Origin of the sequence: Mycobacterium sp. E1747, assembly GCF_001667775.1 — a bacterium.
Taxonomy (GTDB): Bacteria; Actinomycetota; Actinomycetes; order Mycobacteriales; family Mycobacteriaceae; genus Mycobacterium.
This window is the reverse complement of record NZ_LZJI01000040.1, coordinates 57,369-113,219: the sequence shown is the minus strand read 5'-3', so window position 1 is coordinate 113,219 and position 55,851 is coordinate 57,369. Positions and strand designations below refer to the sequence as shown.

Sequence of the window (55,851 nt, the reverse complement as noted above, 5' to 3'; positions counted from 1 at the left end):
ATAGCTCGACTCGTCGCTGGCCAGGTAGACCACGAGGTTGGAGACCTCCTTGGGCTGGGCGATCCGGCCCAACGCGGTCTGGAAGATGTCCTCGGGGACCCACTCGGTCATCGGCGTCTTGATGAGTCCGGGATGGATCGAGTTCACCCGGATCCCACTGGGCCCCAACTCCAGTGCCGCCGATTTGGTCAAGCCCCGGACGGCGAATTTCGTTGCGGTGTAACCGTGGCAGGCGATCGTGCCGGCGATCCCCTCGATGGAGGAGATGTTGATGATCGACCCCCGCCCGGCTTCCTTCATCGGCTTCACCACGGCGCGGATGCCCAGGAACACGCCCGTCAGGTTGATGTCGAGGATGCGCTGCCACTCCGAGAGGGCGTAGTCCTCGAACGTACCGATGTTGATGATGCCCGCGTTGTTGACGAGAACGTCGAGATGGCCGAACTCGCTCAGGGCGGTGGCCACCGCCGCGTCCCAGTCCTCGGGTTTCGTCACGTCGAGGTGGAGATAGCGGCCGGCATCCCCGACTTCGGCCGCGACCGCCTTGCCCTCGTCGTCGAGAATGTCACCGAACACCACCTTGGCCCCCTCGGCTACCAGCGTTCGCACGTGCGAGGCCCCCATCCCCCGCGCGCCACCGCTGATCAGCGCGACCTTCCCGGCCAACCGTTCTGCCACTGTGATTCTCCTGTCATGTCGGTGCGTCCTTGCACCATACGTAGTGGAGCCGATGTATGGCCAGACTCAGCCGACGCCATCGGAGACCGCCGCGGCGGCGGTGACGGCCTTGCGCGCGTTCCCCTCGTCGTGCAGCAACATGCGCACGCCACACATCAGGTCGTCTACTTCTGAGACCGACAGGTTTACACTTCGCCAGTGATACGTCACGCCGGGGCCCATACCGACAGAATCGAGCCGCTATGACACAGCGCGCGCAGAACGCAGTCGCCGACGCGACCACCGCCCGCCGCGTGCGGGCGTTGCAAGACGTCGCCCGATTCGGAACGGGAGTCACATTGATGGGTTACGAGCACTACCACGAGACCTACGAGAACCTCGCCGGTCAGTGGTTCATCAAGAGCTCCAAGCTAACTCGGCTGCGAGAGGATATCGTCGCACCCGTGCTTTCCATCTACATCTCCGATCGAATCCGCCGGGCGATCGGCCGGTTCGCGAAGGAGGTGCTGGGATGACCGCATCCACCATTCTGGTCACGGGTGCGTTCGGCCAAGTCGGCAAGCGTTGCACGCAGATCCTGCTCGGGCGGGGACGCACCGTCATCGCGATGGATCTGCGAAACGACAACACCGTCGCCGTCGAACGCGGGCTGTCCGCCGGCCGGTACCCGGGTACGCTCGTCCGGGCCTATACCGATCTGCTGGACGCCGAGGCGGTGCGCGAGCTGGTCGGGACCCATCAGCCCGACGCGGTCGTCCACCTCGCCGCGGTCGTGTCCCCGCTGTCGTATCGCAAGCCCGCACTGGCCCGCAAGGTGAACGTGGGCGGTACCGAAAACCTGTTGGCGGCCTGCGCCGCGCTCCCCCGGCCGCCGTTGTTCCTGATGGCCTCCAGTGCCGCGGTGTACGGATCGCGCAATCCCTACCGCCAGCCGGAGCGGATCACCCCGGACACCCCCGTGAATCCGATCGATCAATACGGTCAGGACAAGGTGCTTGCCGAAGCGGCGATCCGCGCCAGCGGCTTGCCGTACGCGCTGTTCCGCCTGGGCGGGATCATCTCGCCGGACACTTACTCGACGGTCAACAGCGACTCGCTGCTCCTGATGCGGTCGATGCCCGGCGACAACCGCATGCACGCGGTGGATGCGCGCGACGTCGCGCTCGCCTTCGCCAACGGCGTCGACCGCGAGTCGACGATCGCGGGCAAGGTGGTACTCGTCGGTGGAAACGAGTCGTACGTGCTCACCCAACGCGACCTCGAGGACGGACTCATGGACGCCGTCGGTCTGGGTGGCTTAGGTCCGTCCGCCAGCCTGCCCGGCGACCCCGCTGACGACCGCGGATGGAGTTTCACCGGCTGGTACGACACCACCGAAGCGCAGGAGCTGTTGAACTTCCAGGAGCACGACTGGTCGAACACCCTGGCCTGGATCGCCGAAACGCAGGGCCGCATGCGGACCCTGGTGCGAATCGTGAGCCCCATATTGCGCCCGGCCCTGCGTGCCGTCCTTCGGGTGCAGCGCCGGCTCGAGGGGCGCGGGACATACGCTGACCCGTGGGCTCTGATCGAAAAGAAATACGGGACCGCCGCGCTGGCCGACGTCAACTAGCCCGTGGCGATCGCGCGCGGCGTGGCCGGGCGCGGCGGTCGCCACTATAGGGTGGCCGTGCGCAGCGCCTCGTCGGCGAAGACGTCCCCGCAACAGCGCTCGGCATCGAGGTCGTCGATTCTCTTGGTAGAGCTGGTGCGCCGCAACATGACTCGCACCTGGGCTCCGGCGGTGGCCAGCTGCCTGGTGACAGGCGAGCCCGGAAAGCCGCTCGACCCGATGACCAGTTTCTTCGCGGCGGCCACTAACGGTCTATCCACTTCATTTGGGCTTCGGCGTGATGGCCCCCGACGGCCGGGGTGAGCCGGTCGAGCCGGGTCAGCTGGTCGGCGGTCAGTTGGACGGCGTCCGCGCCGACGTTTTCTTCGAGGCGCGCCACCCTTTTCGTTCCCGGAATCGGCACGATGTCGCGACCTTTCGCCAACAGCCACGCGAGGGCTACCTGAGCGGGGGTGGCACCGATGTCGGCGCTGATGCTGCGCAATTCGTCCGCGCTGTTCAAGTTGCGTTGGAAGTTCTCGTCGGAGAAGCGCGGATTGGTCTTGCGGTAGTCGCTGTCCGGCAATCCCTCGGTGGAGCGGATGGCACCGGTGAGAAAGCCACGCCCCAACGGCGAATAGGCGACGAATCCGATACCCAGCTCGCGCAGCAGCGGCAGGATCTCGTCTTCTTGATCGCGCGTCCACAACGAGTATTCCGATTGCACGGCGGTGATCCGATGTACCGCGTGCGCGCGGCGGATGGTGTTCACACCGACCTCCGAAAGGCCGATGTGCCGGATCTTTCCGGCTGCGATCAGTTCCGCCAATGCCCCGACCGTGTCTTCAATCGCGATCTCCCGATCGAGACGGTGCTGATAGTAGAGGTCGATGCGATCGGTTGCGAGCCTTCGCAGCGAACCGTCCACCGCAATGCGGATGTTGGCGGGGCTGCTGTCCAGCCCACCGCGCCCAGTGTGGGAGATCATGCCGAACTTGGTAGCCACCACAACCTGATCCCGTCGACCCTGCAGCGCGCGGGCGAGCAGCTCCTCGTTGGTATACGGGCCGTAGACCTCGGCGGTGTCGATCAGCGTCACGCCCAGATCGATGGCCCGCTGGACGGTACGGATCGACTCGGCGTCATGGCTGCCGGCTCCGGCGTACGCCGCGGACATCCCCATCGCGCCCAGGCCAAGGCGACCGACGTCGAGGTCGGCGAGGCGAGCTTGTTTCATGGGGGTCATTGTGCGCCCGGCAACTCCACACGACCGGGCGGGTACCGTTGCGCGAGTGCACCGCATCGATCTCGCCGCGATCCGATGGACGACGTAGAAACCGCGCGACCGGCCCGCAATCTGGCGGTCGACTACTACCGCGCGTCGGGCGTGGTCCTGATCGTGCTGGGCCACTGGCTGGCCGGGTCGGTGACCTACCACGACGGGCAATTCGGCCGCGAGAACCCGCTGCTCGACATGCCATGGACCCAATGGCTGACCTGGATTTTCCAGGCGGTTCCAGTGTTCTTCTTCGTGGCCGGCTATGCCGGGGCGGTGTCGTGGGCTCACCGCCGCGACGCCGAAAGCTTCTCGCGCCAGGCATGGATCCGGCACCGGCTCGCTCGGGTGCTGGGGCCGACCACCGTCTACGTCGCGCTGGTTTCGGTGATCGTGGTCATCCTTGAGGCTCGGCGCCTGCCCGGCACGGTGCTGGAGTACGCGGGTTGGGCGGTGGCCATGCACCTGTGGTTCCTCGCCGTGTACGTGCTTGTCGTGTCACTGACGCCGATTGCCGTTGCGGCGCACCGGCGTTGGGGTCTGCTAGTCCCGGCCACGCTTGGTGCGGGAGTCGTGCTGGTGGACGGCGTCTCGCTCGCGGGCCACGTCCCGTACATCGGCACGCTGAATTATCTACTGTGCTGGGGTCTGCTCTACCAACTCGGAATCGCCTGGCAGGGTGGCCTGTTGGCCGGCTGGCGACCGGTGCTGCTCGCTGCCGGTTCAGCCGTCGCTCTGGTGCTGCTGATCCGAGTGGGCCCCTATCCGGTGAGCATGATCGGGGTCCCGGGCGAAGCGATCGAGAACACCACGCCGCCGACGGTGGCGATGATGGCCTTCGGGTGCACGCAAGCGGGGCTGGCGGCGGCCGTGGCCGCGGCACTGGACCGGGTCCTGCACCGCCGATCCGTCCACCGCGTGCTGTCCACCGCCAACGCCAACGTGATGGCTCTTTACCTGTGGCACATGGTTCCGGTAGTCGTCGTTGCGATCGTCGCCTATCCGGCCGGCCTAATCCCGCAACCGCACGAGGGTTCGGTGGCGTGGTGGCTCGTCCGGCTGGAATGGATCACCATCCTCAGTGTGGTGACCGCCGCCGAATTGCTGCTGCTGTGGTGGCAGCGTCGGGTCTTCGCGGTTCCGCTGCCCACGTTCGGGCTGCCCCTCGGAGACCGCTTTGCCGAGGCGGTTATGCTGAGCGGCGCCGTCCTGGCCGCGGCTGGACTGCACTTGTTGGCCCAAGGCGGCTTCGCGCCGAACGGCCGATTCTCGTGGCCAACCGCGGCCCTGTTCGCCGCCGGGGTCGTGATGGTGGCGGTGCGGCCGAAAACCCGGGACACGGTCCCCCCGGGTAAGCGACTTACGTCCCCTTGAGATGGGCCCTAGTGCCCTGGTCGGGTGCGTACTCGGAGAGAAACGTTTCCGCCAGGGCTCGCCAGTATCCAAGCAGTCGAGCCCAGGCCAAGGGGGAGACATCCCCGCTAAGGGAGTACACAGATGTCACACGCCACGCTCCACACCAGCCAGGTCCCTCAGCAGCGTGCACAGGACGCCGAGCTCCTACGAAAGTCGGGAGTGCACAAGCTGGTCGTCGCGGATCGCGACGGCAACTGCTTGGCATTCCTATTGGCCTGGGACAGCTTCGACTACGACGCCGAGACGGACACCTATGTGTGCGTCGTCGACAGCGATGGCAGAGACCTCATGACCGTGTACACCGCCGGTGAGATCAAGCCGGCAACCAAGGCGAACACCTATGTCGTAACCGCCCCCGCCCGGCTGAATGGCCACCGGGCGTTGTAACGCGCCTACCGACCGAACGGATTCTGCCGCGCCAAGCGGTGGCTGATCGACACGTCGCGCAACGCCGGTCGCCGCGGAGAAATCTTGACATCGCCCAGCTTATGATGGACCGTTCGTACGGTTAGTTTGAGCCGAAGGGTGCACGATGCCTCGACCTGGTAGGCGTGGCGAGATCTTCGACGCGTTTGTCCGCTATGTCGCCGAACGCGGCTACGACAGAACGAATATGGGCGACATCGCAGACGAGCTCGGCATGTCGAAGGGCACCATCGTTCATCACTTCGGCACCAAGGCGCAGATGTTGCGGGAACTCGAGGAAAGCCACCTCGCGCGCCAACTCGATGCGGTGCAGATGGCATGGTCCCGACTCGGCACGCCGCAGGAACGTATCGCCGCGATCATTTACACCTCCGCGCTGCTACAGGTGGTCGCCCGTGAGGCGACGGTGGCAAGCCAGCGCGAGGTCGTTCAGCTGTCCGACGACCCGGCGATGCAACAAGTACGCAAGCTGCGGAACCAATTGCAAACACTGGCGATCGATGAGATCCGCAGTGGGATCGACAGCGGAGTTTTCCGAACCGTCGACGTCGAACTGGCGGCACTGCAGCTGTGGGGATCGCTCGAATGGATGTGGGTGTGGTTCGGCCCCGACGATCCCCGCACTCCCGAACAGGTCGGGGCCGCCTTCGTCGATGTGTTCCTCGGCGGGTTGTTACTCGACCGGCTCGGGCTCGGCAAGTGGGCAAGCCCGTCCGCAGACGTCGTCTCAGTGGTCCGTGAGTGCCTCGCAGCGGTCACAGGTCCGGCCGAATAGCCTCCAACGCCATTGCACCGGGCCGGAATTGGCCCTTCCATGCTCCGTTTGTCCCGACGGAAGATCGCTAGCCCGACGCGCGGGTACCACCGGCCTCTACCGTACGCGCGGTCGGTTTCGACAACGGACCCTTCCGGTGCATGCGCCCCGTCAGTATGCACTCGCTAGTACCGACCCGGGCCAAACATGCTGCTAATTCCCGAAAACCGCGTCGAATCGGCAGCGGCCGTGTGCGGGCGCTTGCCCGACGAAGACGCCAGCTCCTGCCGGGTTATTGACTGACCGTACGGTCTAATGCCATAGTGGTGCGTGGCGCAAACTAGGGCGGCATGGAGCCGAGGGGCGGTATCTCAGAGTGTCGGCCGACAGGGTCACCGCTTCGACGGGCGTCGGGAATCAACGGGTGCGGCACGCTATCGGTGGCGGCGGCCGTCGTCGCATCACGACTTGGCGCGGACAAGCCAGGAAAACTCCCCTGCCCCGTCTCATTCGAAACACATTGTAGTGCAGCGCTTTGCGCTGGCCGGCAGCGTCGTGCACCGGCCCGCTAATCAGCAATACGGGCACCGTCGCGAGGGCCGTCCCGCGATTGTGCTCCGCCCACCTGACGAAGCATCAGAACCTGGACGACTCGTTGCGCGATCACGTCCGGGGCGGCCCGGATGACTACTCCGCATCTGACAGCCAGCAAATTGAGCAGGCGGATTCGGCCCGGGACGGAAGTGGCCGGGGGGTTCTTCCGCATGTGCGTGCTGACCGGGAAAGCACTGAGACAGCCGTTCGAATGGCGTGAGTTCATCTGGAATGGCTGGTTTCTCATGCGGGTATCGCTGCTGCCCACCATCGCCGTGTCCATCCCGGAAACCGTGCTGCTCATCTTTACGCTCAACCTCCTGCTGGCAGAGATCGGCGCAGCCGACGTGTCCGGGGCCGGTGCCGCGATCGGCGCGGTCACCCAACTCGGCCCGATCGTCACGGTGCTGGTGGTCGCCGGCGCGGGCGGGACCGCCATCTGCGCCGACCTCGGCGCACGCACCATCCGCGAGGAGATCGACGCGCTCGAGGTGCTCGGCATCGACCCGATCCACCGCCTGGTGGTGCCCCGGGTCGTCGCCTCCACCCTCGTCGCGGTGCTGCTCAACGGGCTCGTGGTCGCCGTCGGCCTCGGGGGCGGCTACCTGTTCAGCGTGTACCTGCAGAACGTCTCGAGCGGTGCCTACCTCTCCACGTTGACGGCGCTCACCGGCCTGCCCGAGGTGGTGATCGCGTTCGTCAAAGCCGCGACATTTGGACTGATCGCGGGCCTGGTCGGCTGTTACCGCGGGCTGATCGTCCGGGGCGGATCCAAGGGCCTCGGGACCGCCGTCAACGAGACGGTGGTGCTGTGCTTCATCGCGCTGTTCGCCGTCAACGCGGCGCTCACCACCATCGGCGTCCGGTTCGGGACGGGGCGCTGACATGTCCACGGTTGCAGCCCTGCGCGTCCGCTTCCCCCGGACGAGCGCCTTCGTCATCCGATACGGGGACGTCCCTTCCCGCCCACTGGTCGAGATCGGGCAGATGGTCTGGTTCGCACTGAGCGCGGTCGGCCAGATCCCCTTCGCGGTGCACCGCTACCGCAAAGAGCTCCTCCGCATGGTTGCCCAGATGGGAATGGGCACCGGCGCGATGGCGGTGGTCGGTGGCACCGCCGCCATCGTCGGTTTCATCACCCTGTCCGCGGGCTCGCTGGTCGCCATTCAGGGGTACGCAACGCTCGGCAACATCGGTGTCGAGGCATTCACCGGGTTCTTGGCGGCACTGGTGAATGTGCGGTTTGTGGCGCCGGTGGCCGCCGGTCAGGCGCTCGCCGCCACGGTCGGCGCGGGCGCCACGGCCGAATTGGGTGCCATGCGCATCAGCGAGGAAATCGACGCGCTCGAGGTGATGAGCATCCGGTCGGTCCCCTTCCTGGCGTCCACCCGGGTGGTGGCCGGTCTGATCGTCATCGTCCCGCTCTACGGGTTGGCGATGACCATGGCATTCCTGTCTCAGCAGGTCACCACCGTCTTGTTGTACGGACAGTCCATCGGCACGTACAACCACTACTTCCACACCTTCCTGCGCCTCAACGACGTGGGCTGGTCGTTCGCGGAGGTCATCCTGGTCGCGGTGGTCGTGATGACCACCCACTGCTATTACGGCTACACCGCCACCGGCGGGCCGGTCGGCGTCGGCGAGGCGGTCGGCCGATCGATGCGGCTGTCGTTGATCACGATCGTCGTGGTGGTCGTTTTGACCGCGATGGCGGTCTACGGCAAGACCCCGAACTTCAACCTCACCGTGTAGCCGCCCATGACGACCCGCGCCAGTGACGATGCAGTGGGGGCACCTCCCGCTTGCGGGGGAGAGCGGCGCTCATGGCTTCCGTAAAAGAGAACCCGCAGCGCATTCCGCCGTACCGGACGACGGCGCTGGCGTTCTTGATTGTCTCGGCGGTGGTGTTGGGGTTCGTGTGGTTGCAATTTCGGGGCCAGCTCACGCCGACGACACGGCTGACGATGTTGGCCCCCCGGTCCGGCTTGGTGATGGATCCGGGTTCGAAGGTCACCTACAACGGCGTGGAAATCGGCCGGGTGGCCAGCATTTCGGAGATCGAGCGTGACGGCACACCGGCCGCCAAGTTCGTTTTGAACGTGAATCCGAAGTGGATTGACCTGATTCCGGCCAACGTGGACGCCAATGTCAAGGCGACCACGGTTTTCGGTAACAAGTATGTGGCGTTGACCTCGCCGAAAAAGCCGACACCGCAACGTATCACGTCACAGCACGTGATCGATGCGAGGTCGGTGACAACGGAGTTCAATACGCTGTTCGAGACGCTCACGTCGATCACGGCGAAGCTGGATCCGGTCAAGGTCAACCTGACACTGGCTGCGGCCGCGCAGGCGTTGACCGGGTTGGGCGACAAATTCGGGCAGTCGATCGTCAACGCCAACGCCATCCTCGACGACCTCAACCCGCAAATGCCGCAGATCCGGCATGACATCCGACAGCTCGGGGCCCTGGGCGACATCTACGCCACCGCGGCGCCGGACCTGCTCGACTCCCTGAACAACGCCGTGGTTACGGCACGCACCGTGCACCGGCAGGAGGCCGACCTGGATTCCGCGTTGTTGTCCGCGGCGGGGCTGGGCAACACCGGCGAAGACATTTTCAAACGCGGCGGGCCCTACCTGCAGCGCGGCGCGGCCGATCTGGTGCCCACCGCCCAGCTGTTCGACACCTACAGCCCCGAGATCTTTTGCACCATCCGCAACTACTACGACGAAGAACCGGCGGCCTATGCAACCACCGGCGGCGGCAACGGCTATGCGCTGAGAACCATGACCGAGCTGACGTCGGGGTTGGGAGGCATGTTGACGCTCCCGGGGTTGGCCGGCACCGCGGCCACCATGGGCCTTCTGACGCTGGCCGGGCTGGTCGGCGGGGCGCCGAATCCCTTTGTGTACCCGGACAATCTGCCGCGCGTGAACGCCCGCGGCGGGCCGGGCGGGGCGCCCGGCTGCTGGCAGGCCATCACCCATGACCTGTGGCCGGCGCCCAGTCTGGTGGTCGACACCGGCGCCAGCCTCGCGCCCTACAACCATCTGGAAACCGGCTCACCGTACGCCATCGAGTACGTCTGGGGCCGCCAAGTCGGGGACAACACGATCAACCCATGAAAATCACCGGCTCCGCTATCAAGCTCGGCATCGTCTCGCTGGTGCTGTTGCTGATCACCGTGTCGATCGTGGTGGTGTTCGCCCAGATGCGGTTCAACAGCACCAACAGCTATTCCGCGGAGTTCAAGAACGCCACCGGGCTCAAAGACGGCCAGTTCGTCCGCGCCGCGGGAGTGGAGATCGGCAAGGTCAAGGCGGTGCGCCTGATCGACGGCGGCCAGCGGGTGGTGGTGGACTTCAATGTCGACCGCTCGATACCGCTCTACCAGTCGACAACCGCGCAGATCCGTTACCTCAACCTGTTCGCCGACCGCTACCTGGAGCTCAAGCGCGGCGAGGGCGACGGCAGTGACAGGGTGCTGCCGCCGGGCGGGTTCATCCCCCTGTCTCGTACGGCGCCCGCCCTCGATCTCGACGCCCTGATCGGTGGCTTCAAGCCGCTGTTCCGCGCGCTCGACCCGGAAAAGGTCAACACCATCGCGTCGGCGATCATCACCGTGTTCCAGGGCCAGGGCGGCACCATCAACGACATCCTGGACCAGACCGCGCAATTGACCGCGCACATCGCTGAACGCGACCGGGCGATCGGCGAGGTGATCAAGAACCTGAACGTCGTGCTCGACACCACGGTCAGGCATCGCAAGGAGTTCGACCAGACCGTCGACAACTTCGAAAGACTGATCACCGGCCTGCGAAACCACGCCGACCCGCTGGCGGCCGGGACCGCGAACATCAGCAACGCGGCCGGAACGGTGGCCGACCTCCTCGCGGACAACCGTGCACTGCTGCACAAGGCCATCAACTACCTGCAGGCTCTGCAGCAGCCGCTCGTCGACCAACGCGATCAGCTCGCCGATCTCATCCACAAGACGCCGACCGCACTCAACCTGATCGGACGCAGCATCGGCCTCTATGGAGACTGGGTGAACTTCTACCTGTGCGACCTCAGCATCAGGTGGAACGGATTGCAGCCCGGCGGCCCGGTTCGCACGGTCCGGATCTGGCAGCAGCCCACCGGTAGGTGCACGCCGCAATGAGGACGCTGACGGAATTCAACCGGAACCGGGTGGGGCTGATGGGCATCACCGTGCTGGTGCTCGTCGTGGCCGTCGGCCAAAGCTTCACCAGCATCCCGATGATGTTCGCCAGCCCCAGCTATTACGGGCAGTTCACCGACACCGGCCAACTGAACAAGGGCGACAAAGTCCGCATCTCCGGCGTGAACGTCGGCAAGGTGGAGTCGTTCGAGATCGACGGCGACCACGTGCTGATCAAGTTCAACGTCGGCGCCAACACAATTGGCAGCGAGAGCCGGCTCGCAATCAAGACCGACACCATCCTCGGCAAGAAGGTGCTCGAAATCGAGCCGCACGGAACGAAGACGTTGCGGCCGGGGGCCGTGTTACCGCTGGGGCAAAGCACCACCCCCTATCAGCTCTACGACGCCGCCTTCGATGTCACCAAGGCCGCCACCGGCTGGGACATCGACACCGTCAAGCAGTCGCTGAATGTCTTGTCGCAGACGATCGATCAGACCTATCCGCATCTGAGTGCCACGCTCGACGGTCTGACCAGATTCTCCGATACGATCGGTAAACGCGACGAAGAGGTCAAGCACCTACTCGCTTCGGCCCATCAAGTGGCCAGCGTGCTCGGTGACCGCAGCGAACAGATCAACCGGCTGCTGGTCAACGCGAAGACGCTGCTGGTCGCGTTCAACGAACGCAGCCGCGCCATCGGCACGTTACTGCAGAACATCTCCGCCTTCTCGGCCCAGGTGCAGGGGTTCATCAACGACAATCCGAACCTCAATCCCGTGCTGGAGCAGTTGCGCGCCATCAGTGACGTCCTGGTGGAACGCAAGGAGGACCTGGCTCAAACCCTCACGTATGTCAGCCAATTCGCCGCCTCCCTGGGCGAATCGGTCGCGTCGGGACCGTACTTCAAGATTGTGCTGTCCAACCTGCTGCCGTACTGGATCTTGCAACCGTTCGTCGACGCCGCCTTCAAGAAGCGCGGCATCGATCCGGAGGACTTCTGGCGCAGCGCGGGGCTTCCCGAGTTCCGTTGGCCCGACCCCAACGGCACCCGGTTCCCGAACGGGGCGCCGCCGCCCGCACCCCCGGTGCTAGAAGGCACCCCTGAACATCCGGGACCAGCCGTGCCGCCGGGAACGGCGTGCTCGTATACGCCACCGGCCGATGCGCTGCCACGACCGTGGAACCCGTTGCCCTGCGCGGGTGTTGACGTCGGCGCCTTCGGCGGCAGCTTCCCGGCGCCGATCGACGTCGCGGCGTCACCGCCGAACCCGAACGGCATGCCACCGACGCCGGGTATCCCGATCGCCGCGCGGCCGGGCGACCCGCCCCCCGATGTTCCTGGCGTACCCGTGCCACTGCCCACCCAGGCCCCGCCGGGCGCGCGCACCGAGAACCTGCAACCCGCGGGCCCCCCTGCACCGCCGTCGGCGTTCGCTCCCGGGCTCCCGGCGGGGCCTGCGGCGCCACCGGGACCCGGACAGCAGCTGCCGGCGCCGTTCATCAACCCGGGCGGCACGGGGGGCAGCGGTATCACCGGAGGTAGCCAGAATTGAGCAGCGTATTCCAGATCCGCAGACCGCAACGCCGGACGGTCGTCGGGGCGGTGGTGGTGCTGCTGGCGCTGGTCGCGGGGATCGTCGGCTGGCGGCTCTACCAGAAGTTGACCACCAACACCGTAATCGCTTACCTGCCAACGGCAAACGCGCTCTATTCCGGGGACAAGGTCCAGATCATGGGCGTGCGCGTTGGCTCGGTCGACAAGATCGAGCCGGCTGGCGACAAAATGAAGGTGACGTTCCACTACGACAACAATTACAAAGTGCCCGCCAACGCGTCCGCCGTGGTCGTCAACCCAACCCTGGTGGCGTCGCGGAGCATTCAGCTCGAGCCCCCCTACAAGGGTGGCCCGGTGATGGGCAACAACGCGGTGATCCCGATCGAGCGCACGCAGATGCCCACGGAGTGGGACGAACTGCGTGAAAGCGTCGCCAAAATCATCTCCAAACTCGGCCCGACGCCCGAGCAACCCAAGGGGCCGTTCGGTGAGGCCATCGAGTCGTTCGCGGACGGATTGTCCGGCAAGGGCAAGCAAATCAACACGACACTGAACAGCCTGTCGCGGTCGCTCACCGCGTTGAACGAGGGCCGCGGCGACTTCTTCGCGGTGGTGCGCAGCCTGGCGCAGTTCGTCAACGCCCTGCACAAAGACGACCAGCAGTTCGTCGCGCTGAACAAGAACCTGGCCCAGTTCACTGACAAGTTGACCGGGTCCGACCGCGACCTCTCCAATGCGATCCAGCAGTTCGACAGCCTGCTCACCACGCTGCGCCCGTTCTTGGACAAGAACCGCGAGGTGCTCGCCCACGACATCGGCAACCTCGCCAACCTGACCACCACGCTGGTCCAGCCCGACCCGCTGAACGGCTTGGAGACCGCCCTGCACGTCCTGCCGACCCTCGAGACGAACCTCAGCCAGATCTACCACCCGTCACACGGTGCCGTCATGTCCATCCCGGCGATCCCGAACTTCGCCAACCCAATGCAGTTCATGTGCAGCATGATTCAAGCCGGCAGCCGGTTGGGATACCAGGAATCGGCCGAACTGTGTGCGCAGTATCTGGCGCCGATCCTGGATGCGATTAAGTTCAACTACCCGCCGTTCGGGCTGAACCTATTCAGCACCGCCGAGGCGTTGCCCAAGGAAATCGCCTACTCCGAGCCCCGGCTGCAACCGCCCAACGGATACAAAGACACCACGGTGCCCGGGATCTGGGTGCCCGACACCCCGTTTTCGCACCGCAACACCCAGCCCGGCTGGGTGGCCGCGCCGGGGATGCAAGGCACCCAGGTGGGGCCGGCCACCGGGGGTCTGATGACCCCCGAATCACTGGCCGAACTCATGGGCGGCCCAGACGCCCCGCCGCCGTCCGCGGGATTGCAGACCCCGCCGGGACCGCCGAACGCCTACGACGAGAACCCGGTGGTACCACCGATCGGCCTGCTGGCGCCGCAAGTGCCGATCCCGCCACCGCCGCCGGGGCCGGGCGTGGTCCCGGGCCCGGTTGCGCCGACGCCGGCGGCCGCCGGCACGGAAGCGGGATCATAATGCGCGCCTTGCTAATTCGTGTCCGGCACCAGGCCCGGAAAGGGCTCGCCGTGTTGAGCGCCGCGGCGGTGCTGACGTCGTGCGCGAAGTGGCACGGAATCGCCAATGTGCCGATGCCCGGCGGCCCGGGCTCGGGGCCCGGTTCCTACACCGTCTACGTCCAGATGCCCGACACGTTGGCCCTCAACGACAACAGCCGGGTGCGGGTGGCCGATGTCTTCGTCGGCACGGTGCGCGCGATCGAACTCAAGAACTGGGTCGCCACACTGACGCTGCGGCTGGGCAAGAACGTCAAGCTGCCCAAGAACGCCACCGCCAAGATCGGCCAGACCAGCCTGCTGGGTTCCCAGCACGTTGAGCTGGCGGCGCCACCCAACCCCTCCCCGGAGCCGCTGCGGGACGGCGACACCATCCCGCTGAAGAATGCGTCCACCTATCCCACCACCGAGCAGACGCTGGCCAGTCTCGCCATCGTGCTGCACGGGGGCGGCATCCCCAACCTCGAAGTGCTGCAGAACGAGGTCTACAACATCGTGAACGGGCGGGCCGACCAGATCCGCGCCTTCCTCGGCAAGCTGGACACGTTCACCGCCCGGCTCGACGAGCAGCGCGCCGACATCACCCGAGCCATCGATTCCACCAACCGGCTGCTGGCGTATGTGGGTCCCCGCTCAGACGTCTTGGATCGGGTTCTCACCGAATTCCCGCCGCTGCTCAAACATTTCGCCGATAAACAGAATCTTCTGATCAACGCGGTCGACGCGACGGGGCGGCTCAGCGGCGTTGCCGATCAATACCTGTCGGCCGCTCGGGGCGACATCCACCAGGACCTGCTGTCGCTGCAGTGTCCGCTGCGGGAACTTGGCCGGGCGGCGCCGTACCTGATTCGCGCACTCAAGCTGATCCTCGTCCGGCCGTTCGACATCGACGCCGTGCCCAAGGCGTTCCGCGGCGACTACTTCAACCTGTCGCTGACGCTCGACCTCACCATGAGCGCCGTCGACAATGCGGTCCTGACGGGGACCGGGTTTTCCGGAGCGCTGCGCGCGCTCGAGCAATCGTGGGGCCGCGACCCCGAAACGATGATCCCCGACGTCCGATACACGCCGAACCCCAATGACGTTCCGGGCGGCCCGCTGGTCGAAAGGGCGGACCGGCAATGCTGACCCGCTTCATCAAGCGCCAGCTGGTCGCGTTCGCCATCCTGACCGCGATCACCGCGGTCGCGCTGGGCTGGTACTACTTACAGATTCCCAGCGCAGCGGGGATCGGGCAGTACACGCTGAAGGCGGATCTGCCCGCGTCGGGCGGGCTCTACAAGACCTCCAACGTGACCTATCGCGGTGAAACCATCGGCACGGTCACCGCTGTCGAACCGACCGCGACGGGCGCGCGGGTGACCATGAGCGTTGGCGACCGCTACCGGATCCCGATCGACGCGACGGCGAACGTGCATTCGGTGTCGGCGGTCGGTGAGCAGTACCTGGACCTGGTGTCGGTGGGTAACCCGGGCCAATACTTCTCCCCGGGTCAGACCATCACGAAGGGGACCATACCCACCGAGATCGGCCCGGCGCTGGACGCGGCCAACCGCGGGCTGGCCGTGCTGCCGAAGGACAAGATCGCCTCGCTGCTCGACGAAACAGCCCAAGCCGTAGGCGGATTGGGCCCCGCGCTGCAACGCCTGGTTGACGCGACCCAGGCCATCGCCGGCGACTTCAAAACCAACATCTCCGACATCAACGACATCGTCCAAAACTCCGGGCCGGTCATCGACAGCCAGGTCGACTCCGGCGACTCGATCGAGCGCTGGTCGCACAACCTGAACATCCTGGCCGCTCAGAGCGCGGAAAACGACCAGCACGTGCGCAGCATCCTGACCCGGGCGGCGCCGACCGCCGATCAGGTCAACGAGGTGTTCGGCGACGTCCGCGACTCGCTGCCGCAGACGCTGGCGAATCTCGAGATCGTGCTGGACATGCTCAAGCGCTACCACAAGGGCGTGGAGCAACTCCTGGTCGCCTACCCGCAAGGCGCCTCGGAGGGCCAGACCGTGACGTCCGCCTTCCCGGGATATGCGTCACTGGGCACCTCGCTGACGATCAACCAGCCCCCACCGTGTCTGACCGGGTTTCTCCCGGCAGCCGAGTGGCGGTCGCCCGCGGACACCAGCCTCGCGCCGATGCCGTCCGGAACCTATTGCAAAATCCCGCAGGACACCCCCTCCAACGCCGTGCGCGGCGCACGCAACCTCCCGTGCGTCGACGTCCCGGGTAAACGCGCCGCGACGCCACGGGAGTGCCGCGACCCCAAACCGTACGTCCCGTTGGGCACCAACCCGTGGTACGGCGATCCCAACCAGATCGTGACCTGCCCGGCGCCGGCGGCGCGCTGCGACCAGCCCGTGAAACCGGGGCTCGTGATGCCCGCGCCGTCGGTCGACAACGGCCTGAACCCGGCGCCTGCCGACAGGGTCGCGGGGACGCCGCCACCTACCAGCGATCCGCTGCAACGGCCGGGATCGGGCACCGTCAATTGCAATGGGCAGCAACCAAATCCGTGCGTCTACACCCCCGGCGGCCCTCCCCCGGCGGTCTACCTCCCCCAGAGCGGCGAACTGGTGGGGCCCGATGGAGTCAAGTACGCGATCGAAAACTCGAGCAAGACCGGAGACGACGGCTGGCAGGACATGCTGGCGCCGCCGGCCGGCCGGTAGAGATTGGAGTGACATGCCGGAAGCCATTGGCCTTGGCCAACTTCGAAGTAACGCCTGCACGTATCTCGAGCGGGTCGCCGCCGGGGAGGCGATCGACGTCATCCGTCGCGGCAAGCTGGTGGCGCGGATCCTGCCCGTGGGTGACTGGCGGGTTGCCCCAATCCCGGCGCGGTCGGTGAAACCCACCGGGCCCGAGGCCGGTGGTTGGGTCGGCCTCGACGAACTGCGCACTCGCGCCGGCCGGTGCTTCGACCGGGTGGCGGCCGGGGAATCGCTAAACGTCGTGCGGGGCGGCAGGCTATTGGCGCAGATCGTGTCCGCGGGTGACGCGGCGAGCTGCCACGCTCCGGCGGACCCCCGGGGCGGGATCGAGCTCGACGAGCTCCGCAAGCGCGCGGGGCGCTACTTCGATGAGGTCGCGGCAGGGCAGACGATCGAGGTCATCCGCGGCGGAAAGCTGGTAGCCCGCATCACCTCCGTCGCGTAGGGACGGCGCCGGGGGGACACGCCCGGAAGCTTTCCGCTGGTCATGTTGTTACCCGGGGCATGACTGTGACGGGCTTCCACGAAGGAGAGACCGCAACACAGCGCCGAGCGGGTGTCGAGGCCGAGGCCAAGCGGCTCGAGGGCATGCTCGACTCGCCGGGCCTGTCCGGCGGCGCCGCACGATTTCTCGCGTCACAGCGATTCGCCGCCCTCACCGGACGCGACCACGACGGCGTCCTATGGGTCTCGCCGTTGACCGCCCCGCCGGGTTTTCTCCGCGGCCAGGACGACGACTTGCAAGTGTCGACCTCCCCCCGCGACGGCGACCCGCTGCACCAGCTCCCGGCCGGCCAGCAGATCGGACTGATCGCCATCGACTTCGCCACCCGCCGCCGGCTGCGGGTGAATGGCGAGCTCGTCGGCTCGGACCTCGCGGGCTTGACCATCCGTGTCGACCAGTCATACGGCAACTGCCCCAAGTACATTCACCACCATGCCATCGACACCGCCACGCTGGCCGCACCCGCCCCACTGCGCGCGAGGCGCGCCACGCTGGACCCGTCCGATCAGGCGATGATCGCGAGGTCCGACACCTTCTTTCTGGGCACAACCCATCCCACCCGGGGTAGTGACGCGTCACATCGCGGCGGCCCCCCCGGATTCGTCCGAGTCGACGCCACCGACCAGCTCTGGTGGCCGGACTTTCCTGGCAACAACATGTTCAACAGCTATGGCAACCTGGCCGTCGACGATGAGGCCGCTTTGCTGTTCCTCGATTTCGAAACGGGCGCCAGCTTGCACGTCGCCGGCACCGCGCGTGTGCGGTGGACGACGCCCGGCGCCCCCGGGGACGACGGCGGCGTGGGCAGAAACGTCGCATTCTCGGTCGGCGCGGTGGTCGCCGTGGGGAACCGCTAATCCTCGAGGAATCCGTTCTGGGGCAGCGGCCGTTGGCAGATCGCCCGCGCTTCGGCGGCGCTGAGCCCGAACAGCCGCAAAACGTTCTCGGTGACGAGGTCGGCCGCGCGTGCGTCGTCTCGATCGGGGTTGAACCGCAACAGGTTTCCAAGCCCCAACAGCGCACCGCCGGCCATCGCAAGAGCCAACTCGGGATCCTCGACATCGAACCGACCGGCCGCTACGCCGGCTTGGATGTCACGCAGGGCGCGCGGCGCTAAACCACGTTCCGACGACAACAGCTCCAGGCCGTTGGCCAACAGGATCCGACTCTCTTGCGGGCGGCGACGAAACAGCCGGCCGGTCAGCCGAAAACTCGTGGCGAAGATCTCCGCCGGGTCCTCGATGGACTCGGTGAGCTGGTCGAGCATCGCCCCATAGGTGTCGAGCACGTCGGCGACCGCGGCCTCGAACAGCTGCTCCTTGCTGTCGAAATGGTTGTAGAAGGATCCCATGCCGACGTCGGCGGCCTGGGTGATCTCCAGGACCGGCACGTTCACCTTGCCCTCGGCGATCAGTTGCTGTGCGGCCTTGACCAGCGCCGCACGGGTGCGCTGCTTGCGCCGCTCCAGCCGGTTGGCCGGTTCCACCATCGGACTCACCCCCGCAGTATGCATCAGTCATGAGGATTTCGTCAGGGGCTTGACTGAGGGTTCTTTCGTATGTGACGATTTCGTCAGTTAGTTGGGGGTGGCCACGAAAATGACCGACAGTGCACATACGGATGCGCACAGCGAGCAGGGCGCGCTGCGCGGGGAGCATCCCGGGCGGTCCGGCAACCCCGTGATCAAAGTCGCCGACATCGCGTGGCTGGAGTTCGAGCGCCCAGACCTGACGCGCGCGGAGGCGTTCGCGCGGGCATTCGGCTTCCACATTGCCCAGCACGGCGCGAACGAAGTGCAGTTGCGCGGCACCCGGGCGGGTGCTCCGTGCGTGATTCTGCGTCGCGGCCGGCGAAGCCGGTTCACCGGCGCGGCGTTTCGGGCCTGCGACGAAGCCGACGTGCTCCGGCTGGCGGGCAACGCCGGTGTGCCGACGCGCCGGCTGCCGGAGGCGATCGGCGGGGTGTCGGTCGACTTGTGCGACCCGAGCGGCATGTCGGTTCGGGTCGTCGCCGGCATGCACGAGCTCCCAGACCTCCCCGGCCAACGGGCCCACGTCTTCAACTTCGGCCCCGAAGGGCGGCGCACCAACGCCGGCCAACGTCCCCCGCGGGTGCCCGCCCGGGTGGAGCGGCTGGGCCACCTGGTGGTGCAGTCGACCAAGTACCTCGAGACCCTGAACTGGTACCTCGACAACCTCGGCATGATCGTCAGCGACTTCCTGTACTTCCCCGGCCAGCGGGACCGCGGCCCAGCCATGAGTTTCATCCGGTGCGACCGCGGCTCGATGCCCGCCGACCATCACACCCTGGCGATGGCCTTGGGGCCGGCCAACCGTTACGTCCACTCGGCGTATCAGGTCAGCGATCTCGACGCGCTGGCCGCCGGCGGCGAATACCTCGGCGCGCGAGGCTATTCCCGGTCCTGGGGAATCGGCAGGCACATCCAGGGCAGTCAGATCTTCGACTACTGGCGCGACCCCGACGGCGACTTGTTCGAACACTTCACCGATGGCGACCTGTTCGACAACACGCTGGAGCCGGGCTGGGCGCCCTTCACCGCATCCGGGTTGGCCCAGTGGGGGCCACCGGCAAGCAGGGATTTCCTCGGAACCGACCCCAAGTCGGCACGACGCGAACTGGTTTCGATGATCACCGCCCTGCGCTCGCACAACGAATTCGATTTCAACCGCCTAGTCGGCCTACTGAAAGTTCCCACCTCATGACCCTCTCCGTGCTGCACACCGCCTCTGGAACCGGCCACGCCTGGTGGCTCAAAATCGCCGAGGGCGCCGTCAAGATCGACACCGCCGCCACCAGCACCGCCGCGCTGCTGGCCGACCGGACGGCCATCGAGAGTGCGGCAACCAAAACCGAAGCCGTCGCCCTCGACACCCTCACCCTGATCTCACCGGTGACCCGGCCGTGCCGAGTGATAGCGCAGATGACCAACTACGAGTCGCACGTCAAAGACGCGGGCATGGATCCGGCGTCCACCCCCCTCACGTTCTTCCGCAAGGCGTCCGCCTCCATCACCGGGCCGTTCGACGACATCGTCAAACCCCCGCACGTCAGGCTGCTCGACTATGAGGTCGAGATCGGCCTGGTGATCGGCCGCACCGTGCCGGTCGGCACCACCATCTCCGACGCCAACCTCGGCGATTTCGTCGCCGGGTTGGTGGTCACCAACGACGTCTCCGCGCGCGACATCCAGCTCCCCCAAACCCAGTTCTACGAGGCCAAGTCGTATCCGACGTTCACCCCCGTCGGCCCGGAACTGGTGCTGCTCACCGCCGACGAACTCAAGCGCTTCGGTGACCTGCGTTTGCGGCTCAGCGTGAACGGCCAGGAACGCCAGAACGCGCTTGTCGAGGGCGACATGCTGTACCGGCCCCTGCAGGCGCTGCAGTCCCTCACCCAGTTCCAGGAACTCGCGCCGGGCGACCTGGTGCTCACGGGCACCCCGGCCGGCACTGCGCTGAGCGCGCCGCCGAAGCCGGTGCAGTTCGTAGGAAACCTGTTGCCGCCGTCCCTCAAATGGAAGATGTTCTTCTCGCGGCAGGCCGCCAACCGCAATTACCTGCACGACGGTGACGTCGTGGAGGCGTCGGCGGCCACCGACGACGGGGCGATCGATCTCGGAACACAGCGCACCGCAGTACGATTCGCGTGACTATTCAGCGGGTTCCCGTCGTCATCGTCGGCGCCGGACCGACCGGCGTCACCGCGGCGACACGGCTGGCGCAGTACGGCGTGCATTGCCTGGTGCTCGACCGCTGGCCCGGCGTGTACCCCCAGCCGCGAGCCGTCCACCTGGATGACGAGATCTATCGCATCATCGCGCGCCTCGGGCTGGCCGACGAGTTCGCCGCGATATCGCGGCCGACGCTGGGTTTGCGGTTGGTCGACCGCCGGTTGCGCACCCTGGCCGAGTTCAACCGCGACCCGGAGCACAGTGTGCACGGTTTTCCGCAGGCCAACATGTTCGACCAGCCGGAGTTGGAGGGCCTGCTGCGGACCAACCTCGACCGCCATCCCCACGCCGAACTGCGCGGGAACGCCGAAGTCACCGACGTCGTGACGGACGGAACGCGCGTCCGCGTCACGTTCACCGACCGATCGGACGGTCGGCTTCACCAGGTCGACGCCGACTACCTGCTGGGCTGCGACGGCGCCAACAGCCTGGTGCGTGCCCGCATCGGCTCCACCATGCGGGACTTGCGCTTTCAGCAACGCTGGCTGGTCGTCGACATCGCCAGCGAGGCGAACCTGGGCCAATGGGACGGGGTCCACCAGGTGTGCGATCCGCAACGCGCCGGAACCTACATGCGAATCGGGCCGGCCCGCTACCGCTGGGAGTTCCAATTGCTGGCCGGTGAGACGGCGAACGACTTCGACACCCTGGACTCGTTGCGCCCCTTGATCAGCCCGTGGACCAGCACCGTGCCCGTCGGCGAGCTGACCCTGGTGCGCGTCGCCGAGTACACGTTCCGCGCGCAGATCGCCAACCGCTGGCGCCGTGGAAACGTCTTCATCCTCGGTGACGCGGCGCACCTCACTCCCCCGTTCATCGGACAGGGCATGGGAGCGGGACTGCGCGACGCGGACAATCTCGCATGGAAAATCGCCGCGGTCCACCGCGGCACACTGGCAGCGGAAGTCTTGGAAAGCTATGAGCTGGAACGCAAACCGCATACCCGTTCCATGATCCGGCTGGCGCTGGGTGTCGGTTGGGCGATGACCGGGGGCGGTCGCCTGGGCAATGCGGCGCGCCGGGCGGTGTTGCCGAGACTGCGGCTCATCCCGGGCCTACGCGACAAGGTGGTCGACTCCAGGACGCCGGCGCTGCACCGTTCGGCATTGGTATGCACATCCCGGCGACCGCGCGGGCTCGGCGGCACGCTCTGCCCGAATGCCCCGCACGGCCAAGGTCGACGACTGGACGACATCCTTGGCGCCGGTTTCGCGGTGATCAGCACCGCCCGCCCCAGTGCGGCCGACGAGGCGGCGCTGCGTCAGCGCGAAGTCAGCGTGTTGGTCGCCGAACCCGGCAGCGCACTAGAGGCATGGCTTCGGGGAGGGCGCGTCACCGCCGCGCTGGTGCGCCCCGACCGGACGGTGGCGCGCGCCGGACGCGACCTCGCCGCCCTCTGCGCCTGGACGGCGACCGTCCTTCGCCCCGCCGCGGTTCAGTCGGATGCCCCAGGTCGCGCGACGATCACCGGCGTCCGCACCGAGTGCAGGACCGCATTGCTCACCGATCCCAACAGCACACCGGTCAGGCCGCCGCGCCCGTGACTGCCGACGACGAGGAGCTGTGCGGTTTCCGACTTTTCGGCGAGCTGTCTGGCCGGCTCGTCACGCACGACCAGTCGCTGCACCTTCACGTCGGGATAGCGTTCCTGCCAACCCGCCAGGTTCTCGGCCAGGCTGCGGTGTGCCTCCGCTTCCAGCGACGACCAATCCGCTTGCGGGAGTTCGCTTATCGTGATGTCACTCCATGCGTGTAGGGCTGTCAGACCGACACCGCGACGGGAGGCCTCGTTGAAGGCGATCTCGATCGCGAGCTGGGAAGCCGGCGAGCCGTCGACTCCCACGATGACGGGAGCGTTGTGCATGTCCGGCAGGTCGTCGGCATGGATGACCGCGACCGGACAATGGGCGTGCCGCACCACGGTCGAACTGACCGAACCGAGCACGCTCCGGGCCAGCAATCCTCGCCCCGCCGTGCCGACGACGATCATCTCTGCCTCGCCGGACAGATTGATCAGGGCCAGTGCCGGACTGGAATAGACCAGTTCCCGCTGGATGGTGACCTTTCGGTCTGCCGGCAGCGCCTCCTCGGCCAGTTTGACCGCGTGCATGATCGCCTTCTTGCCCTCGTCCTCCAGCTGCACCGCTAGAGAGTCGGGGTAGGGCACCGGCGGCCAGGTGGCGGTCGGTGTCGTCACCGCGTGGACGACGGTCAGTGGAACGTTCCGCATGGCCGCCTCGTGCGCGGCCCAGCTTGCGGCGGCATTCGACGCCGCCGAGCCGTCGACCGCGACGACGATGCCGCGTGTTTGATCAGGTGTTGACATTTCGTTCTCCCTCCATCACGAACGACGCTATTAACCCGCGGCGGCATCGGTCGTGAGGCTTAAGTCCCTAACCAACGGGACGGAGGGCTATTACCGGCGCGCGTTAAGGCGCCGGTAACGCTATGGCCACTAGCCGCTTAGACGCGGCGGCGCTGCAACTGCGCGATGACCCAGAACGGCAACGCCACAAACAATGTGCCCCCGATCAGATTGCCCACGGTGGTGACGCCGAGGTTGGTGAGCAAGCCGTGGTCGCCGAATCCCCAACCGATCGTTCCGCGTGGCGCGGCCGGGTGAAACAGGTTGAGCAGCAGAGGAAGGCCGAGGAAGCCGACGTTGGCGATCACATGCTGGGTACCGCCGACGACGAACGCGAAGGGCCCGTAGAACGCGAATGTCATTCTGGCGACGTCGCTGCGAGCCTTGAAGAACATGCACATCGAGGTCTGTAGGAACCAGGTGCACACCACGGCAAGGAGCAGTGCGGTCCAGAACGGCTGGCCGGCCTTCTGCGTGCCCACGGTGGCCGCCCGCTCGGCGAAGGCGCCCAGATACGGGCCTCCAGCGGCGCCGCAGACGGTGACGAACAGCAGCGCACCCAGCACGTTGCCGATGAGGCCCACGACAACCAGAAAGGCATAGCTACCGACGCTCATGGCGCGGTTGAGGACGGCGAGAAATCCCGCGGCCATGTCGGCGGTGATCAGCGACATGCCCGAGACCAGGATCAGGACGAAGGACATGCCGAATGCCAGGCCCATCAACAAACTCGCGACGCCCGGGGTCTTGACGCCGGTGCTCACCATCAGTGCCAGCAGCGCTCCGAACGCGACCATTACACCGCCGACCAGTGAGCGCATCAGGAACGCCCACGGGTGCGTAGCCTTTTCGACCGCCATGGCGGCCACCCGGTCCACCATGCCGCCCACGCTGAGCGGCTCGAACGGATCGTCTGGCACCTTCGCCGTGGTGTCAGAGGGGAAGCCCGCGAGGAGGTTTGGTGGCGGCGCCTCGCCATCCAGTTGCGGCGCTTGCGCGTTGATCGTCATCGGTGTCGGCCTTTCCGTAAAGCGTTGATCGCGTTGATGACCCCCGAGACGTGCTCCTCGCTGAGTCTCTCCCCCTCGAAGGCGTGGCTGAGCAGAATCTTGAGATCGAGCATCTGTTGTAGGTAGACCAGGCAAGGGGGGCACTCGTCGAGGTGCTTGGCGACGATGGGGCCCCACAGCCGGGGGTCGGAATCGACGAGTTCATCGACCAATCGGACGAAGTCGACGCAGTCGATGGCGGGGACAGTGTTGTCGTGGACGGTCATCGCAGATACCGCTTTTCCAATTCGTTGCGAAGATTTCCGCGGGCGCGGTAGAGCAGCGCGCGCTGGCCTTCGGCGGTGAGCTCGAGGAGTTCGGCCGCTTCTCCTGCCGAAGTCCCTACGATGTCACGCAGGATGACCAGTTGCCGTTGCCGCTGCGGCAGCGCGTCCAGCGCCGTGCGGACGTAACCGACGAGCTCGTTCTCCACGGTGTGGTCCTCCGGCAAGAAGCGGCCCGACGGCGGGAGACTCCAGTGCCCGGCATCGGGATGGCCGGCGGGATGCATGCGACCCGCCAAGGGATCGACATCGTCCGCCGACAGCACCTCGTGGTCACGGATGCGGGATTCCCGGCGGCGGTGCCGCGAGGCGGTGTTCTTGACGATCCCGAACAGCCACGTCCCGACCGACGAGCGGCCCTCGAAGGAATCCGCGGACTGAAGTACCTGCACCCACGCCTCTTGCACCGCCTCTTCCGCCACCGTCGGCGAATCCACCATGGTGCGGGCGAAATTGACCATCGGCCGGTGAAAGTCGCGCACCAGATTGACCAGCGGAATGCCGCCGACCACCCGTCCGGATTCGGTGCCGCCCGGCGGCACCGCCACCGGGGTCACCATCGTCTCGCACTCAGCCGCATGCGGCCAGCTCCCAGCGCAACTGCCCTTCGGACGGCGACTGGACGGGGATGAACGCCGCCTCCCGGTAGCGGCGACTTGCCGATGTCCTGCTCGCATACCCCTTGCCGCCGGCGGTGCGGATCTCGAGATCCGCACTGGCGCTGGATAATTCGGCCGCGGCAAGGCGCAGGGACAACAGCTCCCGCTTGGTGGGCGAGGAGTCCCCGCCCACCGCCGCGGCCAGATCAGCAAGTCTGGCCTCCGCGGTGGCGAGCTTTTCGGCGACGTGGTCGACCTGGGCGCTGAACACCGCGTTGACGCCGCCGAGGCCGTCTTTGGCCTGCTCCACCGCGGTCCTGGTCAGTCCCAGGCACATGGCTGCCTGCAGGATCAGGAACGTCGGGCGGACCGCTTGCAGGAAGCCCCCGAAATCGCCGGACAACACTTGGGCCGAGGGGACGTACGCGTCGGTCAGGTTGAGGTTGGACGAGGCGGTGCTGCCCATGGCCAGCAGCTCGAAGTGGTCGCCGACCGCCACGCCCGGCGTGTTCAGCGGCAGAGCCACGATAAGTCGCTCTCCGGCATCGGTGCGCACCGCGGTCACCATTGTCGAATCGGGGTAGAGGTTGCTCGCCCACCTGATCGGACCGGACACCCGGTAGCCACTGTCGACCGGCGTGGCCGTCAAGTCGACGCTGCCGCAACCCGCGGCCTCCTTGAACGCCGATGCCATCGCGGTCACCCCCAGCGTGGTGCCGGCGAGGAGTGGCTCGGCAGCGCCGGCACTGAAAGGCGTTGCGGCCGTGAGCAAGTATTCCACCGCCATCCGGTGGGCCCACAGCGAGAACCCGGTGCTCATGCATTCCCCGGAGATCAGCCGGACCACCTCGGCCATCTCGGGGAGCCTGCCGTCGGCGTTGGCGGGTGCTCCCACCCCGAGCAGACCGGCCGCACCCAGGGCGGTGAAGCTGCGGCGGGAGTGATGATCGCCGCGGTCCAGCGCCCCGGCGTGGGCCCGGATGTCCGCCAACAGTCCGACATCCAATTGGCCGGCCGGCGGGTTCAGCGTCGCAGTCATATGACCTCCTGGGCCGAGTGCTTCCACGCGTAGTCGAGGAACTTGCCGTCGAAAGTGACGACCACTCTGTCGCCGTCGGGGTGTGGGCGCCTCCGCACGCTCAGCTGAAAGTTGATCGCGCTCATGATGCCGTCACCGAATTCCTCGTGGATGAGTTCCTTGATCGCGGGGCCGTAGACGGCCAGCGCCTCATGGAATCGGTAGATCGTCGGGTCTGTCGCCATTTTGGCATCGCCGCCCCGATACGGCATCAGTTGCAACACCGCGACCGCCTCGTCATCGAGGCCAAGCAGCGATGCGACCGTTGATGCGTCACCGGCGGTCAGCGGGTGCTGCCCGAGGAGCGCCGCCACGGTCCATACGGGGTCCTTGCCGATGGACTCGGCGATTTTCGCCCAGCTCAACCCCCGCGCGGCGCGGACCCGCCTCACGACCTCGGCGAGATCGGTCTTCGTCAATGCAGTTGCCACAGCAGCCTTCCCGTCCCCATGCCTATTCGGCGAACAATGCCGAGTCGACGGTGACCGGGTTGCGGAACGTGTTCACCACGGGTGACCAGGCGATGGCGTTGTCGTGGATTTCCTTGAGGGTCGCCTTGTCGGCGTCCCCGGCCAGCGTCACCCGGCAGCGGACCGCGCTGAAGCCGAGACGTTTTCCGTCGGGAGTGTCGCCCACACCCCACACCGCGGAGATGTCGATGTCGCCTTCCATCTCGACCTCGATCTTGGTCAGCGTCACCCCACGATGCGTCGCATTCGCCAACAAGCCCACCGAGACGCAAGAACCCAGGGCGGCCAGGGCGGTCTCGGAGGGGTTGGGCGCGGAGTCATCACCGAGCAAAGCGGGCGGCTCACCCACCAGCATCGGCGCCAGGTCGCGGACGTAGGTCATGTTCCGGAACCCCGTCTCGCAGACGGTCTTGGCTTTCAGGGTCTTCTTGCCGGTCTCCGGGTTGGCCCTGGCGTTACACGACAGTTTGTCGAGGCCTTCGGCGTCGATGACTAACGCGTCGGTCATGGAAATCCCTCCGTTCTTGCTGATCTTGCGGCTTCACGGAGTTAGTGCTCGGCGGCGGCCGATGTGTGACGGCGGACGGTTTTGATTTACCTGACCGACACGATTGCTCACACGGCCGAAACCCGACCCGTCGAGCGGCCCCCGGCGCTCAACGAGATTTGCTTAGCCGAAAAGGTTTTGCCCGATGTAATGGCCTTCGGCGGGCGCGGGCGGTACCGCGAAGATTGCTGAGCCGATGTGGCGGATGTATTCGTTCAGCAGGTCGTGGGCGCCCAACCGGTTCTGCAGGCGAATAAAATCTTGCGGATCTTTTTGATACGAAACGAACAGCAGCCCGGCGTTGAGCTGACCGTTGGCGTCGAGGCCGTCGGTGTAGTTGTAGGACCGGCGCCGAATCATGATGCCGTCGTTGTTCTCGCGGGCGACCAAGGCGACGTGCGACGTCGGATCGATGAGCGGGTTACCGTCGGCGCCCGTGGCCGCGAAGTCGGGGGCATCGAATTCGTCCCTGCCGCTCAGCGGTGCACCCTCTTCTTTGGTGCGGCCGAAGATCCGCTGCTGATTGCCGATGCGGTCGACGTCCCACGTCTCGAGGAGCATCCTGATCTTGCGCACCACCTGATACGTTCCGCCGTTCATCCACGGCTGGTCGCTGTCCCGGACCCAGACGAATCGGTCGTACTCTGCCGCCGTGGCGACGTTGCGGGTTCCGTCTTTGAAGCCCAACAGGTTTCGCGGGGTGTGCTGGCCCGGTCCGGCTGAGGCTCGTCCGAATCCCAGCACCGCCCAGGACGGCGACACGATGTCGCGGCCCAGGCGGGCCAGGTTCCGCACGGCGTGGTAGCAGACCTGCGGATCGTCGGCGCACGCCTGGACGGACAGATCGCCGCCGCGCAGGCGCGGGTCGAGGTTGTCCCCGTTGAGCGGCGGCAAGTCGGTGAACACGGCGGGCCGCCGCGGCGCGAGTCCGAACCGATCGCCGAACAGCGCCGGCCCCAGGCCGATGGTGACGGTGAGGCGGGCCGGACTGAGTCCGAATGCCTCCCCGGTATCGACGGGTGGCTGCACGTCGACCCGTGGTTGCACGGTGCCGACGGGCTTTCCCTGCTGCAGGATCGCGGCCGCGGCCGACCAGCGTGCCAGCAGCGTTTGCAAGTCCGCGCGCTGAGCTCCGGCGGCCAGCGAGAACGACATGAACTCGGCGTAACGCTGTGGCGGCGTGGCGATTCCGCCCTGATGCGGCTGGCCGTAGAAGGGGTAGCTGCGGCCCAAGTCAACGTCGTCATCGCCCCCGGCGACCGCGCCGCCGCCATCACGCCCGGCCAGCGCGTAACCGGCCGCCCCTGCACCGGCGGCGCCGGTGAGACCGGCCACCACGGCGCCGCCGAGCATCCGTCGACGCGAAACCAGCACGCCTTCATCGGGTTTGGCCGCCCGCTCGCTCACGGTCAGCCCGCCGACACCACTTTTGGGGCGACCGCCGACAGGCTCTGGTGCAACGGCTGAATGATCGCGGTCAGCTTTGCGGCGTCGGTGGCTCGCAGCGCCGGGGTGTAGGTCCGGAAGCCACCCAACGCGGTCGGATCGCGGTATCCGTCCAAAGTGTCCAGCACCGTGCGGAATTGGCGATCGATCTGGCCGACGAGATTGCCGTCGATCTTCTCCAGGCCCGGCCGCAGCGATGCGTAGGCCTGCCGAGCGCCTTCCACGTTGGCGGAGAAGTCGACGAGGTCGATGTGGCTGAAAGCCTCCTCCTCTCCGGTGATCTTGGTGTTCTGGATCTCCTCGATGAGGTCGCCGGCGCCGTTTGCCAGATCCTCGGGCTTGTACTGCAAGAGGGCGACGATGGCGGTCAACTTGCCCACGTTGCCGACCAGTTCGGAGCTCAGAGCCGACGTGGCGGGCGTAATCGCGCCGCCCTGCCAGAGGTCGCGTTCGATGGCATGGAAACCCTTCCAGCCGACCTTCGCGTCGACGGGGGTGGACTCTCGCATGTCGATCAGGTAGTCGAGGCGGCCCGCGTTGTCGCCGACCGCGAAGCCCAGCAAGATGAAGCCCTCAACGGCGGACTCCGAACGCTCCCAGAAGGAGCGCGCTTTGGCGTAGGCGGCCTTCGCGGCGTCGACGTTGCCGGCACGCACCGCCGCGTCGAGTGCCTTGACCCCGTCGCCGAGCTGACCGATCTGCTGGACGACGTATGCGGCGTAGTCCTTGGTGCCCCGGTTGAGGGTGTCCGCGATGCCGCCGGTCGGCCCCACCGCCGCCCGCCCGGTGACCGTCAACGTCTGGTATTCGTTGCTCGCGCCGGGGCAATACAGCTGATACGAGCCGCCGTCGAGAGTCACGGTGAACGACGCCGGGTCCAGCCCGGGTGCCAGGTCCTCCTTCTCGCCGACGATCCGTTCGCCCTTGAGTAACTCGACTTCGCTGATGCCGGGTGCGTTCGTGTTGGCGACCGTGAATGTCACCGGGCCGGCGGCGAGGTTCGTGTTGTCCAGCGCGCAGGCCTCTTTGCCGCCCCGGTCGGCGAGAGTCACTCGCACCGCGTTCGCAGCGCCGGGGTTCCCGCGGCTCACCTCGCCGCCGGACGGACTGCAGGCGGTCGTCGCGGCCACGGCCAGGGCCGCCGCCGCTCGCGGTAATCCGCGACAGCGTCGCCTCCCTGCCCGGCGCTGGCCAGTCACGGGGCCGGCTGCGTCACGAAGTCGATCAGCTCCTCGACCCGGCCGATCAGCGCGGGCTCGAGGTCATTCCAATCGCGCACCCGCGAACGGATATGGCGCCAGGCCCTGGCGATGTCCGCCTGGGTCGCGTGCGGCAAGCCGAGCGCGTGACATGCGCCGCGCTTCCACTCGATGTGGCGCGGCACGTCCGGCCAGACGGCCAGGCCGAGCCGCTCGGGCTTGACGGCCTGCCAGATGTCGACGTAGGGATGACCGACCACCAGGGTGTGACTGCCGCCCGGCCCCCGCCGGACGACGTCGGCGATCCGCGCCTCCTTGGAACCCGCGACGAGGTGATCGACCAGCACCCCGAGCCGGCATTCCGGGCGGGGCGCGAATTCCGCCACGATGTCCGCCAAGTCGTCCACGCCGCCGAGGTGCTCGACGACGACCCCTTCGATCCGCAGGTCCTCGCCCCACACCTGCGCGATGAGTTCGGCGTCGTGGCGGCCCTCGACGTAGATCCGGCTGGCCCGGGCGACCCGGGCGCGCGCGCCCGGCACGGCCACCGAGCCCGACGCCGTTCGGGTGGGGCCCGCGGGCGCCGCACGGCGTGGCGCCGTGAGGATCACCGGCCGGCCATCGAGCAAATAGCCAGGGCCCAAGGGAAAGCCACGCACGTGCCCGCGGCGGTCCTCCAGGTCGACCCGCCCGTACTCGACTCGCACCACCGCCCCGACGTAACCCGTCTGCGCGTCCTCGACCACCAGGCCGAGCTCGGCCGGGTGCTCGGTCGAGCGGGGCTTGCGCCGGCCCGCGGCAAGGACATCGGTTCCATAGCGATCAGCCACGCGGCAATAGTAGAAAGCCTTGCTGTCAAACGTCGTTACGGCGCGCCCGCCAGGGCCGCATCGTGGCGAAGATCGCTCGTTATTGCGGTACGTCGCCGGGCCGTAAAAAGTGTGTTTTAACTGTGTGGCGTTACTGAGCTGATGACATTGCCGATGGTACGTTGCTATTCGTAAGAACTGCTGCTCATTCTCGAGCGGCGGTGAGCGAGGTGGGATGATGGACCTGGCCCTTTGGGTGTCGAGCATCGTGGCTTTCGTGCGGGCCGGCTATCCCGCCGGCATGCCAACGACCGGACATTCCCCCTTGGCGGCCCTGGCTCGGCGACGACTGAGCGAGGACGAGATCCGCGCCATCGCAAGCAAACTCATGAGGCGCCAATTCTGGCCGATCAATCCCGTTGATATCGGAGTGGAAATCACCCGGGTCACCAATCAGTTGCCGTCACCTTCCGACGTCGAACGGGTCGAACACCGCCTCAACGAGATCCGCTGCGCGCGGGGATAGCTCTCACCGGGTATTTGAGCCTGCGCAGGCCCGCTTTTCGCCGGGCCACCGCACGCCGCGAGGTAATCCGGGTAGTTCCACGTCCGCAGAAAGTCTTGGCCCGCCTGCACTCCCCGTTGGTGCAGGGCCTCGCGTTGCTCCGAGGTGATATCGAAGTCGATCGGGCTGACCTCGTCGGCGGGAACGAAGATGGTGCGCCGAACGGTGCACGGATCGTCGATGTACGCGTTGTCCTGATTGCTCACCAGTGTCTCGATCGCGGCGATTCCCAACGAGACTGGACCGTGAACCGGATGCGTGGGCGGGATCCCCGGACGCGCGGACAGTCGGATCCCGAATGTCGGCCAGCGCGGCTCCGCCCCCGGGCGGTCGAACAACTCCACCGGGAAATCGGACAGCAAGCCGCCGTCGACCCAGGTAGCGCCGCCCACCCCGACGGGTTGGAAAACATACGGAATCGCCGACGAGGCATGCACGGCACGGGCCACCGAGAAGTCGTCGGGGTCGATGCCGTAGGAACCGAGGTCCCAGGGAATGCGCACCAGCCGGCGCCGGGACAGATCACTGGCCGTCACCACGAGCGACCATGCGAACTGTTCCGGCTCTTCGCCCGTGCGCAAGTCGCCGAAGGTCCGCACGCCCAAGTCGGCCAGCAATCCCTCGAGCAACCGCTCCAAGTACGCCCCGCGGTACACACCGTCCGACACCAGCAACGACAGCGCTCCGCCGATCACCGGCACGCGCCCGATCATGCTGCGATCCAGAAACTTCCGGTAGTCGATCGACCGCATCACTTCCACCAGTCGGCTCAGCGGTTCGCCCGCGACCTCTAGCGCCGCCACCAGCGACGCGACGACCGAGCCCGCGCTGCTGCCCGCCACCCGCGGGAACCGGTAGCCGGCCTGGGCCAGCGCGTCGACCGCCCCGACCAGCCCGATGCCCCGGACGCCGCCGCCTTCGCAAACCAGATCGGCGCGCGATGTACTCACGTCCGCCATAGCCGTGCCCCCTCAGCAGATTCGTTGGCCGTCGACACCGAAGAAGTGCAGGTGTCCCGGTTCCGGGTGCAGGCGCACCCGGCTGCCCTTTTGCGGAGGCCGGCGCCCATCGGCGCGCGCCACCACGGGCTGGTCGATGACCTTGCCGGAACCGGTGATTCGACCGTACAAGTAGGCGTCCGCTCCCAGTTCCTCGACCACGTCGACCTCCATCTCGACGCCCTGACCGCCCAGCTCGAAATGCTCGGGGCGCACCCCCACGACGACCTCACCCGCGGTACCGGTGAGCTCCCGCGGTATCGGGATGCGCCAATCCCCCAACGAAACAGACGAATCGACGATCGGCAGGGTGAACAGGTTCATTGCCGGGGACCCGATGAATCCCGCGACGAAGACGTTGACCGGGTTGCGGTACAGCTCGCGTGGGGCGGCAAACTGTTGCAGCACGCCATCGCGCAGAACCGCGACGCGATCCCCCATGGTCATCGCCTCGACCTGGTCGTGGGTGACGTAGACGGTGGTGGTGCCCAGCCGCCGCTGCAGCGCCGCGATCTGGTTGCGGGTCTGCACGCGCAACTTGGCGTCGAGGTTCGACAGCGGCTCATCCATCAGGAAGACCTGCGGGCGGCGCACTATCGCCCGCCCCATCGCCACCCGTTGACGCTGCCCACCGGAAAGGTCCTTTGGCTTGCGGTCCAGATATGGCTGCAGATCAAGCAGTTTGGCCGCATCCAGGACGCGGTCACGAATTTCGGCCTTCGGTGTCTTGGCGATCTTCAAGGCGAAGCCCATGTTCTGCGCGACGGTCATGTGCGGGTAGAGCGCATAGTTCTGGAAGACCATCGCCACGTCGCGGTCCTTGGGATCGACGGTGGTGACGTCCCGGTCACCGATCCGGATGCGCCCGGAGTCCAGCGTTTCCAGCCCCGCCACCATCCGCAGCGAGGTCGTCTTGCCGCATCCGGACGGGCCGACCAGAACGACGAATTCTCCGTCGCCGACTTCCAGATCGAGCCTGTCCAAGGCCGGGCGATCTGTCCCGGCGTAGCGCCGCGTCGCTTGCTCGAAAGTCACTGAGGCCATGGTTTATCCGTTGAGTCCCGTCACGGCGATGCCCCTGACGAAGGACCGCTGCGCGATGGCGTAGATGAGCACCAACGGCAGCATGATCAGCATTGACGTCGCCATGATGATCGGCCAGCGCGCGACGTATTCGCCCCGCAGTCGTACCAGGCCGAGGGTGAGCGTGGCCAGGCTGTTGCGCTGCAGCATCAGCAGCGGCCACAGGAAGTCGTTCCAGACGTTGACCCAGGTGAGCACCGCAAGCACCATGACCGCGGGACGGGCGTGGGGCAACAGGATTCGCCAGTAGATCTGCCACGGCGAACAACCGTCGAGTATCGCCGCCTCCTCCAGGTCGGTCGGAAGCGTCCGAAAGAACTGACGCATCAGGTACGTGCCGAAAGCGCTGCCGAACAGGCCCGGCACGATCATCGACCAGGGTGTGTCGACCCACCCAACGGTCCGCATCAGGATGAACTGCGGGATCACGGTCACGGTCAGCGGCACCATCAGCGTGCCGAGGTACAGCACGAACAGCGTGTCGCGCCCGCGAAAGTCCAATCGCGCGAACGCGTATCCGGCCAACGAGCAAAAGAAGACCTGCCCGGCGGTCACACAACCGGCGTACAGCACGGTGTTGAAGAACATCCGGGCGAAGGGCATCAGCGAGAACACCTCGGTGTAGTTCGACCACCGCGGGTGCGCCGGCAACAGTTTCGGCTCGGTGATCTCGCCTTCCCTCTTCAACGAGCCGGACACCGCCCAGGCGATCGGGAACAACCAGCACCAGGCGATCGCGATCAGCGCGGTGTAGACCAGCACTCCGCGGACGACGTTGCGCGTGAACAAGCGCTCAGCCGAGGCCACGAGAAGTCTCCCAGGACCGCTGCCGAGTGATCCGCAACTGCACCACGGTCAGCACCAGCAGGATGGCGAACATCACCCACGCCAGCGCGGATGCGTACCCGAACTCCAGGAAGGAGAACGCGTGCTGGAACAGCATGATGCCCAGGACGTACGTGGCGGTCTCGGGTCCGCCATTCGCGCCATTGAGGACATACACCATGTCAAAAGCCTGGAACGCGTGGATGATCGAGATGACGCCGACAAACGATATCGACCCACGGATCAGCGGCACCGTGATGGATGTGAACTGCCGGATCTCGCCCGCCCCGTCGATTCGCGCCGCCTCGTAGACGGTCTCGGGAACACCCTGCATCGCCGCGAGCAAGATGACGGTCGCGAACGGCACGCCGCGCCACACGCTGACGATGCACAGTGAGACCATGGCCCACCGTGGTTCGACCAGCCACGGCACCGGAGGAATCCCGATCCAGCCCAGCATGATGTTGAGCAGCCCATTGTCGGTGTTGAAGACGAACTGCCAGACGACCGCCATCACCACCGACGAGATGGCCAGCGGCAGAAATACGATGGTACGGAAAATGCCGATGCCCTTGACCTTGCGGTTCAGCACCCCGGCCACGACGAGGCTGACGACGATGGTCGGCACGACCGTTCCGAGCGTGAAGATGACGGTGTTGCGGATGGCGATCAGGAAGAGCGGGTCGGAGGTGAAGAGCTCCTGAAAGTTCCTCAGGCCCACGAACTTCGGCGGCCTGAAGACGTCCCACCGCTGAAAGCTCATGTAGAGCGAGAAGCCGAGCGGGAAAAGCATGAACACCGCGACGGCTGCCAGGTTCGGCGCCACGAAGAGGCGTCCGGCCCAGGCGCGCCGCCGCCAAGGGCCGGCGCCCGTGGCGGGTTTGCGGGTGGCGGGGCTGATGTCGGCCGACGTCATGGGGTGCGCAACACCTCGTCGATGGCGGGAGACACGCCGGTCAGCGATGTCGCGGGCCGCGATCCGCGCAGCACGGGCCCGAAGCTTCGGTCCATCAACGCGACGATCTTCTCCCACGCCGGGGTGACCGGCAAACCTTCGGAGTAGGCCGGGCCTTGGGTTAGCACGGTGAGGTTCCCGACGTTGCGGTGCGCCGCGGCGAATCCGGGTGAGTCGAGCGCGGATCGCAGCACCGGAACGAAGAGGCTGGATTCACCGATCAACGCCTGCCCGACGGGGCCGGCCGCGAATTTCACGAATTCCCATGCTTGTTCCTTGCGTTGACTGCTCGCGGAGATCGCCAGTCCGGTGGAGCCGATGTTGGAGTGCGCTGCCTGTCCCTGCCGTCGCGGTCCCACCGGCAACGAGGTGACATCGAAGTCCAGGCCCTCGGCCCGGATGAAGGTCTGGTATCGCCAGTGGCCACCCATCGCCATGGCCGCCTTGCCCGCCGCGAACAGGTCCGGCGTCGACATCGACTGCACCTCTGAGGCGTTGGGCGCGGCCTTGTGTTTGAGAGCCAGGTCGGCGTAAAACTGCACCGCCTCCGTGAAGGCGGCGTCACCGAAGTTGAAGTGGGTCGGGTTCTTCAACGGTGTGGACCACGGCACGCCATTGTTCATGGCGAACAACCCGGCGGAGTAGTACGAAACGAACATGTTGACGAACCCCCATTGGGTGACTCGCCCACCACTTCGCTTGGTGAGCGCGGTGGCGGTGTTTAGGAATTCGGCGAAACTCCACGGTCGTTCCCACGAACTGGGCGGCGCGGGCACTCCCGCCTCGGCGAACAGCCGCTTGTTGTAGAACAGGTAGTTGCCAGACCACTGCTCCGGTAGCGCGTACTGGCCTCCGTTGTACGTGAAGATGTCGTACAGCGCCCCGATGCCATCGGACTTCAACTCGTCCGCGAAGGCCTGGTCGCGGGACAGCATCGTATTGAGGTCCAGCAGCACGCCGCGGGCGGCCAACTCGGCGTAACTGAGATCCCACGCCATCAACACGTCCGGGCATTTGCCGCCGGCGCAGAACGTCGACAGCTGCTGCATCACGCCCGGAGCCGAAAGCACCGGGCGGACCTTGATGTCGGGGTGGCGCCGCATGAACTCGTCGACGATGCGAATCCTGGCATCGCGTTCGTCGGGGTTGGCCGCGAAGAAGAATGTCAACGCGTCTTCTTCCGGAGCGCAGCCGGCGCCCCATGGCACCATCGATGCCGCCGTGAGCGCGCCGGCGCCACGCAGCAAGCGGCGCCGCGCGAACGGCTTATCGAGCATGGTCCTTCCGTTCTCGCCCCGTTGGCGGCCGCCCGGCCGGCGGCGTCTGATGTCCTTGGTACCCGATGCGGCTGTGGTGTTGCTGGGTCGGCCCGCTCGGGAGTGCCAGCGCGGCCGCCCGGATCCGGGTGGGGTCCCCGGTGATGTCGATCGCGCGGATGCGGTCGTCGGTTCCAAGCGTGATCAGCAGTAACACCTCGGCGCGCCCGTGTGGCGCTATCACGATGCCCGGTGCCCCTTCGACGAGCATGACCACGCCGGCGCGGGCCCGCTGCGCAAACCGCCGGGTCTCCTCGGCAACCTGCCCGGCGCCGCGCAGCTGGATCGGAACCTCGTCGGGCACCAGCGCACGATCGACGGTGCGCACCACGTCCGGGGCCAGCAGCTCGAGCAATCTCGCGATGTCGCCGCCGCGGGCCGCGGCCAGAAACGCTTCCACGATCTCCAAGTGCTTTGCCGCGCGCTCCGGTTCGCCGCCCGGGTCGGCCTGCAGCCGCCCGCGCGCCCGGCTCGCCAGCTTCTTCGCCGCTTCCGGCGAGCGGTCCAGCAGGTCGGCGATCCTCTCGAACGGCACTGCGAACACGTCGTGCAGCACGAACGCGGCGCGCTGCGCCGGCGAGAGCCGGTCGAGCACCACCAGCAGTGCGTTGCTTACCGACTCGGTCAGCAGAGTCTCCTCGTCCGCCGGCGCCGAGGCGCTCGCCGTGAGCCGATCCAGCTCCTCGGTTGTGACAAGCGGTTGTTCGGCGCGCCTGTTGCGGGCGCGGAGCTGATCGTAGGCCTCGCGGGCGGTGATCGTCGTGAACCAGCCGCTGAGGTTGTCGACCGCGCCGTAGTCCGCGCTGCTGGCTTTCAGCCACGCCGACTGAACCGCGTCCTCGGCGTCGGCGGCCGAACCCAGCAGTCCGAACGCGACCGACCTCAGATGCCGCCGGTCCGCGTCGAAGTGCTGCGCGAGATCAGCCAGATTTTTGTGCGCGCTCATAGGTCACCTTTTCCGCAGAGGAACCGTCAAGAGAATGACCGCGTCCATCGAGCCCTCTGTTGCGAAGGAGGCCAGCACTATGACCTTATCGATTCTGCGCCGTGGAACGCGCGGCGACCGTTCGGCTCGCCGCGGGAAAACCGGCTGCCCGGCAAGGATTTGACACCCATGATTACCGCATCCATTGCGATCACCCTGGTTACCGCCGCTATCACCGCCGGGATCGCCGTGGCCGACCTCGTCCCCGCAAGGTTCGTCCTGGCGAACTCGGCCGAAGTCGGGGTGCCGCGGTCGTGGCTGCCGGCGCTGGCGACGACCAAGCTGGCCGGGGCGGCCGGGCTGGTCGTGGGAGTGCTGGGCCTGCGCCCCTTGGGAATCGCGGCCGCTGCCGGGTTGGTGCTGTTCTTCGTCGGCGCGGTAGTGACCCACCTGCGGGCCCACGTCCTGTACAACATCGCGTTTCCCGGGACATACCTGTGCTTGTCGGCGGCATCGCTGGCGTTCATGGTGTTGCGCTGACCGGGTGGCGGTCAGGCCGGGAAATAGCGGATCCGGTTGATCGCGTTCCCGCGCGTGTCCGCGAGGATGATCCCGCGCCCACGGCCGGAAGTGAGCGACATCGTCACGGTGAGACTCGCGCTGATTATCTTGGTCGGCCTGGCCCCGTCGAGTCGTTCGACGAGCTCGGCCAGGTCCACCCCATCGTGATCGCCGAGAGTTATTGTCGCGCCTGGGGATAACGCTCGCGCGGCGGCAGTCCGATCGCCGCGCGCGGCGGCGTCGAGGAACGACTGCACCCACTTCTGGTGCCGCGCACCGACCCGCCGGAATCCCGCCATGAAGCCCACCGTGCCGCGCAGCCGCTGGTTGCTCAACAAGCCTCGCGCCAGTTGCAAACCGGGCGACACCGCGCGCGGTCCGGCGCGGAAGAATTGCCGCATCATGGCCGGCAGTTCCCAGTATGCCCGCAGTTCGCCAACGCGCCAGTCGCCGTTGACCTCTCGCATGTCGTAGCGCAGGAACGCGGGGATGTGCATCGTGACACCGGCGCCCATGGCGACCTCGAGCTCGAGGTCGCGCAGAACGGCGGTGCCGAAGACGATGTCAAGGTCGCGGTGGAATGTGATGTCGCGCGGGCCGATGAAGGTGTCATAGAAACGGCTGATCTGTTCGCGACCGACGTGCGGCCGCGAGCCGACCGGGTCCTCGACCCGGCCGTCGTCGGTGAACAACCCCACCCAGCCTTCGCGGTCGTGCGCGGCGGTCGCCCGCGGCGAGCGCTCGACGGCGGCGAGGAGGCGTTCCCGCTGCGGTGCGAGGCCCGTCACGGTCCCCCGACCAGCTCGACGCCCGCGGACCGCAGCTCCTCCAGCGCTTGCGCGGCCGAATCCGCGGCCACGGCCGCGGTCAGGTCCACCAGCACCCTGGTGGACAGCCCCGCCCGCGCGGCGTCCTTCGCCGTCGCCCGCACGCACTGGTCCGTGGCGATGCCGACCACGTCGACCTCGTCCACCCCGTTCCGCCGCAACCAGTCCAGCAGCGGGGTCCCGTTCTTGTCGACGCCCTCGAACCCGCTGTAGGCCGCCGCGTAGGCGCCCTTGCGGAAGACCGCCTCGATCCGGCTGGTGTCGAGCTCGGGCCGAAAGTCCGCGCCCGGGCTGCCGGCGATGCAGTGCGGCGGCCACGTCGATGAGTAATCCGGCCGGTCGGAGAAGTGGTCACCCGGCCGAACGTGGAAGTCTTGGGTTGCTACGACATGCTGGTAGCCCGGCTCGCCGGTCAGATAGTCGTTGATGGCGGCCGCCACGGCGGCGCTGCCGGGCACCGGCAGCGAGCCGCCCTCGCAGAAGTCGTTTTGCACGTCGACGATGATCAACGCCCTCACGGGTTTTACCCTAACGGTGGCGACCGGCACGGGCCTCACCTGGGCGTATTGGTCGGGCGGTTTGTTCGCCAACCAGTCGGGTAATCCCCCGGCCATGGTGATCCGGAGAATCGCGCGTCCATTGCTGTCAGTTGCTTTCATCGGCCAAGGGGTTAACTCCCTGCTCAACCCCAAGTCGGCCGCGGCCGCCGCCGCGCCGGCAGTGGATGGTTTGCAGGCGCTGCCGAATTCGGTCAGCGGCAGCATCCCGAGTGACCCCGAGACGATCGCCCAAATCAATGCCGCCGTTCAGATCGGCGGGGGCCTGCTGCTGGCCACCGGCAGGCTGCCCCGTATCGCGTCGGCGGCGCTCGCCTTCACCGTGCTGCCGGCCAACCTCGGGGCGCACTCGTTCTGGAACGAAAGCGACCCGCAGGCCAAGGCGCAGAAGCGCCAGCAGTTCCTCACCGACCTCAGCCTCGTCGGCGGGTTGCTGATCGCGTCGGCCGACACGGCGGGCAAGCCGTCGCTCGGATGGCGCGGCCGCCGCGCGGCCGAGCGGCTCTCCGAACGGGTGTCGTCGGCGCTGCCCGGCTCCGACGACGGCTTAGACACGGACTTCTCGGAGTTGGGCGAGAAGATCGTGCACGGCCTGCACATCGGCGCCGAGCGCGGCCGCGAATTGGCGAGCACCGCCGCAGAACGAGGGGCTCCGTACGCCGAGGCCGCGCTCGAACGCGGCCGCGAATTGGCCAGCACTGCCGCCGATCGAAGCAAGCCGCTGGCCAAGAAGGCCCGCAAGCGCAGCGAAGAGCTCGCCGACGAAGCCGCCGACTGGGCCGCGCCGCTGGCCAAGAAGGCGCGCAAGCGCAGCGAAGAGCTCGCCGACGAAGCCGCCGACTGGGCCGCGCCGCTGGCGAAGAAGGCGCGTAAGCGCAGCGAGAAGCTGGCCAAGAAGGCGCGCAAGCGCGGCGAAGAACTGGCCGGCACGGCCTTGGATCGCGGCGAGGACCTCGCCGACACCGCCCGCGCGCGCGGCGCCTACCTCGCCGAGACGGCCCGCGCACGAGGCGGCTACCTGGCCGACACCGCGCGCGAACGGGTCGGCGAACAGGTCAAGGCCGGCCGTCGCAAGCTGTCCTGACCGGTCAACCGTCCTCGTGTAGGAAGCGGTCGATGATCGCGTCGACACCCTGACCGATGTCGATGGTGGCGCCGGCCTCTTCGGCGCTGAGTGGCTCGAGCGCGTCGAATTGCGAGCGCAGCAGCGCGGCCGGCATGAAATGGCCCGTGCGGGCCGCAAGCCGGCCGCTGATGAGGGCGGGCGAACCGGCGAGGTGCAGGAATTCGACGGGCGGGCAGTGCGCGCGCAATTGGTCGCGGTACTTGCGCTTCAACGCCGAACAGCTGATCACTCCGCCGTCCCGGTGCCCGGCCAGCCACTCGCCGACCTTGTCCAGCCAGGGGCGGCGATCGTCGTCGTCGAGCGGCTCGCCGGCCGCCATCTTGGCGATGTTGGCCCGTGGGTGCAGGGTGTCGGCATCCACGAACGGGACCCCCAAGCGTTGCGCGAGCGCCACTCCCACGGTCGACTTGCCCGAACCCGAGACGCCCATCACCACGACGGGTGCCGGTCGGCTCATTCGGACCGTTCGTCGACGTTGTTGCGGTTCCACTCCACCCAGCCGACGCCGCTTCGGCCGTCCGCCGTCTCGACGGTGGCCCACGCCCGGGGGAACTGGCTCACCCGCCCGTCCGCGGCGGTCAGCCGCACCGGCCCGTGGCCGCGGACCTCGACGTCCGCGGTGGTCCCGCCGGGGTTGAAGATCAGCGTGGCGTTGTGCGGTAATCCATTCGTGCCGAAGGACTCTCGCGATTCGACGGTTTGCAGATCGGTAACCCTTGCGGCGGCGTCCTGGGCGTACCCGATGCTGAAGGCCGGCACACCGGGGATTCGGATGTTCACCCCGTGCAGATGCGTGCCGTCGTCGAGGTGCAGGGCGCACCACAACCAGTCCATGCTCCACCAGTCGCGCACGCCCCAGGAGTGATCCCGCTGGCCCGGCACCGACTCGAGGCGGTAGCTGGCTTCGTCGACGGTGACCGTGCCCGAGACCTTGCACGGGATCTCGTAACGCGTCGTCAGGCGGTACTTGTACGGGACGCCGTCGGTGGCCCACACCAAGCTCATCGTCATCTCGACGGGCGTACCCGGCTCTCCGCGCAACAGCGCCGACGGATCGGGGTAAGCCTGGGCGCGCGCACGCAGGTCTACGCGGTACGCCTGCAGCGGCGTGGTGGCCCGATGGCCGAGTTCGAAGGCGTCGGTGCGCAATTCCCACGGATCCGGCGGCAGCGGAACCTGGGCGTCAACGGCGACGGTCGCCATGGCGGGGCCGCACAGCAACGCGTGCACCCAGGCCTGCCGCTCGTTCGTCATCAGGCCCAGGCGGAACCAGCCGCCTAATCCCTGTGCGACGTCGGCGAAGTCGGAATACCAGCTCTCACTCCACAGCGGCTCGGCGGTCGGAGTGTGCGCAAGTTCGTCGTCCTCCGAGGGCCGCAGGGGTTCGGGCGTTTGGGCGGCCGGGAGCGTCGCTAGCGCATCGGTGTCCAGCACATGATGGCAGTGCCGTTGCAGCATGGTCATGAACATCCGGTCGCCACGCTCGGTGCGTTCCACCAGCATCGAGGAGACGATCGCCATCATCACACCGAAAAAGCTCTGCCTGCGTACGCCCTCGGTGACGTCGGCGAGGGTCAGGGGCGCCGCGGGGCCCAGCGCCTGGTGGTAGGCGCGCAGCAACGCGTCGTAGTGCTCGCGGCGATCCTGTGTCGGCAGGGCGCAGCCGAGGAAGTAGGAGAGATCGGTCAACGCCGGGCCCCACGAAACCGTCTGCCAGTCAACGACAGTCAACGGGCGGTCCGCCCCGGCGGCGCCGAACAACAGGTTGTCCAGCCGGTAATCGCCGTGCATCAGGCCCTGGATGCGGTCCGGCGCCCCTTCCTGGGCCAGGTATCCGTCGAAGGACGCGACCAGGCGTTCGCACACCATGCGGTGCTCCGGTGCGATCTGGTCGCCGTAACGGTCGACGAAGCCCGCATAGAGCGGGGCGATCATCGCCTGGTTGAGCGGCGATTCACGGTTGAGCCACGGCGCCTCGGCAAGCGCGGTGTCGCCGAGTAGCGGTCCGTGCAGCCGACCCAGCTCGACCACGCCGAGGTGCGCCTGTTCGACTGTCGCACCGGCGATTTCATCCCCGACGACCGCGGGCCCGGCATCGCCGAGCAAGAGATCGAACGCACCGGTCGAGGTGTCGACGGCGGCGTGGTAGCAGGGCGCGATCGGCCCGCCCAGGCGCGGAGCTATGTCGCCGTAGAAACGCACTTCGCGCTCGTAGAGGCCCAGCACCAGCCCCGTTTGCCGACTCACCGGGTCGGTCGCCGCGACCTTGAGGACCACCGACGCGGGCCTACCGGGCGTCGCGGCGCCATCGGCATAGCTGAGCCGGACACGGTAGCACTCGCTCATCTGTCCGGTGCCGATGCGTTCCACGGAGAAATCGGCGACGGGCCCGGCGCCGATCGCCGATTCTAGCCATGCGGCGGTGAGGTCGCCGGGTCGTTCGATGACCTGTGCGGTGTAGGCATGCATGCGGGTCAGCGTGCCAGGTCACCGCGCCAGGGAGAAGCCGTCCCAGGCAATCCGGCGGTGGGGATGTGGATCGAATTCCACACGGCTCTTGCGGTCGAAGACCATGACGGCGCGTTCGGCCGTGCTGTAGGTGGGCCAGTCGTCGCCCGGCGCTCCCGTGCGGCTGAAGGACCGCCACCGCCGTTGCACCTGGTTGCTCACCCGCAGGGCGGCGCGCCGGTCGGCGGCGGCGGTCAACAGGGCACCGAATCGGGTGCGATAGACGTCGAAGACAGCCAGCAACTCGGTGGCATGGGTGGCCCCCAGCCCCGACCAGCGCAGCGTGCGGGGTGCGTAGTCGTATCGGTAGAGGTACGTGGGCGCGTGAGCGCTGTGCGCCTCGGCGATCTGCCAGGCCGCCGACCCGAACGCGAAGTCGCCGCCGAGCTGGATGCACGCCTCGGGCGCGGGGTAATCGGGGTAGGCGGAGGTAATGCGTTCGCGCGCAGCCGGTTCCGTGTCGGCCAGCAACTCCTCGATCATGGCTTGATTGGTCGGCAGCATTTTGAGGAAGCGGGTGAACAGGCGACCCTCTTCGGCGTTGGTGCCGACGATGAGCGGCACCCGGTGGGCCCGGCCACCGCGCATCGCCTCGACCGGATCGGTGGGAACGACATCGTCGCCGGCGACCGGGCCGATCGGAAAGGCGCCCAGCCTGTCCTCCATGCCCTGGTCGATCAGCCGGTGTTGGGCGTCCACCAGTTGCGCCGGCGACACCTGCATCAGCACCTCGGCGGCGTTCTCGCGGCGCGCACCCAGCAGCTCGGCGAAGCGCGTCGCGAATTCCGCCGCGGTCTCTCGCGATCGAACCATGCCGGCGGCCGGACTCTCCGAAATCGCCCGGGCGAACAGCCCTTCTGCGGCGGGCACTGCCAGCAGGGTGGCGGTGATATGCGCTCCGGCGCTCTCCCCGAAGATGGTGACGTTGTCCGGGTCGCCGCCGAACGCGGCGATGTTGTCCTTCACCCAGCGCAACGCCATCACCAGATCGCGCAGGAACAAGTTGCTGTCGATGGTGATGTCCGGGGTGGAAAGGGACGACAGGTCCAGGCATCCCAACGCGCCCAGCCGGTAGTTCACCGATACGTATACGCAACCGCGGCGCGCCAATGCGGCGCCGTCGTATAGCGGTGTGGCCGAACTGCCCAGGATGTAGCCCCCGCCGTGAATGAAGACCATGACGGGCAGCGGCTCTTCGGCCGGGTCCTCGGGGGTGACGACGTTGAGGGTCAGGCAGTCCTCCCCCATCGGCTGATAGCGGCCGACACCCAACAGGGTGTAGCGGCGCTGCTGGGGCGCGCAGTTGGCGAAGCCGTGGCAATGCCGCACACCCGACCACGGTTGCGCCGGCCGCGGCGCCCGCAATCGCAGGGGCCCGACCGGCGGCCTGGCGTACGGGACGGATCGCCAGCGGTGCACCCCATCGCGGGTGAAGCCTTCCACGGTGCCGATGGTCGTGCGTGCGCGGACGATGCGCTGATGCATAACCCGACGTTAGCCGACATGACGGGCGTAACGCGCGCGCAGCGCGTTAGCTATGGGCACGGCGGTTTAGCCTGACTGGATGCGGATCGCCGCGCTGCTTGCAGCGTCGTTACTGATCGCCAGCTGCACTCACACGGTCGGCGGCCAGTCCCGGCAAACGAAGACGTCGGGAAGTGCCGCCTCCACCCCGTCCGGAGGCAAACCGCCGGCCCCCGCGGCCGCTCCGGCGGCCGGGGCCTCGATCTCCGACGTCATCGCGTGGATCGAGGCCGGGCATCCCGCGGACCCCGGTCACTACCACGATGCCATTCGCGACGGTGCGACCACGCCACTCGGCAACGACATCGCGTTCACGGCCGCCGCCGGCAAAGCATCGTGCACGACGGATTCCAAGCACACCGGGTCCGCCCTGCTGTGCCTGGTGAGCCTGACGAATCCGCCGGCCGCGCCCGCTACCTCCTACGGCGACTGGCAAGGCGGCTGGGTGACCTTCGACGGGGTGAACCTACAGGTGGGTGCGTCGCGCGCCGATCCGGGTCCGTTCATCAACGGCGAGGGTGCGGAGCTGGCGAACGGTGATTCGCTGTCATTCGGCGACTATCGCTGCCGGGCCGATCAAACCGGGTTGTACTGCGTTAACTACGCCCACCAGTCCGCCGCGCGGCTGGGTCCCGCGGGCATCGAGCCGTTCGGCTGCCTGAAGCCGGTACTGGCGCCGGATGGCGTCGGTACCGCGTTCACCTGCTGACCCGATCAAGGCATCGCCGGGTTCGCGCGCTTTGCGTCGCACCAACTCCGTTGTAGGCACACTTGGCCCCGAACGACGGGTCAGACACCCACCCGCCGCCAGCCGTCGGCCGCGCGGGCGGCCCGGATCAGCACGTCGCACAGTTCACGCAGCTCGCTCGACCGGGCTCCTTCGTCGAGGGCGGTGACGACATCTTCGGCCGCGCACCGCACCTGGTAGACGCGGTCGGACAGGTCGGCGGCGTCATCGGCCGACAGGACCACCGCGTCCGGTGGTAGGGCCAGCGCGGCGCCGCGGGTCAGCGAGGCGCGTTGTTCGTACGCCCGCTGGCGGCACGACTGCCGGCAGTACTGGCGGCGACGTCCCATCCCGGCATCGGACACGTCTCGACCGCACCAGCGGCAGGGCTGCGGATGGGTGCGACGGCTCACGCCTGCCGACTTTAATCGGGATCCCACGGTGATCCCGGTATCATTGAAGGTCGCGTCGCGTTCGCGCGCTGCCGAAAACGGGAACTAGGCAGCGCGCCGCAAACGTTTGGCAGACGGACAGAAATGCACTACAGCAAGCCCGACAGCTCAAGAAACCTAGAGGAGTAGCAACATGGCTGATCGCGTTCTTAGAGGCAGTCGCCTCGGAGCCGTGAGCTACGAGACCGACCGCAACCACGACCTCGCGCCGCGTCAGCTCGCGAAGTACCGCACCGAGAACGGCGAGGAGTTCGAGGTGCCGTTCGCCGACGACGCCGAGATCCCCGGCACCTGGCTGTGCCGCAACGGCTTGGAGGGCACCCTGATCGAGGGTGACCTGCCCGAGCCGAAGAAGGTCAAGCCGCCGCGTACGCACTGGGACATGTTGCTGGAACGGCGCAGCGTCGAAGAACTCGAAGAGCTGCTCAAGGAGCGGCTCGAGATCATCCGGACGCGCCGCCGCGGCTGATCCGGCCGCCTAAGTGCGGTTTTTGGCGCGTTGGCTGCCGGCGCCGCTCTTGCGGCCGTCTATCCCCCAGCGGGTGACCTTGACCAGCGCCTCGCGGATGTTCGATCCGCTCATCTTGGAGACGCCCAGTTCACGCTCGGTGAAGGTGATCGGCACCTCCACGATGGAGAACCCGTTGCACACGGTGCGCCAGGTCAGATCGATCTGGAAGCAGTAGCCCTTGGAGTCCACCGCCTCGAGGCCGATCGCCTCGAGGACTTCCCGCCGGTAGGCGCGGTAGCCCGCGGTGATGTCGTGGACACCGATCCCCAGCGCGAGCCGCGCGTAGGTGTTCGCCGTCCAGGACAGCGCCCAGCGCCGCCACGGCCAGTTCCGCACCGACCCGCCCTCGACATAGCGCGACCCGATCGCCAGATCGGCTCCGGCGTCGAGCGCGTCCAGCAGCCGGTGCAGCTGCTCGGGCGCGTGGCTGCCGTCGGCGTCCATTTCCACCAGCACCGAGTAGTCGCGGCTCAGGCCCCACGCGAAGCCGGCCAGGTACGCCGCGCCCAGGCCGTCCTTGGCGGTGCGGTGCATCACGTGGGTGCGGCCCGCGTCCGCGACCGCGAGCTCCTCGGCGAGCTCGCCGGTGCCGTCGGGGCTGCTGTCGTCGACGATGAGCAGGTGCACGTGGGGGCATGCGTCCCTGAGCCGCCGGTGGATCACCGGCAGGTTCTCCCGCTCGTTGTAGGTGGGGATGATCACCAGGACGCGCTCGCTGGGACGATTCCCCGGGCCGCGGGGCGCCGGCTGGCCGGTGGTCATGTAGCTCCTCTGTGTCGCCCGAAATTACGCGACGGTCGTCGGCCGCCCTCGTGGAGCGGAGTGTAGTCACCGCCGTCCTCCGGCGGCGCCTGCTCCCCGCCCTGGGCGGGCGGGCTGTCCTCGTCAAGCGGGGTTTCGCCCGAGGGCGCACCTGCGTCTGGGGATTCGTTCGGGGCCTCCGACCTCCGACGAACCGGACGTGCGAACCAACCATTCTGCCGTATCCCGGCCAGGATCGCCGCCGCGGCCGCCGCGACCAGCAACCACTGCAGCATCGGGCCCCAGCGCGTCGCCGGCGTCAGCTTCGTCTTCAGGCGCACCTGAATGTCCAGGTAATCGGGTTGGAAGAAGTCGGTGCGCACCAACTCGGCGCCGTCGGGGGCGATCACAGCGCTGATCCCGGTGGTGCCGGCGACCAACACGTAGCGGTCGTGCTCGACGGCCCGCACCTTGGCGAAGCCCAGCTGCTGTTCGCTCATCGTCTTGTTGAAGGTGGCGTTGTTGCTCGGCACGGCCAGTAATTGGGCGCCGTTGAGGACCGCTTTGCGCGGGCCGCGGTCGAAGATCACTTCCCAGCAGGTGGCCACGCCGATCGGCACCCCGGCGATGTGCACGACGTCACTGCCCGGTCGGGGCACCATGTTCCCGGCCCGGTTGGCGTAGCCGGATAGATGCTTGAACAGCCACCGCATCGGCAGATATTCGCCGAACGGCTGCACGATCTCTTTGTCGTGCCGGTCGGCCGGCCCGGTGGACGGATTCCACACGATCATCGTGTTGGTGTATTCGGGGTTCTCCGGTGGGGTGCCGGGCAGTTCCGACACCGTACCGATCAGGATCGGCGCGCCGATCGCGGTCGCGGCCTGCGAGATTTCCAGCGCGGCATCGACGTTGGCCAGCGGGTCGATGTCAGAGGAATCCTCGGGCCAGATGACGAACTGGGGTTGTGGCGCATGTCCCGCGCGGACATCCTCGGCCAACCGCAGCGTCTGACGGACGTGGTTGTCGAGCACCGCCCGGCGTTGGGCGTTGAAGTCGAGCCCGAGGCGTGGCACGTTGCCCTGCACCAGGGCGACGGTGACCGAGGGCTCGCCGCCCGACCCGGCGCCGGCGTGCCGAACCTGCGGCCAAACGACGACGGACGCGAACAGCACCAGGCAAATGCAGACGCCCGGCAGCACCACCGCCGGCGGTGCCGCATCCACCTTCTCTTGCTCTCCGCCGACACCGCGCCGCACCCGATGGCCGGTGCGCCACCACTTGACGATCTCCAGCTCCATCGCGGTCGCGCTGAATCCAATCAGCACGATCGCGATGGAGAGCAGTGCGGGGCCCCCCAGCTGGGCCAACGGCAAGAAGGGGCCCTGCGCCTGCCCGAACGCCACCACTCCCCACGGGAAACCGCCGAATGGGACGATCGATTTCAGCCACTCCTGGGCCGTCCACACCAGCGCGAACCAGACCGGCCAGCCCGGCAGCCCGCGCACCAGCACGGCGCACAGACCGAAAAGCGCGGGAAACAGCGCACACGTCATCGCCAGCACCATCCAGGGCACGGCGCCGACGAGCGTGCTGACCCACGGCAGCAGCGGCAGATAGAACGCCAGCCCGAACAGGAACCCGTAGCCCAGGCCGCCGGCCGCAGTCGTCGCCGGATGCTTGAGCACCCATGCCAGCAGGGCGGCCGCGACGACCGCGCCCCACCACCAGTTCAGCGACGGGAAGCTGGTGAAGAGCAGTACGCCACCCGCTAGGGCACACACCAACCGCGCCAGCCGCGGCAGCATGGCGGCCCGGATGCCCGGCAGCCGCGCGAGCGACCCCGCCGCGAGCCCCGTGACCGCCCGCAGGGCCACGCCGCCCACACGCTGCGTCACAGGCGGGGCGCCGGGTTCGGTGGCGCCGTCGTCTGGGGTTTCCGGGGCGACGTCGGCGGGTTCGTCGTCGCGATCCGATTCGGCTTCGTCGCTGATCGGGTCGGGGTCCGGATGCGCCCCCGGGTCGTCGGCCACCGGGTCGGAATCGTCGGCCTGGCCGGGACGGTCTTTTCGGCCGAACCGTTCCCTAGCCATGGATGACAGCGCCCCGATGTACCGTTCGTCGGCACCGTGGCAGGGCGTCGGTCGGGCCCAAACGCGGTAGGGCCGGGACGCGGGCGCGCGGGTCGGTCGACCACCGCGCAACGGCGCCGCGGGGTGCGCGGACGTCCAGGGCCCCGGCGTCCCAGACGGCGTAGGAGGCGGGCGCGCCGGGCACCAGGGTTCCCGTCCTGCCGTCGTGAATGCCGGCGGCGCGCCAACCGCCGCGGGTCGCGGCGGCAAACGCGGCCCGCGCGGAGACCGCGCTGCCGGGGGTGTGGTGGTTGACCGCTGCGCGCACGCTCGCCCACGGGTCGAGGCCCGTGACCGGCGCATCGGAACCAAGCGCGAGGGGCACGCCTTGGGATGCTAACAGCGCAAACGGATTGAGCCGACTGCCCCGATCGGCGCCCAGGCGCCGCGCGTACATGCCGTCGGCGCCGCCCCACAGCGCGTCGAAGTTGGGTTGCACGCTGGCGATGACGCCCCATCGGCCGAGTTGAGCGGCCTGCTCGGCGGTGACCATTTCCAGGTGCTCCAGGCGGTGCCCGCACCGGGCGACGGCCACCGCGCCGAGGTCGGCGACCACCCGTTCGAGGGCGGCCACCACCGCGGACACCGCGGCGTCGCCGATGACATGGAAGCCGGCGGTCACCTGAGCCTCGGTGCACGCGCGCACGTGCGCCTCGACGACGTCGGGGTCGAGGTAGCAGGTGCCCAACCGGTCGGCTGCGTCGGCGTACGGCTCGTGCAGCCAAGCGGTGCGCGACCCGAGCGCGCCGTCGACGAAGAGATCGCCGGCCAGCCCGCGGGCCCCGGTCTCCTCGACGAGCGCCCGCGCCCGCGCCGGGGTGCTCACGGCTTCACCCCAGTACCCGGTCACCTCGACGCCCTGATCGAGCGACCGCAGCTGCAGCCAGTCGTCGAGCCCGCCGATCTCGGGTCCAGCGCATTCGTGCACCGCGACGATGCCGGCCGCCGCGGCGGCCCGCAGGGCGGCGGTGCGCGCTTCGGCCAGCTGCTCTGACGTGAGCAGGTCGCGGGCGACGGCGCGGACCAGGTGGTGCGCGTCGGCGGTGAGCGGCTGGTCGGGGTCGAAGCCGGCCGCCGCCGGCAGCCCCGCGACCCGACGGCGCAGGGCCGTCGAGGCCAGCGCGGAGTGGACGTCGACCCTGGACAGGTAGGCGGGCCGGTCTCCCAGGACGGCGTCGAGGTCGGCGGTGCTCGGCGCGCTGTTCTCGGGCCATGACGACTCGTCCCACCCGTGCCCCCAGACGGGCCGGCCCGGGTGGGCGGCGGCGTAGTCGGCGAGCAGCTGGAGGCACTGCGCCCGCGAGCCGGTCGCGCGCAGATCGAGGCCGCTGAGCGTCAGGCCGGTGGCGGTCAGGTGGATGTGACTGTCCACGAATCCCGGTGCCACGAAGGCGCCGTCCAGGTCTTCGACCACGGCCTCGGGGAATAGGTTGCGGGCCACGTCGTCGCTACCGAGCCACGCGATGACGTCGCCGCGCACCGCCATGGCGGTGGCGTCGGGATGGGTCGGGCTGTGCACCCGGCCGTTGACCAGCAGCGTGGTCGGCGTGTGGCTCACAGGGCAAAACTACGTGGGGCCGGGGCGGGGCGATCAGTCCCAGGCGGGCCGGCCCGGGAATCCGCCGCGCACCGGTTCGTTTTCGAGGGCGGGCGGCCGGTAGTCGCGGACGTCGACGACCTCGCCGTCGATGTAGCCGTCGGCCGCGGCGCCGCCCGGCTGGCGCGCGCCGGCGCCGAACAGCGTGGTGTCGGCGAGCAGCGGCATCCGCCGCCGCAGGCCGCGCACCGCGATCGCGGCCAAACCGGGTCCGACGACCGACCGTACGGGCCGAACCATCAACAGCAGGCCGAGCGCCGTGGTCACGAGCCCGGGTAGCAGGACCAGTAGGGCGGCCAGCGAGACCAGCGTCCCGTCCCGCAGCGCGGCGCGCGGTTCGGCCAGACCGGAGCGCAGGTGGCCGACCTGACGCAGCAGGTGCGAGCCCATCATCGGCACCAGAAGGCCCCATCCGAGCAGGAAGGTGCCCGCCAGCGCCAGCAGCGTCCAGCCCCACCCGATCGCCGAGACCAGCGCGACGACCGCCGCGAGTTCGACGATGGCGTAGCCGAGAAACAGCCGTGACAGCATGCCAGGGCAACGTTCGTCGACTGCGCCGAAGTTCCCATGGTGGTGTGCGGGGCGATTGCAGTTAGATGACGCTATGACCACGATTGAGATCGACACGCCCGAAGGACCGATCGACGCGCTGCTGGACCTTCCCTCGGGTCAGGGCCCGTGGCCGGGCGTCGTCGTGATTCATGACGTGTTCGGCTACGCCCGCGACAAGGAGTCGACGAACAAGCGCATCGCCCAGGCCGGCTATGTGGCGATCACCCCCAACATGTACGCGCGGGGTGGCCGTATCCGCTGCGTCGCCCGAGTGCTGAAGGAGCTGCAGACGCAACGCGGCCGCGCCCTCTCCGACATTCTGGCGGCGCGCGATCATCTGAAGGCCCTGCCGGAATGTTCCGGCCAGGTCGGCATCGCGGGGTTCTGCATGGGCGGCCAGTACGCATTGGTCATGTCTCCCAAAGGTTTCGGCGCATCCGCCCCGTTCTACGGCACTCCCCTGCCCCGCAACCTCGACAAGACGCTGGACGGGGCGTGCCCGATCGTGGCGAGCCTTGGCGGCCGCGACCCGTTCGGTCGCGGCGCGCCCGAGAAGCTGCGCGAGACCATCGCCAAGAAGAACATCACCGCCGATGTGAAGGTCTATCCCGGTGCGGGACACAGCTTCGCCAACGACCTGCCCGCCCAACCCCTGCTTCGGATCGTCGGATTCGGCCACGACAAAGCAGCTACCGAGGACGCCTGGGGCCGCGTCTTCGCGTTCTTCGGCGAGCACTTGGCGGCGGGCGCGACGACGTAGCCGCGTCAGTTGAGCTTGCGCGACAACACCGTCGCGAACGTGTGGGTGTCTCCGGGCCAGCGCGCCGATACGTAGTCACCGTCGTCGACGACGAATGCGGGCCGCGGGTCGGTGGCGGTGTCGCGCGCCACGCCGGAGGTTTTGCGCCGCCAGTCCGGTGAACCGCGCGCCACGTCGCGGAAATCGGTCGGATCTTCAAGTGCGCGAGTGACTTCCGCCTGCACCGACATGTACCCTGTCGCCTGGCCGGGCTGCTCGGTGTAGGTGCGGTAGTAGTTGTGGTCCCAGAACCGGGTCACGCGTGTCAACCGCCACGCCAGGCGCTCCATCGCCCACGTCAGGGCCGTGGTCCGGCGCCCGTAGAGCACCGAGCGGCCCGTCTCGGGGTCGACGCTGCGGGCCGCGAGCAGCACACCGTGACAGATGGCGGCGACGACGATGCCACGCCTGAAAGCTTGCACCACTAGCCGATGCAGGATGTCGCTGTCGATGTAGCTGCGCATTCCGCGGGCCCGATGCCCGCCGGGCAACAGCAGCGCGTCGATGCCGTCAAGGGTGGCTTCGGCCCAAGCGACGGGGTGCTGGAATTCGTTTGCGCTCAACATGTCCCGATACGCGCTGCGTCCGTCTTTGTTCGCGCGCAACATCAGCCCGATGGCCGGAAGGGCGCCCAGCACCGGCAGGGCGGACCAGATATCCAGGCCGCGGCCGCTCACCATGATGTCGTCCGCCGCGCCGGGTGCCCCACTCTCGGTGGCGAACACCACCCGATGCCCGTGGTCGGCCAGGACGCGCCAGCTGACGGCGACCTCGGTCGGGTCGAAGTCGCGGTCGGGGATCGGGATGAGGACGGCGCCCATCGGCCTTACGTCGGGGCGACTTTCAGTTCGAGGCCGACGTTGTTGTCCATGCCGCCGCGCAGCTTGCTGAAGAAGTTGAAGACCTTGCCCACTACGCCGTAACGCCGTCCGATCGCGTCGTAGACGGCGGCGGTTTGCGACTTGTCGAGGATGGCGGCGGTGCCTTCGACGGCCTCGCTGGTCGGTTTGCCCTGCATGGTGCAGGTGGCCAGCGTGACCCGCGGGCTGTTGCGGATCCGCTTGACCTTCCACGACTTTTCTCCGGTGATGACCAACAGCCGATCCTGATCGGCTGCGGCCCAGATCGGCGTCGGCTTGGGCTTGCCGTCCTTGGTGAACGTGGTCAGCAGGAGGTATTGCGCCTTGGCGAGATCGGCGAAGGTCGGCGTCACGGTGTCAACCTACGCTCGTCAGCCCCCTCGTGCCGAATGTGCGGCCAGACGCACTCTCGTTGGGCCCAGTGTGCGGCCAGGCGCACCCTCGCGTCACGGGGGTCAGCCCTCCAGGTCACCCTCGCTTTCCAACAGCGCCTGGCGCAGGGCGTCGAGCGTGTCCGGTTGCGGCCGTTCCCACATGCCGCGGCCCGCGGCCTCCAGCAGCCGTTCGGCCATACCGTGCAGTGCCCAAGGATTGGACTCCGCCATGAACTTCCGGTTTTCGGGGTCCAGCACGTAACTCTGGGTGAGCTGCTCGTACATCCAGTCGGCCATCACCCCCGCCGTCGCGTCATAGCCGAACAGGTAGTCCACCGTCGCCGCCATTTCGAAGGCACCCTTATAGCCGTGCCGGCGCATCGCCGCCATCCAGCGCGGATTGACCACGCGGGCGCGGAACACCCGGGCGGTCTCCTCGGACAGCGTCCGCGTCCGGATCGCGTCGGGCCTGGTGTTGTCACCGATATAGGCGGCCGGCGCCTGCCCGGTCAACGCCCGGACCGTGGCCACCATGCCGCCGTGGTACTGGAAATAGTCGTCGGAATCGGCGATATCGTGTTCGCGGGTGTCGGTGTTCTTGGCTGCCACCGCGATGCGCCGGTACTGACGGTTCATGTCGTCGACCGCCTCGCGGCCCTCCAGTTCTCGGCCGTAGGCAAAGCCGCCCCACGCGGTGTAGACCTGCGCCAGGTCGGCGTCGTCGCGCCAGTTGCGGCTGTCGATCAGCTGCAGCAGCCCCGCGCCGTAGGTGCCCGGCTTGGAGCCGAAAATCCTTGTGGTGGAACGACGCTCGTCGCCGTGCTGCACCAGGTCGGCCTGCGCGTGCGCCCGCACGTAGTTGTCGTCGGCCGGCTCGTCTAGGCCGGCGACCAGCCGCACCGCGTCGTCGAGCATCGTCACCACGTGCGGGAAAGCGTCGCGGAAGAAGCCCGAGATTCGCACGGTCACGTCGATGCGCGGGCGACCCAGCTCGGCGACCGGGATGGGGGTGAGGTCGACGACGCGTCGCGATGCATCATCCCAGACGGGCCGGACCCCCAGCAGAGCAAGCACTTCGGCGATGTCGTCGCCGGCGGTTCGCATCGCCGAGGTGCCCCACACCGAGAGCCCCACCGACTCGGGCCACTGCCCATGATCGTTGCGGTAGCGGGTCAGCAGCGAATCCGCCAGGGCAACACCGGCTTCCCAGGCCAGCCGCGACGGCACCGCCTTGGGGTCGACGGAGTAGAAGTTGCGCCCGGTGGGCAGCACGTTCACCAGGCCGCGCAGCGGTGAGCCCGACGGCCCGGCCGGGATGAATCGACCGTCCAACGCGTTGAGCACCTGGTCGATCTCGGCCGCGGTGCCGGCCAGCCGGGGCACCACCTCGGTGGCCGCGAACCGCAACACCGCCGCGATCTCGGGGTTGTCGGTGATGCGTCCGGCGGCATCGGGATCCCAGCCGCTGGCCTGCAGGGCCGCGACGAGTCCACGGGCCGCGGCCTCGGCCGAATCGACCGAGGCGCGTTCGTCGGTGCCGTCCTCCGCAAGGCCCAGCGCCTGCCGCAACCCGGGGATGGCCTGCTCGCCACCAAACAGCTGGCGGGCGCGTAGGATCGCCAGCACGAGGTCGAGTTCGGTTTCGCCCGAAGGCTTTTGGCCCAGTATGTGTAGGCCGTCGCGGATCTGTACGTCCTTGATCTCGCAGAGCCACCCGTCGACGTGCAGCAGCATGTCGTCGAAGGAGTCCTCCGGGGGGCGCTCGGTCAGCCCGAGGTCGTGGTCCATCTTGGCGGCCCGGATCAGGGTCCAGATCTGTTGGCGGATGGCGGGCAGCTTGCCCGGATCCAGCGCGGCGACGTTGGCGTGCTCGTCGAGCAATTGCTCCAGCCGGGCGATGTCGCCGTAGGTTTCGGCGCGCGCCATCGGCGGAATGAGGTGGTCGACCAGCACCGCGTGCGCCCGCCGCTTGGCCTGGGTGCCTTCGCCCGGGTCGTTGACCAGGAAGGGATAAATCAGGGGCAGATTGCCGAGCGCGGCATCGGATCCGCACGCGGCCGACATTCCCAGCGTCTTGCCGGGCAGCCATTCCAGGTTGCCGTGCTTGCCCAGATGCACCACGGCGTGCGAACCGAATCCGGTGTCAAGCCAGTGGTAGGCGGCCAGGTAGTGGTGGCTGGGCGGCAGGTCGGGGTCGTGGTAGATCGCCACCGGGTTCTCGCCGAAGCCGCGGGGTGGCTGCACCATCAGCATCACGTTGCCGGCTTGCATTGCGGCGATGACGATTTCACCGTCCGGGTCGTTCGTACAATCCACGAACAGGTCGCCGGGCGGCGGGCCCCAGTGCCGTGTCACCGCGTCGGTCAGTTCGGCGGGCAGGGTGGCGAACCAGGCGCGATAGTCTTTGGCGGACAACCGGATCGGGTTGCCCGTCAATTGCCCCTCGGTGAGCCAGTCGGGGTCC

54 protein-coding genes and 3 pseudogenes (2 of these 57 running past the window's edge) are annotated in these 55,851 nt (G+C 67.6%); 24 read left to right on the top strand and 33 right to left on the bottom strand.

Going from position 1 to position 55,851, the window contains the following annotated elements:
- Together A5695_RS03260 and A5695_RS28895 are read right to left on the bottom strand one after the other, a co-directional pair.
- A protein-coding gene (locus A5695_RS03260; RefSeq protein ID WP_068078052.1) for an SDR family oxidoreductase crosses the window boundary here: on the bottom strand, positions 1-678 show its 5' portion. Its footprint begins 105 nt before the window's first position; only the first 678 of its 783 coding nucleotides appear in the window; the start codon lies at positions 676-678; the stop codon falls past the left edge of the window.
- A 66-nt stretch (positions 679-744) separates the two neighbouring features.
- The gene (locus tag A5695_RS28895) at positions 745-900 is read right to left on the bottom strand and encodes a hypothetical protein (RefSeq protein WP_197515347.1); all 156 of its coding nucleotides are present in this window, start codon (positions 898-900) and stop codon (positions 745-747) included.
- 20 nt (positions 901-920) lie between these two features.
- On the opposite strand from A5695_RS28895, the gene A5695_RS03255 reads away from it, so the two are divergent.
- Positions 921-1,193, top strand: a complete 273-nt coding sequence (locus A5695_RS03255) for a hypothetical protein (protein WP_231974696.1) — start codon at positions 921-923, stop codon at positions 1,191-1,193.
- Complete coding sequence (locus A5695_RS03250; RefSeq protein WP_068078049.1) at positions 1,190-2,290, top strand: NAD(P)-dependent oxidoreductase; 1,101 nt, start codon at positions 1,190-1,192, stop codon at positions 2,288-2,290. The genes A5695_RS03255 and A5695_RS03250 overlap by 4 nt, the downstream gene beginning before the upstream one ends.
- A gap of 53 nt (positions 2,291-2,343) precedes the next feature.
- Here the strand turns inward: A5695_RS03250 and A5695_RS03245 are convergent.
- Together A5695_RS03245 and A5695_RS03240 are read right to left on the bottom strand one after the other, a co-directional pair.
- Positions 2,344-2,535, bottom strand: a pseudogene (locus tag A5695_RS03245) (NAD-dependent epimerase/dehydratase family protein); the annotation flags it as partial.
- A complete protein-coding gene (locus A5695_RS03240) occupies positions 2,535-3,506 on the bottom strand; it encodes an aldo/keto reductase (protein WP_068078043.1) in 972 nt (323 codons plus the stop codon). The pseudogene A5695_RS03245 and the gene A5695_RS03240, both read right to left, overlap by 1 nt.
- A gap of 84 nt (positions 3,507-3,590) precedes the next feature.
- Here A5695_RS03240 and A5695_RS03235 point away from each other — a divergent pair, with 84 nt between their 5' ends.
- From A5695_RS03235 to A5695_RS03175, 13 genes are all read left to right on the top strand, one after another.
- Positions 3,591-4,919 carry an acyltransferase gene (locus tag A5695_RS03235; protein WP_068078040.1) on the top strand — a complete coding sequence of 443 codons (1,329 nt, stop codon included), beginning with the start codon at positions 3,591-3,593 and terminating at the stop codon, positions 4,917-4,919.
- Positions 4,920-5,042: 123 nt separating this feature from the next.
- Positions 5,043-5,348, top strand: a complete 306-nt coding sequence (locus A5695_RS03230; protein ID WP_068078037.1) for a hypothetical protein — start codon at positions 5,043-5,045, stop codon at positions 5,346-5,348.
- A gap of 145 nt (positions 5,349-5,493) precedes the next feature.
- Complete coding sequence (locus tag A5695_RS03225) at positions 5,494-6,162, top strand: TetR/AcrR family transcriptional regulator (RefSeq protein WP_068078034.1); 669 nt, start codon at positions 5,494-5,496, stop codon at positions 6,160-6,162.
- A gap of 743 nt (positions 6,163-6,905) precedes the next feature.
- Positions 6,906-7,619, top strand: coding sequence for an MlaE family ABC transporter permease (locus A5695_RS03220; protein WP_369830152.1), 714 nt, complete (start codon positions 6,906-6,908; stop codon positions 7,617-7,619).
- A 1-nt stretch (position 7,620) separates the two neighbouring features.
- Positions 7,621-8,490, top strand: a complete 870-nt coding sequence (locus A5695_RS03215) for an ABC transporter permease (RefSeq protein ID WP_068078026.1) — start codon at positions 7,621-7,623, stop codon at positions 8,488-8,490.
- Between the two features lie 71 nt (positions 8,491-8,561).
- The gene (locus tag A5695_RS03210) at positions 8,562-9,866 is read left to right on the top strand and encodes an MCE family protein (protein WP_068078024.1); all 1,305 of its coding nucleotides are present in this window, start codon (positions 8,562-8,564) and stop codon (positions 9,864-9,866) included.
- Entirely contained in the window at positions 9,863-10,903 is a 1,041-nt protein-coding gene (locus tag A5695_RS03205; RefSeq protein ID WP_068078018.1) for a virulence factor Mce family protein, read from the top strand. Before A5695_RS03210 ends, A5695_RS03205 begins: the two co-directional genes overlap by 4 nt.
- On the top strand, positions 10,900-12,459 hold the full coding sequence (locus A5695_RS03200) for a virulence factor Mce family protein (RefSeq protein WP_068078156.1): 1,560 nt from the start codon (positions 10,900-10,902) through the stop codon (positions 12,457-12,459). Before A5695_RS03205 ends, A5695_RS03200 begins: the two co-directional genes overlap by 4 nt.
- The gene (locus tag A5695_RS03195) at positions 12,456-14,012 is read left to right on the top strand and encodes a virulence factor Mce family protein (protein ID WP_068078012.1); all 1,557 of its coding nucleotides are present in this window, start codon (positions 12,456-12,458) and stop codon (positions 14,010-14,012) included. The genes A5695_RS03200 and A5695_RS03195 overlap by 4 nt, the downstream gene beginning before the upstream one ends.
- On the top strand, positions 14,012-15,178 hold the full coding sequence (locus A5695_RS03190) for a virulence factor Mce family protein (protein WP_068078009.1): 1,167 nt from the start codon (positions 14,012-14,014) through the stop codon (positions 15,176-15,178). Before A5695_RS03195 ends, A5695_RS03190 begins: the two co-directional genes overlap by 1 nt.
- Positions 15,172-16,728: an MlaD family protein gene (locus tag A5695_RS03185; RefSeq protein ID WP_068078006.1), complete on the top strand. Its 1,557-nt coding sequence runs from the start codon at positions 15,172-15,174 to the stop codon at positions 16,726-16,728. Before A5695_RS03190 ends, A5695_RS03185 begins: the two co-directional genes overlap by 7 nt.
- Before the next feature lie 13 nt (positions 16,729-16,741).
- On the top strand, positions 16,742-17,215 hold the full coding sequence (locus A5695_RS03180; protein WP_068078003.1) for a type II toxin-antitoxin system Phd/YefM family antitoxin: 474 nt from the start codon (positions 16,742-16,744) through the stop codon (positions 17,213-17,215).
- Positions 17,216-17,274: 59 nt separating this feature from the next.
- Positions 17,275-18,132, top strand: coding sequence for a pyridoxamine 5'-phosphate oxidase family protein (locus tag A5695_RS03175; RefSeq protein WP_068078000.1), 858 nt, complete (start codon positions 17,275-17,277; stop codon positions 18,130-18,132).
- On the opposite strand, the gene A5695_RS03170 is transcribed toward A5695_RS03175, so the two are convergent.
- Positions 18,129-18,764, bottom strand: a complete 636-nt coding sequence (locus A5695_RS03170) for a TetR/AcrR family transcriptional regulator (protein ID WP_156749442.1) — start codon at positions 18,762-18,764, stop codon at positions 18,129-18,131. The genes A5695_RS03175 and A5695_RS03170 overlap by 4 nt on opposite strands.
- A gap of 109 nt (positions 18,765-18,873) precedes the next feature.
- Between A5695_RS03170 and A5695_RS03165 the strand changes: the two genes are divergently transcribed.
- From A5695_RS03165 to A5695_RS03155, 3 genes are read left to right on the top strand one after another with little or no spacing between them, the layout of a single operon-like run.
- Positions 18,874-19,998, top strand: coding sequence for a VOC family protein (locus A5695_RS03165; protein ID WP_068077996.1), 1,125 nt, complete (start codon positions 18,874-18,876; stop codon positions 19,996-19,998).
- Positions 19,995-20,945, top strand: a complete 951-nt coding sequence (locus A5695_RS03160) for a fumarylacetoacetate hydrolase family protein (protein ID WP_068077994.1) — start codon at positions 19,995-19,997, stop codon at positions 20,943-20,945. Before A5695_RS03165 ends, A5695_RS03160 begins: the two co-directional genes overlap by 4 nt.
- Positions 20,942-22,570, top strand: coding sequence for a bifunctional 3-(3-hydroxy-phenyl)propionate/3-hydroxycinnamic acid hydroxylase (locus A5695_RS03155; RefSeq protein ID WP_068077989.1), 1,629 nt, complete (start codon positions 20,942-20,944; stop codon positions 22,568-22,570). Before A5695_RS03160 ends, A5695_RS03155 begins: the two co-directional genes overlap by 4 nt.
- Here the strand turns inward: A5695_RS03155 and A5695_RS03150 are convergent.
- The 10 genes from A5695_RS03150 to A5695_RS03105 all read right to left on the bottom strand — a co-directional run bounded on the left by A5695_RS03150 (position 22,462) and on the right by A5695_RS03105 (position 30,893).
- Positions 22,462-23,352 (bottom strand): universal stress protein, encoded by an 891-nt coding sequence (locus tag A5695_RS03150; RefSeq protein ID WP_068077983.1) that lies wholly within the window; start codon positions 23,350-23,352, stop codon positions 22,462-22,464. The genes A5695_RS03155 and A5695_RS03150 overlap by 109 nt on opposite strands.
- A gap of 137 nt (positions 23,353-23,489) precedes the next feature.
- The gene (locus tag A5695_RS03145) at positions 23,490-24,401 is read right to left on the bottom strand and encodes a formate/nitrite transporter family protein (RefSeq protein ID WP_068077980.1); all 912 of its coding nucleotides are present in this window, start codon (positions 24,399-24,401) and stop codon (positions 23,490-23,492) included.
- Positions 24,398-24,667 carry a hypothetical protein gene (locus tag A5695_RS03140; RefSeq protein ID WP_068077978.1) on the bottom strand — a complete coding sequence of 90 codons (270 nt, stop codon included), beginning with the start codon at positions 24,665-24,667 and terminating at the stop codon, positions 24,398-24,400. Before A5695_RS03140 ends, A5695_RS03145 begins: the two co-directional genes overlap by 4 nt.
- On the bottom strand, positions 24,664-25,284 hold the full coding sequence (locus A5695_RS03135) for an RNA polymerase sigma factor (protein ID WP_068077973.1): 621 nt from the start codon (positions 25,282-25,284) through the stop codon (positions 24,664-24,666). Before A5695_RS03135 ends, A5695_RS03140 begins: the two co-directional genes overlap by 4 nt.
- Positions 25,285-25,294: 10 nt before the next feature.
- Positions 25,295-26,362 (bottom strand): acyl-CoA dehydrogenase family protein, encoded by a 1,068-nt coding sequence (locus A5695_RS03130; RefSeq protein ID WP_068077970.1) that lies wholly within the window; start codon positions 26,360-26,362, stop codon positions 25,295-25,297.
- Positions 26,359-26,832, bottom strand: coding sequence for a cyanase (gene cynS, locus A5695_RS03125; protein ID WP_068077968.1), 474 nt, complete (start codon positions 26,830-26,832; stop codon positions 26,359-26,361). Before cynS ends, A5695_RS03130 begins: the two co-directional genes overlap by 4 nt.
- Positions 26,833-26,854: 22 nt before the next feature.
- Positions 26,855-27,379: an OsmC family protein gene (locus A5695_RS03120; protein WP_068077965.1), complete on the bottom strand. Its 525-nt coding sequence runs from the start codon at positions 27,377-27,379 to the stop codon at positions 26,855-26,857.
- Between the two features lie 162 nt (positions 27,380-27,541).
- Positions 27,542-28,831 carry an iron uptake transporter deferrochelatase/peroxidase subunit gene (gene efeB, locus A5695_RS03115; RefSeq protein ID WP_068077963.1) on the bottom strand — a complete coding sequence of 430 codons (1,290 nt, stop codon included), beginning with the start codon at positions 28,829-28,831 and terminating at the stop codon, positions 27,542-27,544.
- Positions 28,828-29,994 carry an iron uptake system protein EfeO gene (efeO, locus tag A5695_RS03110; protein WP_082945819.1) on the bottom strand — a complete coding sequence of 389 codons (1,167 nt, stop codon included), beginning with the start codon at positions 29,992-29,994 and terminating at the stop codon, positions 28,828-28,830. Before efeO ends, efeB begins: the two co-directional genes overlap by 4 nt.
- A 65-nt stretch (positions 29,995-30,059) precedes the next feature.
- Complete coding sequence (locus tag A5695_RS03105; RefSeq protein ID WP_068077961.1) at positions 30,060-30,893, bottom strand: DUF3097 domain-containing protein; 834 nt, start codon at positions 30,891-30,893, stop codon at positions 30,060-30,062.
- Positions 30,894-31,110: 217 nt separating this feature from the next.
- Between A5695_RS03105 and A5695_RS27150 the strand changes: the two genes are divergently transcribed.
- Positions 31,111-31,398 (top strand): DUF3349 domain-containing protein, encoded by a 288-nt coding sequence (locus A5695_RS27150; protein ID WP_082945824.1) that lies wholly within the window; start codon positions 31,111-31,113, stop codon positions 31,396-31,398.
- Between the two features lie 41 nt (positions 31,399-31,439).
- Here the strand turns inward: A5695_RS27150 and A5695_RS03100 are convergent.
- The 6 genes and pseudogenes from A5695_RS03100 to A5695_RS03075 all read right to left on the bottom strand — a co-directional run.
- Positions 31,440-32,396 (bottom strand): annotated as a pseudogene (locus A5695_RS03100) (patatin-like phospholipase family protein); the annotation flags it as partial.
- 12 nt (positions 32,397-32,408) lie between these two features.
- Positions 32,409-33,479: an ABC transporter ATP-binding protein gene (locus A5695_RS03095; protein ID WP_068077959.1), complete on the bottom strand. Its 1,071-nt coding sequence runs from the start codon at positions 33,477-33,479 to the stop codon at positions 32,409-32,411.
- Positions 33,480-33,482: 3 nt separating this feature from the next.
- Complete coding sequence (locus A5695_RS03090; RefSeq protein WP_068077956.1) at positions 33,483-34,325, bottom strand: carbohydrate ABC transporter permease; 843 nt, start codon at positions 34,323-34,325, stop codon at positions 33,483-33,485.
- Positions 34,312-35,259, bottom strand: coding sequence for a carbohydrate ABC transporter permease (locus A5695_RS03085; RefSeq protein ID WP_068077954.1), 948 nt, complete (start codon positions 35,257-35,259; stop codon positions 34,312-34,314). The genes A5695_RS03090 and A5695_RS03085 overlap by 14 nt, the downstream gene beginning before the upstream one ends.
- Entirely contained in the window at positions 35,256-36,575 is a 1,320-nt protein-coding gene (locus tag A5695_RS03080; RefSeq protein ID WP_068077952.1) for a sugar ABC transporter substrate-binding protein, read from the bottom strand. The genes A5695_RS03085 and A5695_RS03080 overlap by 4 nt, the downstream gene beginning before the upstream one ends.
- Positions 36,565-37,560, bottom strand: a complete 996-nt coding sequence (locus A5695_RS03075) for a sigma-70 family RNA polymerase sigma factor (protein ID WP_068077949.1) — start codon at positions 37,558-37,560, stop codon at positions 36,565-36,567. The genes A5695_RS03080 and A5695_RS03075 overlap by 11 nt, the downstream gene beginning before the upstream one ends.
- Positions 37,561-37,728: 168 nt before the next feature.
- Here A5695_RS03075 and A5695_RS03070 point away from each other — a divergent pair, with 168 nt between their 5' ends.
- Complete coding sequence (locus A5695_RS03070) at positions 37,729-38,079, top strand: DoxX family protein (protein WP_068077947.1); 351 nt, start codon at positions 37,729-37,731, stop codon at positions 38,077-38,079.
- Positions 38,080-38,090: 11 nt separating this feature from the next.
- Here A5695_RS03070 and A5695_RS03065 read toward each other — a convergent pair whose 3' ends face one another.
- Positions 38,091-38,888: a ketosteroid isomerase family protein gene (locus A5695_RS03065; RefSeq protein ID WP_068077944.1), complete on the bottom strand. Its 798-nt coding sequence runs from the start codon at positions 38,886-38,888 to the stop codon at positions 38,091-38,093.
- Complete coding sequence (pncA, locus tag A5695_RS03060) at positions 38,885-39,445, bottom strand: pyrazinamidase PncA (protein ID WP_068077941.1); 561 nt, start codon at positions 39,443-39,445, stop codon at positions 38,885-38,887. Before pncA ends, A5695_RS03065 begins: the two co-directional genes overlap by 4 nt.
- Before the next feature lie 94 nt (positions 39,446-39,539).
- Between pncA and A5695_RS03055 the strand changes: the two genes are divergently transcribed.
- Positions 39,540-40,568: a DoxX family protein gene (locus A5695_RS03055; RefSeq protein WP_068078150.1), complete on the top strand. Its 1,029-nt coding sequence runs from the start codon at positions 39,540-39,542 to the stop codon at positions 40,566-40,568.
- A 4-nt stretch (positions 40,569-40,572) separates the two neighbouring features.
- Here the strand turns inward: A5695_RS03055 and A5695_RS03050 are convergent, their stop codons facing one another.
- The 3 genes from A5695_RS03050 to A5695_RS03040 are packed head-to-tail and all read right to left on the bottom strand — an operon-like array spanning position 40,573 to position 44,603.
- Positions 40,573-41,067, bottom strand: coding sequence for a gluconokinase (locus tag A5695_RS03050; protein WP_068077939.1), 495 nt, complete (start codon positions 41,065-41,067; stop codon positions 40,573-40,575).
- Entirely contained in the window at positions 41,064-43,079 is a 2,016-nt protein-coding gene (locus tag A5695_RS03045; RefSeq protein WP_068077936.1) for a phosphotransferase, read from the bottom strand. Before A5695_RS03045 ends, A5695_RS03050 begins: the two co-directional genes overlap by 4 nt.
- Positions 43,080-43,097: 18 nt before the next feature.
- Positions 43,098-44,603 (bottom strand): carboxylesterase/lipase family protein, encoded by a 1,506-nt coding sequence (locus tag A5695_RS03040; protein WP_068077932.1) that lies wholly within the window; start codon positions 44,601-44,603, stop codon positions 43,098-43,100.
- Positions 44,604-44,682: 79 nt separating this feature from the next.
- On the opposite strand from A5695_RS03040, the gene A5695_RS03035 reads away from it, so the two are divergent.
- Positions 44,683-45,351: a hypothetical protein gene (locus A5695_RS03035; RefSeq protein WP_068077930.1), complete on the top strand. Its 669-nt coding sequence runs from the start codon at positions 44,683-44,685 to the stop codon at positions 45,349-45,351.
- A gap of 80 nt (positions 45,352-45,431) precedes the next feature.
- On the opposite strand, the gene A5695_RS03030 is transcribed toward A5695_RS03035, so the two are convergent.
- A complete protein-coding gene (locus A5695_RS03030) occupies positions 45,432-45,782 on the bottom strand; it encodes a hypothetical protein (RefSeq protein WP_156749433.1) in 351 nt (116 codons plus the stop codon).
- A gap of 172 nt (positions 45,783-45,954) precedes the next feature.
- Between A5695_RS03030 and A5695_RS03025 the strand changes: the two genes are divergently transcribed.
- Positions 45,955-46,290 (top strand): RNA polymerase-binding protein RbpA, encoded by a 336-nt coding sequence (locus A5695_RS03025; RefSeq protein ID WP_067760885.1) that lies wholly within the window; start codon positions 45,955-45,957, stop codon positions 46,288-46,290.
- Positions 46,291-46,299: 9 nt separating this feature from the next.
- Here the strand turns inward: A5695_RS03025 and lnt are convergent.
- From lnt to A5695_RS03005, 3 genes and pseudogenes are all read right to left on the bottom strand, one after another.
- A pseudogene (gene lnt / locus A5695_RS03015) lies at positions 46,300-48,881 on the bottom strand (apolipoprotein N-acyltransferase).
- A gap of 277 nt (positions 48,882-49,158) precedes the next feature.
- Complete coding sequence (locus A5695_RS03010; RefSeq protein WP_156749439.1) at positions 49,159-50,691, bottom strand: amidohydrolase; 1,533 nt, start codon at positions 50,689-50,691, stop codon at positions 49,159-49,161.
- Positions 50,692-50,796: 105 nt separating this feature from the next.
- Positions 50,797-51,333: an FxsA family protein gene (locus tag A5695_RS03005; protein WP_068077918.1), complete on the bottom strand. Its 537-nt coding sequence runs from the start codon at positions 51,331-51,333 to the stop codon at positions 50,797-50,799.
- 73 nt (positions 51,334-51,406) lie between these two features.
- Between A5695_RS03005 and A5695_RS03000 the strand changes: the two genes are divergently transcribed.
- Positions 51,407-52,114, top strand: coding sequence for a dienelactone hydrolase family protein (locus A5695_RS03000; protein WP_068077915.1), 708 nt, complete (start codon positions 51,407-51,409; stop codon positions 52,112-52,114).
- Between the two features lie 5 nt (positions 52,115-52,119).
- Here the strand turns inward: A5695_RS03000 and A5695_RS02995 are convergent, their stop codons facing one another.
- The 3 genes from A5695_RS02995 to cobN all read right to left on the bottom strand — a co-directional run.
- On the bottom strand, positions 52,120-52,974 hold the full coding sequence (locus A5695_RS02995; protein WP_068077912.1) for a type 1 glutamine amidotransferase domain-containing protein: 855 nt from the start codon (positions 52,972-52,974) through the stop codon (positions 52,120-52,122).
- A 5-nt stretch (positions 52,975-52,979) separates the two neighbouring features.
- A complete protein-coding gene (locus tag A5695_RS02990; protein WP_068077907.1) occupies positions 52,980-53,366 on the bottom strand; it encodes a PPOX class F420-dependent oxidoreductase in 387 nt (128 codons plus the stop codon).
- Between the two features lie 102 nt (positions 53,367-53,468).
- A protein-coding gene (gene cobN, locus A5695_RS02985; RefSeq protein ID WP_068077903.1) for a cobaltochelatase subunit CobN crosses the window boundary here: on the bottom strand, positions 53,469-55,851 show its 3' portion. It continues 1,193 nt past the right edge of the window; the window shows 2,383 of its 3,576 coding nt (coding positions 1,194-3,576); its start codon lies beyond the right edge, outside the window; it ends in the stop codon at positions 53,469-53,471.

Coding starts and splice junctions, on each gene's coding strand:
- A5695_RS28895 (WP_197515347.1), bottom strand. CDS start 900: ATGGGCCCCGGCGTGACGTATCACTGGCGAAGTGTAAACCTGTCGGTC.
- A5695_RS03255 (WP_231974696.1), top strand. CDS start 921: ATGACACAGCGCGCGCAGAACGCAGTCGCCGACGCGACCACCGCCCGC.
- A5695_RS03250 (WP_068078049.1), top strand. CDS start 1,190: ATGACCGCATCCACCATTCTGGTCACGGGTGCGTTCGGCCAAGTCGGC.
- A5695_RS03240 (WP_068078043.1), bottom strand. CDS start 3,506: ATGAAACAAGCTCGCCTCGCCGACCTCGACGTCGGTCGCCTTGGCCTG.
- A5695_RS03235 (WP_068078040.1), top strand. CDS start 3,591: ATGGACGACGTAGAAACCGCGCGACCGGCCCGCAATCTGGCGGTCGAC.
- A5695_RS03230 (WP_068078037.1), top strand. CDS start 5,043: ATGTCACACGCCACGCTCCACACCAGCCAGGTCCCTCAGCAGCGTGCA.
- A5695_RS03225 (WP_068078034.1), top strand. CDS start 5,494: ATGCCTCGACCTGGTAGGCGTGGCGAGATCTTCGACGCGTTTGTCCGC.
- A5695_RS03220 (WP_369830152.1), top strand. CDS start 6,906: ATGTGCGTGCTGACCGGGAAAGCACTGAGACAGCCGTTCGAATGGCGT.
- A5695_RS03215 (WP_068078026.1), top strand. CDS start 7,621: ATGTCCACGGTTGCAGCCCTGCGCGTCCGCTTCCCCCGGACGAGCGCC.
- A5695_RS03210 (WP_068078024.1), top strand. CDS start 8,562: ATGGCTTCCGTAAAAGAGAACCCGCAGCGCATTCCGCCGTACCGGACG.
- A5695_RS03205 (WP_068078018.1), top strand. CDS start 9,863: ATGAAAATCACCGGCTCCGCTATCAAGCTCGGCATCGTCTCGCTGGTG.
- A5695_RS03200 (WP_068078156.1), top strand. CDS start 10,900: ATGAGGACGCTGACGGAATTCAACCGGAACCGGGTGGGGCTGATGGGC.
- A5695_RS03190 (WP_068078009.1), top strand. CDS start 14,012: ATGCGCGCCTTGCTAATTCGTGTCCGGCACCAGGCCCGGAAAGGGCTC.
- A5695_RS03185 (WP_068078006.1), top strand. CDS start 15,172: ATGCTGACCCGCTTCATCAAGCGCCAGCTGGTCGCGTTCGCCATCCTG.
- A5695_RS03180 (WP_068078003.1), top strand. CDS start 16,742: ATGCCGGAAGCCATTGGCCTTGGCCAACTTCGAAGTAACGCCTGCACG.
- A5695_RS03175 (WP_068078000.1), top strand. CDS start 17,275: ATGACTGTGACGGGCTTCCACGAAGGAGAGACCGCAACACAGCGCCGA.
- A5695_RS03170 (WP_156749442.1), bottom strand. CDS start 18,764: ATGGTGGAACCGGCCAACCGGCTGGAGCGGCGCAAGCAGCGCACCCGT.
- A5695_RS03165 (WP_068077996.1), top strand. CDS start 18,874: ATGACCGACAGTGCACATACGGATGCGCACAGCGAGCAGGGCGCGCTG.
- A5695_RS03160 (WP_068077994.1), top strand. CDS start 19,995: ATGACCCTCTCCGTGCTGCACACCGCCTCTGGAACCGGCCACGCCTGG.
- A5695_RS03150 (WP_068077983.1), bottom strand. CDS start 23,352: ATGTCAACACCTGATCAAACACGCGGCATCGTCGTCGCGGTCGACGGC.
- A5695_RS03145 (WP_068077980.1), bottom strand. CDS start 24,401: ATGACGATCAACGCGCAAGCGCCGCAACTGGATGGCGAGGCGCCGCCA.
- A5695_RS03140 (WP_068077978.1), bottom strand. CDS start 24,667: ATGACCGTCCACGACAACACTGTCCCCGCCATCGACTGCGTCGACTTC.
- A5695_RS03135 (WP_068077973.1), bottom strand. CDS start 25,284: ATGGTGACCCCGGTGGCGGTGCCGCCGGGCGGCACCGAATCCGGACGG.
- A5695_RS03130 (WP_068077970.1), bottom strand. CDS start 26,362: ATGACTGCGACGCTGAACCCGCCGGCCGGCCAATTGGATGTCGGACTG.
- A5695_RS03120 (WP_068077965.1), bottom strand. CDS start 27,379: ATGACCGACGCGTTAGTCATCGACGCCGAAGGCCTCGACAAACTGTCG.
- A5695_RS27150 (WP_082945824.1), top strand. CDS start 31,111: ATGGACCTGGCCCTTTGGGTGTCGAGCATCGTGGCTTTCGTGCGGGCC.
- A5695_RS03095 (WP_068077959.1), bottom strand. CDS start 33,479: ATGGCCTCAGTGACTTTCGAGCAAGCGACGCGGCGCTACGCCGGGACA.
- A5695_RS03085 (WP_068077954.1), bottom strand. CDS start 35,259: ATGACGTCGGCCGACATCAGCCCCGCCACCCGCAAACCCGCCACGGGC.
- A5695_RS03080 (WP_068077952.1), bottom strand. CDS start 36,575: ATGCTCGATAAGCCGTTCGCGCGGCGCCGCTTGCTGCGTGGCGCCGGC.
- A5695_RS03075 (WP_068077949.1), bottom strand. CDS start 37,560: ATGAGCGCGCACAAAAATCTGGCTGATCTCGCGCAGCACTTCGACGCG.
- A5695_RS03070 (WP_068077947.1), top strand. CDS start 37,729: ATGATTACCGCATCCATTGCGATCACCCTGGTTACCGCCGCTATCACC.
- A5695_RS03055 (WP_068078150.1), top strand. CDS start 39,540: ATGGTGATCCGGAGAATCGCGCGTCCATTGCTGTCAGTTGCTTTCATC.
- A5695_RS03050 (WP_068077939.1), bottom strand. CDS start 41,067: ATGAGCCGACCGGCACCCGTCGTGGTGATGGGCGTCTCGGGTTCGGGC.
- A5695_RS03045 (WP_068077936.1), bottom strand. CDS start 43,079: ATGCATGCCTACACCGCACAGGTCATCGAACGACCCGGCGACCTCACC.
- A5695_RS03040 (WP_068077932.1), bottom strand. CDS start 44,603: ATGCATCAGCGCATCGTCCGCGCACGCACGACCATCGGCACCGTGGAA.
- A5695_RS03035 (WP_068077930.1), top strand. CDS start 44,683: ATGCGGATCGCCGCGCTGCTTGCAGCGTCGTTACTGATCGCCAGCTGC.
- A5695_RS03025 (WP_067760885.1), top strand. CDS start 45,955: ATGGCTGATCGCGTTCTTAGAGGCAGTCGCCTCGGAGCCGTGAGCTAC.
- A5695_RS03010 (WP_156749439.1), bottom strand. CDS start 50,691: ATGGCGGTGCGCGGCGACGTCATCGCGTGGCTCGGTAGCGACGACGTG.
- A5695_RS03005 (WP_068077918.1), bottom strand. CDS start 51,333: ATGCTGTCACGGCTGTTTCTCGGCTACGCCATCGTCGAACTCGCGGCG.
- A5695_RS03000 (WP_068077915.1), top strand. CDS start 51,407: ATGACCACGATTGAGATCGACACGCCCGAAGGACCGATCGACGCGCTG.
- A5695_RS02995 (WP_068077912.1), bottom strand. CDS start 52,974: ATGGGCGCCGTCCTCATCCCGATCCCCGACCGCGACTTCGACCCGACC.